Raw genomic sequence first — 52,601 nt, 5'->3', positions numbered from 1 at the left:
ACTTGTTTGGGTGCACCTGCGGCTGCTGCTGACTCTGTTCCCGATCCAATCAAACTTACACTTAACGCACCTGCTAATACCGCTAATAATAATTTTTTCATGGTAATCATCACTCTTCTTCCTATACTTTTATGTACTTTCGTTTGGCTTTAATTTCCATTTCGTTAGTTCGATAGATTCAAAAAACATTCAAAATTGGAAATAGTAAGAATATTTTACCACTAAACCCTCAAAAGAGGTAGGTATAAGGAATGATTCATTACACCTTATAACTAGGATAAAAATCCTAACTTATATTTTAATATCGTAAAATAACCCCGATGGAGTTCTGCATCTGGCAGTACCACCGGGGTTCGTTCTTATTTTAAAATGTTGGACACTACTCTAACTCTCTATCCTTATCTCGTAAAATCGTGCTGCCCAATCGTCAGCAGTGTTGGTCTGCTCTTGCTCCACTCGGACGTAGCAATCTTCGGATTGTAATAATACAGTGCACCATTCGTCGGATCTGCACCGTTGAGCGCTTGGCGCGCAGCCTTGAACGAGGTCGCGGTCGGCTTCAGATTAAACTGACCATCGTCCACCGCTGTAAACTGGCCTTTCTGGAAAATGACTTCGGAGATGGATGACGGGAATTCTCCCGATTGCACCCGGTTTAAGACAACGGCCCCTACGGCAACCTGTCCTTCAAAAGATTCACCGCGTGCTTCCCCATGAATCAGCTTGGCTAACTGGCGAAGCGTGGCACCTTCGGCTTTGACCTTTTGGTTCAGCCTCTCCAAAGTAATCGGTCCTGCTACACCATCAGCGCTCAGTCCCTGCGCTTGCTGGAATTCGAGAACCGCACTCTTGGTAATCGTACCATAATAACCGGTCACACCAGCGTCAAAATACCCCAGCTCGCTCAATTGCTCCTGTAGTTGTACCACGTGCTCGCTGCGAATCCCCTGCTCCAGCTTTTGCGCACCCGCAGAAGGCGCAGCAACGGTAAGTCCAAGTGTCATTGCACAAGCTCCAAGAAGCATACTGATCCGGCCTGCTCTCTTGCCACTCTTTCTCCCCCTGCCATGAGTGACCTTACGACTGACGGTGATCTGCTGCATAACGTCTATGTCTGTGCTTGGGCTAAGATCCTGAAGATCAACAAGCCCAGGCTTGCCCTGATTGATCTCAAGCTTCGCTTCTTTACATGAGCTGCGTAGATAATTTGTCTTTTTAACATGATATACATCTTGCTGCAGCTCTTTTACAGGAGTAAGGTCAATCACATCGCATCCAGCGTAATCGCTGCCCATCTCACTCCCCTTCATGTTGTCATTATACCTGCACACCACATTTATTCCGGCTTCCTCATCTACTCTCGCTATTTCATACACGCTATGCTGTTCATTCGATTTTTTCTTCTCATCAATGATACCTTCTGACTTTATTTCCTTGATACTCTCTGTATTCATTTCATTCTTTTCTCGCGATACATTCATTACAAGCGTCTGATCCATCTCAAATCTATTCTTATTCATCATTTCTTTTACCCTCCATTTTTCTGAATCCAGATATACGGCTTCCCCCTGAATCCTCACGGTTGGACATCCCGAGTGTCATTATAGGATATCGAAAATAGCGCGTCTATCGGACCGATGGAGCATGAAAAAATGAGTCCTGCCCATATCAAAAAGAGGCATGAGCCCATGGTCGTATCAGGGTCATACCTCTTCTTATATCAACCTTGTACCGCTTGTGCAGCCGCCATTTCCGTAGGCAAACAGACCCGCACAAAAGTTGCGCAACCATTTTCTGATTATGACTCAGCGAGTTCCTGCCCTTTCGTTTCCCGGCCCCAGAACAGCACAGCAGCTGCCCCGATAAGGATTGTTACGAAGAAAATAGTGAAAATCAGGCTGATCGGAACCGCCCGCTGAACTAACATACCGACCATTAATGGGGCAAGTACGCCACCGATTCGGCCTACCGATGTAGCCAGACCAACGCCTGTGGAACGCACGGAGGTTGGATATAACTCTGGACTGTACGCGTACAGTCCGCCCCATGCGCCCAGATTGAAGAACGACAAGCAGATTCCCGCTGCCAAAATCGTCGCTTCCGTTGTAGCCAGTCCAAAGGCGATCGCACTGAACGCAGTCAGCGTCAGATACACAACAAGTACGAATTTGCGACCGTAGCGTTCAATAAAGTACGCCGCAGTAAAGTACCCTGGCAGCTGCGCAATCGTCATAATCAGCACGTACTGGAAGCTTTTCACCAATGTAAAACCTTTGGCCATCACAACCGAAGGCAGCCACAAGAACATGCCATAATACGAGAAAATAACGGTGAACCACAAAATCCACAGCATTAATGTTGTTCGGCGATGCGGTGCAGACCAGACCGTGGCAACCTTCTCACGAAACGTGATTTTACGCAATTTCGTATGATTTTTGTAACGAGGAGGATCCTGAATGGCACGGCGCAGATACAGCGCGTAGAATGCTGGAAGTGCACCAATAGCAAAGGCAATTCTCCATCCGTACTCCGGGATAACAAAGTTGGCAATGAGCGCCGATAAAATCCAGCCCCCTGCCCAAAAGCTTTCCAGTAAAACAACCGCACGTCCACGTTCCGCTGTAGGCATGGATTCCGATACGAGCGTAGATGCCACCGGCAGCTCACCGCCAAGACCAATACCTGCAAGCAGACGCAGGGCGCACAATACTGCAAAGCCGGTAGCGAGTGCAGACAGACCGCTTGCAATCGTGAAGATGAGCAGCGTCCACATCAGAATCGCTTTTCGCCCAAAACGGTCTGCAAGTGCACCTGCAAGCAAGGCACCGAGCGCCATACCAATCGAGTTGATACTTGTCAGCACCCCGACTTGTCCGGGACTAAGACTCCATTCCTTCGCGAGTGCAGCCACGATAAAGGAGATCATGCCGACCTCCATTGCATCAAACAGCCAGCTCATGCCAGCACTGAACAGCAGCTTGCGCTGCTTGGGATTCCGCAATACTTCCAATTTGCTCATCAGATTATAGCTCCCTTGATCTCGATGTAATCATTCTGACACTAAACCATTATTATGCAGAATGAACCAGAAATCAATGCAAAATACGATGTGGCGCCAATTTACAACGAATATAAAACGAGCTTGGTTTTGCGAACAATCTTTCAGTTGTCCTCTCGTCCGTCATCCTTTAAGGGAACCTGCGGTCAGACCTGCCACGAAATAACGCTGAAGCAGCAGGAACAGCACAATCATCGGGATCGCTGTCACGAGAACGCCTGTAAGCGTCATCGGATAATTGGTCACGTATTCCCCGCGAAATTGCATCAGTGCAAGTGGCAGGGTCAGCTTTGACTTGCTGGTAAGCATAAGCATCGGAATGAGCAGGTCATTCCACACCATCACAAGCAGGAACGTAGCGGTTGCTGCGAGTGATGGTGCAGCCAGTGGCAGAGCAATTCGGGTGAAGAGTCTCCACTCATTGGCCCCATCCATGCTACCTGCTTCCAAAATTTCCGAATTCAGCATACGCATGAACCCCGTCAGCATAAACACGGAAACGGGCATCAGCATGGCCGCCGATACGATAATCAAGCCTGTCAGGCTGTCCGACCATCCGAGCGTACGTGTGAGGGAATAGATTGGCAGTATGCTGACCTGGGACGGCACGATCAAACCTGCCACAAACAGCCCAAACACAATTTTGCCTACACTACCGCCCCAGCGGACAATAGCGTAAGCAATCATGCTGCTGAGCAGCAGCTCAATGGCTACCGTGCCCAGCGTCACAACCATACTGTTCCCGAAGTATTGCAACATCGGCTGATTGCGGAACAGCCCCGTCACATTATCCCACGTAAACGGGTCCGGCCAGCTGAATGGACTGGTAAAAAAGTTGCTGCTTGTTTTGAACGAAGATACAAAGACAAAATACAGCGGCACAAGAATGAGCAGCGCATACACAAACAGAATCAGTCGATTGAACCATTTGAAAACCATATAAACTCCCTCCTTTCTCTCAAGCTCACACTTAAAACTAATCTCTGCATTCAACATCAATTACCAACATTAACATCAACTAGTTCGTATTTTTCACGAAAAGCAGTAATCATCTATCCGTTAATAACTTACCCGGTCGGCACGTAGCGCCTTGAATTGCAACAGTGTCAGCAGTGCGAGCAACACCAGGAAGATCATCGAACCGGCAGAAGCCAGACCAAAGGAATAACTGCCAAACGCCGTGTGATAAATATATGTGGTCAAAATTTCAGTGGCGTAGTTTGGACCTCCGTCCGTCATCGTGAAAATGAGGTCAAAGGCCTTGAACGACTGAATCGTCGTATAGGCCACAACAATGGTTGCCGAAGGAGCCAGCAGCGGCCAGGTCACGGTACGAAATACCTGCCATTTGCTGCCGCCGTCCATACGTGCCGCTTCATACAATTCTGCCGGAATGCCTTGCAGACCTGCGATGAACACAATCATCATCTGTCCTGCGTGAGCCCAGACCTGCACCGCAGCGATGGAGAAGATCGCAATCTTCGGATCACCGATCCAGTTACGAGCGATGCTGCCCATGCCCGCCTCGTTTAATCCATAATTGATCAGTCCAATGGACGGGTCGTACATAAACGCCCAGATCAAACCGACCGAAACCGACGACAAAATCGCCGGCAGGAAATACAGCGCCCGCAGCACCACTTTTGTCTTGGTATTGCGTACCAGAAGCAGGGCCAGAACGAGTGAAATAAAGGTTTGTGCGATCACAACCGTTAACATAAACTCCACGTTATTGCCGAAGGCTTTGCGAAATACGATGCTGCTGAGACTGTCCTTGTAATTATCCAGCCCTACAAATGCATACGACGGGGATACCCCGTCCCAATCCGTAAAGGAGTAGAACAGCCCCGTCAATGTAGGAAATACGAACAATCCAACGTACAGCAGCAATCCGGGTAACAGAAACAGGGATAGCTTAAACCGGTTTTTCATCGTTTATTTCCCGATATGCTGATCAATGATCGCTTGCGCCTGCTGTGCTGCCTCTTCTGGTGAAGTGCCGCTCAGCACAGCCTGAATGGAATTGGTTACAGCCTTTTGGTTATCTCCATTCAGAATCGTGAACCGTGGCTGGAACACGGTTTTTTTGTTCGCCCACTCTCCTGCAACCTGAAGCTCAGGTGTGTCATACTTCACGTCATTCACCGTTACATTTTGTCCCGTTTGGTTGGCGTATGCGCCAGCTACATCCGGTTTGCTCAGGAATTCAAGGAATTTCTTCGCTTCTTCCGGGTGTTTCGATTTGCTGTTTACCGCAAGCATAAACGTGGTCGTGTGCACCCCTTCGTATTTCGCCTGATCGGCACTTACCGTAATCGGTGCGAGTAATTTTTGCTCCAGATTCGGGTTTTGCTGTTTATTCTGAGCAAGTTGATACGATCCACTTGCAAGCATCGCTGCTTTTTCCTGAATAAATAACGCACCGGCTGCCGGGTCTTTCGTACCCAGTGCATCCTGCTGGAAGTATCCTTTGTCGTTCAGTTCTTTGATCTGCGTCAACGTTTTCACCCAGAACTCATCTGTCAGTTTGGCTTCGCCTGCTTCAACTTTGGTAAAAATGTCGTCACTCGGTGCATTGTTCATCACCATCGTATTCATAAATTGGCCTGGACCAATGTCCGCTCCGGCAAAGGCAATCGGAATAATGCCATTGTCCTTCAGCTTCTGGCACAGGGCCAGAAACCCTTCCCAATCCTTCGGTGGTGTGAGGCCATATTTTTCAAACAGTTTCACGTTATAGATCGGATCGTTGTATACAAGCTGGTACGGAACAGCGTATTGCTTGCCATCCTTCTGTCCAGCCTCGATCAGCTTCGGATTGTAAGCCGACAGGAAGGATGATCCGGTCAGGTCTGTGAACAATCCGGCTTTGCTGAAAGCCTGGAACTGAGCACCTGGGAAAGAAGCAAACACATCACCCGTGGAGCCGTCACTGATTTTGGATTGTACCGTAGATTGATACTGATCCGAAGGCAGCGTCTGCATCTCCACATGGATGTTCGGATTTTCTTTTTCAAACGCGTCGATTGTATTGTTGAATGCTTCGGAATCCTCGCCGCGCCAGTGCATGAAGCTGAGGGTCACTTTACCTGAACCTGAGGAGCCGTTCTCTCCAGATGATGCGTTATTTCCACCGCCGCAAGCGGACAGCAGGATGGACATGACCAGCATACTGACAAGCGGCAGAATCATTTTTTTTGTTTTCTTCATAAAAGAGAACCTCCTTAGTTGGCAGTAATAGACTGCCGTTTTTGTCTAGTTTTCCATTTTTCGCGGATGATTGGCATCACGGTTTTGCCGAAGATTTCAGCTTCTTCCAGATGGGGGTACCCGGACAAAATGAACGTCGTCACGCCCAGGTCTCCGTATTCCATCAACCGTTCTGCAACCTGCTCCGCTGTACCTACGATGAGGATGGCTCCGCCGGAGCGTACGACCGACAGACCTGTCCACAGGTTCGGCCCCACCACAAACTGCTGCTTCTCAGACAGCTCCCGGAGCTCATTCTGTCTGCGCTGGTTGGTGGCATCCGTCTCGGCAAATGCGGCTTTGGCCTTCTCAATCGCTTCTGGTGGTACTTTGCTGATAATCTCCCATGCTGCCGCCCATGCCTCTTCTTCGGTATCCCGAATGAGCACCTGTGCACGCATACCGTAACGAAGCTGACGATCTTGTCCCGTTTCCTCTTTCACCTGCTCGCGAATGACCTCGATCTCTTCGATCTGCTCCTGAATCCAGTCATGCGGCTCGCCCCACATGAGGAAGGTATCCGCATGTTCAACCGCTACTCGCTTGGCAATCGGAGAGCTCCCCCCAAGATAGAATGGAGGGTGCGGCTTCTGTACCGTCTCGGGCATACCTACCGGGCCTTTGAAGTTGTAATACTGACCGTTATATTCGGAAGGCGCTTCGCTAAAGGCTTCTGCGCTGGGCCCCGTGCTTCCAGATGTCACGGATTTTGAACCGCTTCCGGCAAACTCGGTCAGATTCAACCCCGTCGATTGTGTCCATGAACGCTTCATCACTTCCATATACTCGCTTGCACGAACATACCGTTCATCATGCGCGTGTGCCAGCGGATCACCGAGCTCCTCCAGATCCCGAACGGAACTGCCTGTAACCACGTTCATCATGGCACGACCGCCAGAGAGCTGATCCAGTGCCGCACCCATTCGAGCTGCAAGTACGGGTGTAACCAGCCCCGGGCGAATCGCTACAAGGGGGCGCAATGTCTTGGTGTGACTCATTACTGCTGATCCTACTACCCATGCGTCCAGACAGGCTCCCCCTGTCGGAATCAGTACAAATTCAAATCCGGCCGTCTCCGCCGTCTGGGCCACCTGCACCAGATAATCCAGACTTGGCTCACGCTCCGGGGCAACCCCTACATACTTCCCATCTCCAGCGGTAGGCAAAAACCATCCAAACTTCATCTCTTCCTGTTCACTCACCGTCGTCATTCCCTTCTATGGATAAATAAAGTCTCATGTTAAAAATAAGATCGGTGTTGTGCAACATGGCCGTTCCGGGTACGAATCGTTCTTTCGATCGCTGTTGTCTCCAGATTTTTTGATTCCCTTTTCCAAAGGGAAAATCCGGAGATAAAGGCGAACACTACGTTTCTTCAGAATCGATTTCGTTCCCTCCACTACGTTCACACTCGTTAAACCCTATTTTAAAAGTGCGCCTAATTTCTAATCATTTTGTAAAGTATACATTCAAATACCGATTAATTAACTTGGTTTAATAGGTATGGACATCATATCAATTGATTTGTCTGTGATCAATGTCATTTCGCGGCAATTTATTTTTGTCATTTTGTGGTCGTTTTTGATATTCAGGTTTCTCCTGGCTTGAATTTAAACAAAACCCACCTGTATAATAGGTTATAAGCGATTTATCTTATTTTTCAATGACGATACTTAACCATTAAAGAGGTGTTCCTGATGATCGAGCTTGAGCGCATGAAGGAGGATCACCACGAATTTCTGGATATTCTATTCTTCACTCCATCTGAATTCGAGAAAGCTGGCGGCGCTTGGCCTATCCGTATCGGCCACAATGTCGCCAAAAGCAATTATCATATCGGTCCTCGCACCACACCTTATCATTATTTGTTATTTGTGCTGGAGGGGGAAGGCACATTCATTCAGAACGGACAGCAGTATCCCCTGCGAACCCGAGACGCATTCTGCCTGTTTCCGCATGTTACCCATGAGTATTGGACAGATCCCGATCACACGCTGCAGAAAATATTTGTCGCATTTGATGGCGCATATGCCGCCGAGCTGCTCTCCCGCATCGGGTTAAACGCTGACAAGCCATATCGGCCAGGGGTACTCACATCCGAGACAGCAAGCAGCATGCGTGCATTTATGGAAGACGTTCGCAGGCCTCAGGACGGTGCCAGCGATCTGGGACGACTGACCCGGTTTCTCGGTCTCTTCGACCGGATCGCTCGATCTCCGGCGACCAAAAGCCTTCAGCCCGACGCCGCCATCCCTTGGCTTCAGAAGGGTAAAGAGTATATCGAGCTTCATTTTGCAGGCGGAATTTCAGTGGAGGGGGTGTCAGCACATGCGGGGGTGGATCGGACCCATTTTGCCAAACAGTTTCGTAAAGCATACGGCCTTTCGCCTGTGCAGTATATTCAACAACTCAAAATGGATCAAGCCAAGCGCCTGCTCGTGCAAACCGCGCTAAGTTTAACAGAGGTCGCACATTCGGTCGGTTACCCGGACTTGTTCTCGTTCTCCAAAGCCTTCAAAAAGCAGGTTGGTCTGCCCCCCAACCGTTATCGGACAACGGAACAAAAGAGAGAGTAGAGTAGTCCCCTAAGACAACTCGCGCTGACTGTACGCTTCCCTCTCTAAGGCACTAAATAACCTGAATAAGGCAACCCCTTCACTAAACAAGTGATCGGGATTCGCCTTATTCAGGTTTCTTTAGTGAGATGAGCTAGATTCAGTTCTGCTGGCACCAAAAAGTTTATATGTACTTCCTCATCCTATGTAACTTGTGTAATCGGTGTTACGTTACTTCTAATGAATAGATCAAAGGAGTGGTTGATATGCGTATTTCCAAGTTTTTAGTTATGAGTGCACTAACCCTTGCTATGGCTGGCTTCGGCTCTTCCGTAAACGCTGCTGTTTCCCCTGCTTCCGGCTCCACCGTGAACATCAAGTCCAATGTGTTGGGCGAAAAATCATTCACAGGTCTGATCATCAAAGGGCATACTATGTTGATCTCGATGGATTCGTGAGATGCCTTCCGTTCCAGATTAATTCCAAAGCGCTATCCTTCCAATCGGAAACCAAGACGTTAAAGGTTCTTAATGAAGACTTCGCCATTCCTACCCCACTGCTACAGCTCAAGGCTGGAAGTGATACGTTTCTTCACAATGATGAGCCATTCCAATTGAATAGCCCTGTTCTTTTGATTCAAAACCGCATGTATATTCCTCTAAAAGATGTCGTTTCAGTCTATGACATTAACGTGTCTTATGACTCGCAAACAAAAACGGTGCAGGTGAGTAAGGAATAGAGGTATCTTGCATTTTTATTTCCTATAACAACCTCCGTATATACCATTCCCTTCTTTTCTATTCAATATAAAATCCCTTCTGAGCAACAAAGTAGCAGGAATGAATGCCTGCTGCTTTGCCTCAGAAGGGAACTTTAACGTTCAAAGCTTGTCCTATTCCGTTTGTGATTCCTCGTTCTTAGCCTCACTCTTGCGAGCAAGCGGAATGCCGTTTTGCTTCGCATACCAGGCCTCATAATGATGCACTGCCACACCGGCAAAGGATGAATGCGTAGCACCCAGTTTGAATACCTTCTGCATCTCCTCGTCCATATTACTGATCGGTTTGCGGAAAAAGGTCAGGTGATCTCCCTCGTGTGTATCCGCGAGCTCGGCTCCAATCCAGACCTTCTTGCCCAGATCATCCGCCTCGGCCAGCTCTTCCTTGGACAGATCATACATCTGCTGCCCGCTGTCGCGATAAGCCATAATCGCCACCGCATCGAAACGGGAGATGACCCAGCGGCTGAACGTTTCCTTGCCTCCAGCGGACTGACGAGCATCTAGCCAGAACGGAATCGCTGCGCTCATATACAGCCCTCCGGCCTTTCCGGCTTCCGTCCAGACCTCCATATTGTTCTGCCACTCCGTAATAACGGTGCTCTCTTCGTTCTCCCAGCGTCTTAGCTGGTACGGCTCGACATCGAGCTGAATGCCCTTAAAGCGTTCATTCTTCGCAGAAGATGCATTGTATGCCCGAACCCGCTCAATAAAAGCAAGTCCCTCTGCACGCTTTTCACGATATGCCCAGTCGGCATGACCGTTCAGTGCGTGGACCTCGATCTCGGCATTGGTGGCCGCCGCAATGAACTTGCGATAAGCCGCATCGGGCACCTCATCCTGAACTTGCAGGAAAATCGTATCTACGCCCTGTTCCCTGGAGAACGCGATAATCTTGGGTGTCTGCTCCATAATAATCGACGTATCCCACAGCCAGGTCGCCTTGTGTTCCTCGTGCGAGAACCATTTGAACAGCCAGGACAGCAGCAGCAGGCAGAACACCACAGCCACGATAGCCCATTTTGCCATACCTGCCCACTTGCCTTGCCACCTCATATGTTTCCTCAGACGAGTACCGCTTCACTTGGCTCAAGCACAGGATGCTGCACCGAGTGACCGATCTTGTAAATATGTGAGTGTGTGTACGAACGGAAAGCATTACGCGTATCCAGAATCGGCACACCCAGCTCCGCAATATCATAATAAGGCAAGTCGCTGTGGTTGGTGATCAGTACGATGCAATCATACGTTTTAAACTGTTCCAGATTGAAGGCTTGGCTGTGTACGGTTTCGCCATGTTTGTCCTTGAACGATGCTGCATGCAGATCATAGTAGCTGACGTTTGCGCCGCTTTCCTTGAACAGCTCATATACTTCCAGCCCTGGTGACTCACGCAGATCGGCAATGTTCGGTTTGTACGCCATGCCGAGCAGCAGAATGTTCGATTTGCGAACAGACTTCGCGTATTCATTCAGAATGGTGGACGTTTTGTTGAGTACGTAGTACGGCATATTATCGTTTGTGGATTGCGCCAGTTCAATGAATTTGCTGTAAAAACGGAATCCCTTGGCCTTCCACGACAGATACATCGGGTCGAGCGGGATGCAGTGTCCACCGATGCCTGGACCTGGATAGAATGGCATAAAGCCAAACGGTTTCGTCGCAGCTGCGTCGATAACCTCCCAAATATCAATGCCCATCCGATCACACATCATTGCCATTTCATTAACAAAAGCAATGTTGACGCTACGGAATGTGTTCTCCAGCAGCTTGGACATTTCCGCTACTTTGGGTGAAGATACCGGAACCACTGTCTCTACATATTTGCTATACAGCGCTGTACCCAGCTTCAGGCACGCTTCGGTGGTGCCGCCGATCACCTTCGGTGTATTAAATGTAGTGAAGCGGCCGTTGGACGGGTCCACACGCTCTGGCGAGAAGCAAAGGAAATAGTCTTTGCCCGCCTCATGTCCGACCTTGTCCAGCTCCTGCTGAATCAGCTCTTCTGTTGTACCTGGGTACGTTGTGCTTTCCAGCGTAATCAGCATGCCTGGTTTCATATGCAGCTTGATCTGATCTACAACCGTTTCGATGTAGGAGGTATCCGGGTCCTGATTTTCACTGAGTGGTGTTGGTACGCAGATGCTGAGTGCGTCAATGACACGCAACATGCTGTAGTCCGTCGTTGGCTGGAAACGACCACTTTGCATTACTTTTTTCAACTCGTCGGACGAAATATCGTGAATATAGGAATCTCCCTGATAAATGCTGTCGACTTTGGAAGCATCCAGGTCAATGCCAATGACGGTAAAGCCTTGGTTGACCATCTCCACCGCAAGCGGAAGGCCCACATAACCGAGGCCGACAACGCCGAGTACCGCTTCTTTATTTTCGATTGCATTTAGTAATGTGTGAAATTGTTGATTCTCCATGATATTCCCTCCGGGCAGTTTATTTGATGTTGCTTATATAAGTTGAACTAAGAGGTTTTACACAGACACTTCGATGACAGAATAACCTTCCAATCACTGTTATCCCCAGATTTTTTGATTCCCTTCTGTTAAAGGGAAAATCCGGTGATAAAGGCGAAGCTTATGCTTCCGATGTAGCTTTCTTTCAGAAAGCTTTTAGCTCCGCTTTTTCAGGTTTTTTCTGTCCTCTTCGTTAAAGTGTAGAAAAAATAGTTCAGATCATATAGATGTGGTTGTAATTGTTGTGAATCTAAAATTGATCTTCTATTGCAGGCAGCGCCTGATCCGGGCGTCCAGCTCCACAGGAGAGAACGGCTTTGTCATATAATCATCGACCCCGCTGCGGAAGCACTGACTGATCGTTTGCTCGACCCGCTGCTCCGTCAACACCACAATTTTGGGGGGTTGCTCCATCTCCAGCTTTTGAATGTGATGGATAAACGGCAGACCATCAATGCCATAGAGATTGAGCTCGGTCAGCACCAGATCAGGCGTTACCTTCTCAATCAGGTCGAGTGCAGCGAGTCCATCCACTGCTTCGTAGGTTTCGTAGCCCTGCATTTTCAAACGCAGCTGCAAAAATTCACGAACCGTCGGATCATTATCGACAATCAGAATCCGTTCCGGTTCATCTGTGGTGTGCTCCAGCGTGTAGATATGAATCTCGGATGAATCCACCAGCTTCGAAGATTCGGCCATATGCTGAATGGTGGCCTTCGAAGGGCGGTCACCCGGCGGAAAGCTGGCCAGTGTAATCTGCGGGTCAGCACCAGAAACGCTTTCCTGGAGCTCATGCTTGATGCGAAGTCCTTCATAGTGAACCTCATCGAGCGAAAGACCTGGAAGCAGCACAGCAATGGCCTGCGTTTTGCTATCCTGCCATACCTCGAAGGACGCATAACCTGCTTGCTCCAGATGTGTCCTGACCTGTTGCTCTGGCTGAACCCGACCTGCACAGTGAATGAACATTAAACCGCATGCTTCAGCACCTGTTTCCTTCAATCCCTTTTCTACACTGCGGTACACATCAACGACAGCCTCACGCTGCAATGTCGCCGTATTTGGCATGTTCTTTTCCACCCTTCTCCTTCAATGATTTATACAAGTTCAACAAGTCGTTTACACGAATGCTAAGGTGACAGAACCATCTTCCAATCACTGTTATCCCCGGATTTTTTCGATTCCCTTTTCTCAAGAGAAAACTCCAGTGATAAAGGTGACGATTATGCTTCCGATGCAGCTTTCTTTCAGAAAGCTTTTAGCTTCGCTTTTTCAGATTGTTTCTGTCCTCTCCGTCATCGTGTAACAATGGAGTTGAACATCTATACTGTTGTCACTGTATTACTTAAGCCGCTTTACTTGTGTCCTTGGATTCCTCGGACCAGCTTTGACGGGTCATCGTGCCCCAGGAATTGTTGTTTTGCAAAAACTGAATGTGACCCTGTAATCTCCACAGCACGCCGAGCTGGTGATAACCCACAAACTTCAGCGCAGAGTAGACGAGCATTTTCACCAGATCAGAGAGCTTGTTATACCGTTTAAACGCAATCTCCTCCAGAATCAACGCTCCTACACTCAGCAGATAGCCACTCACAAAGTTCAGCAAACCAAACAGAACAAGAATCGGCCACTGGGTCATGTCCAGCAGCACGTATCCCGCCAGAGCCAACAGCCCTGTAATTCGGAAATACGGATTTAACGCTTCGAAAATGACGTTATATGGCATGGTGATCAAGCCCATAACCTTATATTTCGGGTTAAACAGCATACCGCGATTCTCCAGCATGTTTTTCAGATTCCCGCGCCCCCAGCGTTTGCGCTGGCTGGACAAAATCCGGTAGGAATCCGGCGCCTGTGTCCAGCAAACAGCTTCAGGACAGAAAGCAACGCGGTATTTCAATTTATTTTCCAGCATATAACGATGAAGCTTGATAATAATGTTCATGTCCTCACCCGGATAACCGTCGCGGTAACCTCCTACGGCAATTACTGCATCCTTGCGGAACATGCCAAATGCCCCAGAGACGATGATCAGACCGTTCATATGACTCCAGCCAATCCGTCCGCCAAGAAAGGCCTTCAGATACTCGATAGACTGGAACATCGGCCAAATTTTGCGTGGCAAGGAGACATCCTGAACGGCACCATTCTCGATTTTACAGCCATTGGCAATGCGCACATCCCCGCCGATGGCAACCGTCTCCTCCGGATTCTCCATATACATGCGTGCCATGCGGATCAGGGCATCCTTCTCCAGCAGCGAATCGGCATCAATGGAAGAGATGAGCGGATAATGGGACAGGTTGATGCCTGCATTCAGAGAATCCGCCTTGCCGCCATTTTCCTTGTCGATCACATACAGATCAGGGAACTCCGGGTTATGGTAGATTCCCCGAATGGTCTGACAAGGGATCTTTCCGCGAAGCTGCGTATTAGGCATCGGCTTTAGACGATATTCCTCCAGCAGCATCTTCAATGTAGAATCGCTTGAGCCATCGTTGACAACAATGACCTCATACGTAGGATAATTCAGTGTCATCAGGCAGTTTACATTTTCAATAATCGTCAGTTCCTCGTTGTACGCCGGCACCAGCAGGGAAACTGAGGGTACCAGTTCCGAGCCCGATAATGTGTTGTACTTGGAGTAATGTGACCGCCGGAAGATCGTCCAGATGTTACGGAATGATAAGGCCAGTATGGAAAAATAAAGCGTATTAACAAACACCACATAATAGATGGCGACCATACCGTAGATGAGCAATAGATCTCTAAGCAGTGTAATCCCCTCCTACTGTTGCAACGCCTGCACGTTTCTTGGCTGGTCGGTTCTCACCGCGTACAGGGCCAAAATAACGTTCGTACAGCAATCTTTTTTTGTTATGTGCAATCATCTGCTCTACCGCCTTGTGATCGGTTCCCGCTTGCTGCATCGTGCTCTCGATCTGCTGCATCGCAATCTCGCGCTCTGCACCTGTTCCCTGCACCGCTGCCTGACACAGAGCTTCGAACCCCGGTTCGCCCAGCTTGCTCAGACTCTCTGCACTGTTATAACGCACTCTCCAGTCTGCATCACGAAGTGCCTTTCGTAGCAGCGGAATGCTGCCCGAAGCATGCTTCGAGCCAAGCGCCTGCACCACTTCAGCGCGAACCTCCGGTTCCGCATCCTGAAGCAGCTTCAGGATCGTTTCATCCCGAAGGGCTGGACTTGCGCTGAGATACAGCTTCACCGCTTCGGCCCGTACATCCTGATGCTCTGCTCCAACGAGTCTGTCGAGTGCAGGCATCACTTCTGGCACCGCTTGCCCCCACATGGCTACAAGACCAACTTTAACAAAGTCAGGATTGCGGTCCTCCAGCAGTTCAAGCAGGACACGGCTTGTATCGAGATTTGCTTCCAGCAGTATATCTGCGGCCAGATGGTGAATCGGTTTTCCTTTCGTTAAAAGCAGTGCAAGCATATCCTTCAACTCGCCATGCCGGGTCGTACATCTTGCAATTGAACGTCCAATCATAATTGCCATCGGGCCAGGCTTCTCATCCCTGAGCAGCTCCATTAAACCCGGAACCGCTTCGGGACAGCGCATGCCACCCAATCGGTAGGCCGCATCAATCTGACGACCATACCGTAGGCGACCCAGCTCTTTCAGATCATGCTCGACAAATCCGGCCTCACGGCACAAATCAATCAGTCTCTCCCGGTACTCGCCCTTGAACTGATCAATCCATTCAATGAGCTTGTCTTGAATCACCCGGCGCTCCAGCGGGGCCAGCTTGCCAGGCGGCAGCTTGAGCGGGCTGTTCTCGGTTAGTGCCGTCTGCAAATATGTGAAATAATCCCTTTGCTTCATTTCGTACAAAGCCATTTTGCGCTGTTTGCTATTGTGGGACATTTTCATGGCAAACAGAATGATGACGCCCACCATCACAAGTGCGATGCAGACCATCAGAAACCAATAGGCCAAAGCCAGACTCTGGAACATGTGAAAAAGTCCTCCTTTATGCTGCTTTAGGATTTTCTGTGCTGTTATTTCAAGGAATTGTCTGATTCATCTCATTTTTATGCCTTGATTTCATTCATCCTCATACCTTTATTTATCTTATTTAATCAATGCGAAAACTAGGCATTTTCTCGTAGCTTTGCTTCATTTTCTCATAGCTCAGCTTGAGCCTTTCGCTGTACTTGACCTGTTCCCAAGCCTTCCAGCTGTAGACGGGCAATGTCTTCAGGTCGAGGCTTGCCTGTTCGCCTCCAGGCCAGGATACCTGCTTCGTGGAACGGTTCGTCAGCCAGGGAACGAGCGTGATGCCTTCAACTGCCGTTGTTGAGAACTCACGTCCATTTTTCAACGGTCCATACTTAATCGCCTGCAAGGAGCTTGGATCACCGAAGCCAAGCAGCATCCATGGGATGCGCATCTCCACCTGATTGCCGTTGTACTGCCAGGCGGTTAACGAATCGGTGTCTGTCTGTCCGGGTGCTGTCGTTCCCCGCTTTAACATCCCGACATTTTCGGTCATAAACGGATGCGCTGAACGTGTATCCGGGGGTGTCATCTTCAGACTCACCGCCAGGTTCCACGGATGGAACATTTCAGTCGACTGCAGTTCCTTATCCGCAATCATGTCATATCCCTGCTTGCCGTACAGTCGCTGGTTGAAATCGTAATCCTTCGCGATCTGCACCTGTGATTCGTTATCCTTGCCAATTGTAATGACCGTTTCCAGTCCATCGCTCAGCGTTTTGCCTGAAAGCATACTGCCGGGCTGACTGCCACCAGTAAGGGTATCTGTACCAATGCGAAGCAGCGTCTGTTCAGGATCAAATGGCTGCTCCAGCGTCAAGCCTATATACAGATAGGCTTCGTCGTGAGTCATTTTCATCTCCTGAATGCCCTTCACCTTGCCTTGCCAGACCGTGACCTCCCCAGCCTTCAGCTTGTCCCAGTCACCCAGCTTGCCGTCGATGGTCAGCTTGTCCTGTTTACCGGGGTCCATCGCCAGCAGGCCAAACATTTTCTCATTCGTCAGCACGTTCAGCCAGTACGCCCGGCGGTCAGCCGGAATTTCCAGTGGCATCGTGTTCCAGGTTTTTTTGAACCACTCATCCTGCCACATGAACAGAATAGCTCCTGCGTACCCCTCGTCATAAATATCCTGTGTCAGCGAAGCATCAATGTCTCCCTGCTGCACCTCGTTATGCCCGCCCTGATTCCGGCCGCCCATGCCCAGATGGGAAATCCCCAGAGAGGAAGGTACCCCGTATTCTGTAACCATTACAGGCATATCGGAAAACTCGGCTTTGAGCTTGCGCAGATAGCTTTTGTACGTGTTGTACTCGCCATTCGCATCTTTGATGGTTTGCAGTGTCTTATCGACATGGAACAAATCCGGGTAATACGGATACACATGATAGGCGGCAAAGTAACCCCCACCCCACGCCTCAGGCTTGATATGTCGTGCATCTACACTGACCATATCCTCCTCATACAGCGGCTCGCCCGGATGGTCCAGCACATCGGTTGTCACCCAGTTGGTAAAGGTCATCGGGTGCTCCCAACCATACTTCTTCTCCTGAACAGCTGTATAGTCCAGCAGCTCTGCCAGCCAATTCTCGAACGGAGAAGCTTCTGCAGTCGCTGAGAAATGCACACCCTTGTACTGCAGCACATCCGCATGCACCTTGTTGGTATTGTCCACCATAGCCGGGTCCCACTCGGTACCTACATGCCACGCCATCAAATATTTTCCGGCATTGGTTCTGTATTTCCCGCTGGACTCTCCATTTTGGGCTGCAATGTCGGCATCTCCGTATACCGCCGATACTGCCTTCTCAATCTCCTGCTTGAACGTCTGCTCAATATGGTCGGCATAGGCATCCCGCTTCTCGATCAATTCCTCCTCGGGTGACCATATGCCCTGTATAAAATATAATGGCTGCTCCCGGCCGCGATTATAATCGACCAGTGCGGAGTAAAAAATCGGCTGATGGACCGTATACACACGGATCACATTCGCTCCGAGGTCCTGAATCTGCTCGAACCAGCGCAGATAATCCTCCTCAGTAAGTGGAAATTCTCCAGGGTAATGTCCCGGTGAGGTTGCACCCAGGTTAACCCCTTTGACGAACATTTCCTTCCATGTTCCATCCTTTCCGTATTGCATGAACTTGTTCCCATCAGTCTTGAATTTCATCTCCGTGCCATTCTCCGCTGTATACGTAACAAGCTTGGGCTGCATATAATGCCATCCGGCCAATATCCCGCCCGTCAGCACCATCGCACCTGTCAAAGCTGTCAGTAACAAGCGTCTTCGTCGTTGTCTGCTCATGACTTCTGATTGCTCACCTCTCTAGTATGCATCCTGCTTCCCTATTCGCCAGGTTTATAACGTGCACATACATTCTGGACAGGAAACATACGATCATTCCGCTTCGGATGTCCGCTTTGGTAGAGATGTCAGCGGTGTAGTTCTCACTATAGCGCTAAGCCTCTGTATTGTAACTAGGCTGATGGAAGCAAACATGATATGGAACGTTCTGCCCATACCCGGCCATTCATGCCATCCTACAGCACACCAAGGCAACTGCTCCGTTTACGGTCTTTTTACATGTGTGATCTGCCCAAAAAGCACAGATGAATGCACTGCTGCTCCTGCGCTACTTCGCTCTTTATTGTTATGTGCAACGCGGTCGCAGGCATCCTTCCCCCGTGAAACATATACCCCATTAAACGCGATTGAATTTTTAAAGTTGCGCTCTTATTTACAGTATTAACCATAAAGATTACAAAATTGATACTATAGTCCGATAACGCATCAGTGAAAACCCGCGCCATATCAAGGTTTTCTGAAAAGTGCTGAAAATGAAAAAAGGACATCAGTCCCTCTTGTAGGACTCTGTCCGTTTATCCACCTTTTACAAAAAGCAAAATGAACTGCTGGTCATCACCCTGCGGTCACAGTTCTCTCACATTATATGTAAAAAATCACTTCTTATTTCCTATTTCGGACTTCAATCTGGTCATTCTGTATTTGTGTCCAATTTGCAAAATAATTCCGGTTGCCGCATTTGCAATTGTCCTTTATGCTTATAAAACAGGAACACTTGTTCCATACTATAAATAAACTGTAAATAACGACTACTCCTCCTGTGCATCACACGATAGGAACAACAGCCAGAATTACAGCAGATAAGGAGAGGAAATGTTATGCCCCGCCAAGACAGACGTATCATCATGCTGGCAGACTGCCAGTCCTTCTATGCCAGTGTGGAGAAGTCTGCACATCCCGAGTACAAGGATCGCCCCCTCGTGGTAGCCGGTGATCCGGCACGGCGTTCGGGCATCATTTTGGCGGCCTGTCCTCTCGCCAAGTCCTACGGTATTACAACCGCCGAGCGGCTGGGCGAAGCCCTTGCCAAGTGCCCAGATGTTGTCGTCATTCGTCCACGTATGGCCGAGTACATCCGGGTGTCCCTTCATATTACGCGCATTTTGCAGTCATACACCGACCTGGTGGAGCCTTACAGTATTGACGAACAGTTTCTCGATGTCACCGGAAGTCTGGATCTGTTCGGCAGTCCCGAAACGATTGCACGCAGCATTCAGTCCAGAGTTATGGAAGAAACGGGCGTGTACATCCGAATCGGCATCAGCGACACCAAGGTAGTCAGCAAAATGGCCTGTGATCTGTATGCCAAAAAAGTTCCGGGCGGTATCTACACGCTGCCTCGCAAGGAGATGCCGTCCACAATCTGGGAAAAACCTGTACGCGACATGTTTATGGTCGGTTCACGCATGGGGCAGCATCTCTACAAGATGGGTATTCATACGATCGGTGATCTGGCGAATACATCGCTGTCCCGCCTGAAGGAGCGTTGGGGTGTCAATGGTGAAGTGTTATGGCGCATCGCCCGTGGTATAGACGATTCCCCGGTGAAGCCCGGAACATACACCCACCAGCAGCAAGGCATTGGCCATCAGATGACGCTGCCTCGGGATTATGAGACCTGGGAAGAGATCAAGGTGGTACTGCTCGAGTTAGCAGAACTGGTTAGCCGGCGTTCCCGGGACAAATCACTCATGGGGCATGTCGTTTCAGTCGGATGCCGCGGACAGGATTACGACAGGCCAACCGGATTTTCCCGTCAGATGAAGGTAAATGAACCCACCAACATCACGGACGAAGTATATGATGCGGCTGCAGCTCTGTTCCTGCGCCATTGGGACGGATTACCCATTCGCCGCATCAGCGTATCCCTGACCGGGCTTGTGCCTGATTCGGAGGTGCAGCTATCCTGGTTTGACGATCGTGAACGCAAAAGGGAACTCGAACGGGCTACAGATGATATCAAACGCAAGTTCGGAGATACCGCCATTATGCGGGCATCGTCCCTCTGTTCCTCTGCACAGGCCCAGGACCGTTCTCACAAAATTGGAGGTCACTATAAATGAGTAAAAAATTGCAGCAAAACGGACTCTTTGAATCCTCACGTATGATGCTACCCGAGCATCGGGAAGCTTATATTCTTCATCAGGAGCAGCTTGCCCCGCGTACTCGTCCTTCTCTGGATGCCCAGGCTGCCGAAGAAATGTCCCGGCTGCTGAGCAACTCCATGGTGCTGGGTGACCAGATCACCATCACCCTGTTCCATGAGCATGACGATATTGGTTATACGGGACGTGTGCTCAAGCTCGATCGGCCTGCCCGTACGCTCAGACTGCTGACAGCAGATGGAATGCGCGATGTACAGATGAACCTGATTACGGCTGTGGCCCCCGCCGGGGAATGGATGGATGAGTGAAATAAAAAAGCAGCCGACAAAACGATGTCCGGGCAAAGCCTCGTTCAAAAGAAGCAAAACGCCCGGAATCTGATTCATCTACTGCTTATATGGGTGAATGCTATGTTTGCCTTTTAAATTTAGAAGAAGCTCCAGTCAAATTCCTTGGACAGACGCTCCAGCAGATGCACACCGGCAAGGCTGTTGCCCTTGCGGTTCAGTGCCGGACCGATCACGCCGATGCCAAATTGTCCCGGAACGAGCGTCAAAATACCGCCGGAAACACCACTTTTAGCCGGAAGACCTACCTCGATAGCAAATTCACCAGAGGCATTGTACATTCCGCAGGTGGTCATGAACGTTTTGGCAATCTGAACGTAACGACGGGGAATAAGCTCTTCACCCGTAATGGGATCCGTTCCATTATAGGCGAGAACAAGTGCCATACGGGCCAGATCCGCACAGGTCACTTCAATAGAGCAGTGGCGGAAGTACACAGCAAGCACATCTTCTACATCATCCTTGATTACACCGTTATGTTTGAGAAAATAAGCGAGTGAGCGGTTCAGGTGACCACTTTCGGATTCGGAGCGATAAACGTCTTCATTATAACCCAGCCGTTCATTGTGGGCGAGCTTGCGGAAAAATTCGAGAATTCGGCGGGACTTCTCTTCCTTGCAGTCACCACCAACTAGGGAGGATACGGTTATTGCACCCGCATTAATAAGAGGATTAAACGGAATACCTGGTTCAACCAGTTCCAGCTTGATCATCGAGTCGTAATCGTCACCCGTTGGCTCTTTTCCTACATTAAAGAAGACAGCCTCTTCTCCATGATCCATCAGAGCCAGAATCAGCGTGAACACTTTAGAGATACTTTGCATCGTAAAAGGAACACCGCAATCGCCAGCAGACACATGATTTCCTTCAGCGTCCATAATATGAATGCCGAGATCATCCTGCGACGCTTTGAACAGCTCAGGAATATAGGAAGCTACCTTCCCCTGCCCTGTATGCAAGCGGCTGGTCTCCAGCCACTCCGGCAGCAGGGCATTCAGTCGGTCCATCGTTGATTCACTCATATGTCATCTCCTCCACCTATGTCTATAGAAGCATCCTGCACGATGCCTATCCCCATTCTATCTTATTCATTACCCGGCGGCACGGGAAATCACACGAATGGAGACGGAAGTATGCTCATATGTTTCTTGGATGAATGAACGTTCCAGCTCGTTCAGCCATGAGCTTCGAATCTATGTTGCTAATACCGATCCTGGCAAGTTTGTGTACGATCTGACTCGCTGAATGTGCATTTTTGATAATAATGTCTACCACCTCATCCGCATCATCCACTACACGGATATAACGCTTGAATTCCTCTTCTGTCATATTTTCCGTCCCTACAAACAGGGGATACAGCAAATCCAGCACCGGCATGTGAAGTCCTTGATCCGGGACATCTGGAACGGTCCAGAACTTGCTATCGAGGAACAGCATGGAAGTAATCGGGGCCTTGCTATCAACGTCTTTATCACGATAATAGACATGGGCAGCATCCTGAAACACCTCCTGAATTGTACCACCTCTTCCTTCCGAAAAAATGATACCGCAAGAAGCCAGGGTCAGGAGAACATCTTCCCGTATACTATTGAGAAAATATTTAGCAACGTGAGTAGCAAACGGCGTAAAAGGTTCATGCCCATAATGCCAGGTTGGCAACGCCAGACTACGATTGAGCGGAGTAAGCTGATCCTTGAGTTCATTCACGATTTCCCACGCGGGAAGCATCCACGCATGAAGTTCTTTTAACAAATCTTCATGAATGGACCGCCCGTCTTTACCGATCAGATGCTGCATGTTTTTGGGGAATTTATCGTAGGGTTCTTTGGCCAAATGATTAATTGCTGATGTAAGCGAGTCCGCAGATTGTCCTGCATGAAGAGCACCCAAATGCGTTGCTTCCATACAACCCGGGCCACCTCCGCTAACGACAACAAATCCGGATTCAGATAGTTTCTGGGCAATTCGTGCTACTTTACGATATGCTGTGCTTCCACGCTTCTCCTGATGTCCTCCCATGATGGCCACAGGAAAACGGCGTGCCTCTAACTCCGTTGCGAGAAATGCATTCATCTCGCGCACCACCGATGTGTCATGCATAGCCTCCATCATGGCAGCATAAGGGTCCGAGAGGGTCGTGCCTCCTTGTTGATGAAAATATATAAAACACTGAAAATCCGGCGTGGTTAGCAGACTGCGTGCGTTATCTGGTTGAAAGCCCTTGAGCAGCTCAAGTGGATTGTAAAGCTTGTCATGGATTGGATTAAACGGGGGATGGGAGATCTTCTCCAGTGGTGTAATCATGGCGCTCTCCTTATAAGTTGGATTGAAGGTCAAAGACAACATTGCACTACAACAAAGCTTAATCTAACCCCATGAATATCGTATTATACTTTTCTAATGGTCGATGAAAAATAACCTGCTTCATTAGATATAAAACACTGAGGCAGATACAAAAATAAAAAAAGTCGCTTGGCGGCGACTTTTCACGAAATAACCCAACCTCTTATCTGCCAGGACGCAGATTCAACTCCAATATCTCACCAGGCAAACCATCATAGTCTCCCGTCCACGTCGATTCAAAGTTCTGTCTGAGCAAAATTTGACGGGATGCCACATTGGAAGGATCAATCACGGCATACAGCAACTCAATGCCTGCGGCCTGAGCCTGTATAATCAGACGGGACGCAATCGCTGTTCCATGACCTTTGCCCCAATGCTCCGGCAGAATCATGTACCCCATCTCCGCACGCGACGGATTATCCTCATCCTGAATTAATTTGGCATAAGCGACACCTGCATCATCCTGCAAATTTACTCGGTAATGCCCGCACAATGAACGAAGATTATAGTCCAGCATGGAGTCGAACTGTGTTTTAGCCTCCGCTTCGGGGATTGCACGCTCGGTAATCTGTTTCATGACTTCCTCATTGGAAACCAGTGCATAATAATGTTCAAAGTCCGGTTCTGTGTATTTCAAAAAATTCATGAATGTGCCTCCTTGGAATACATCATTTAATGTAACTGTGCAGCGGCTGTTGATCAACATGCCACGTCATCGAAGTGCACGATGTCCCCGACTCATCTTGAGTATAACAGAAGCCACAGTTGCAATGCACATCGCCGGGATGCAGAAGCATAGTTACGGATACCGATATGCCCAATGGCTCCCCCATGAAAAATATAGCAAGGGAATATTCCGCATGGGTCATGCCTTTTTCGACAGCAAAAAACGATCTCAGCAGAGACCGTTTGCCTGTCATGTTTATTTATTTTGTAAGGATGCTATCTTTAAAGGCAGCCCTCGTTCAGCTCAATAAGCTAAGCAAAAATTGCATCATGCACCACGACGATGCATGCCACGGTTTAACTTGCACGTGAAGATGGGTTCAATTGCATTTGCTTTTTCTGAGAGGCGCTTGTCCGGCGGTTTGAACCCGGAGGGGTGATGATCAAAGCCATCAGCAGCGACACCGCACAGAGCACGGCGATCACGATAAAGGTGAGATGGAAGCCACCCAGCAATGCGCTGATGAATGACCCAGCCAGAGCGCCAAGTCCGAATCCCTGATAGATTACGCCATAATTTTTGCTTTGATTTTTCAAACCGAAGTAATCGGCTACAATCGCTGGAAACACCGTAATGTTACCACCAAAGCAGAAGGCAATGGCTGCCACACAAGCGAAGAAGATACCAAAGTTCAGTGGCACGAGACTCAGCGTCATGACAGCTACAGCAGTCACCAGCAGCGCTCCTGCGATAACCTTCATACGTCCTACTTTGTCCGACAGGGCCCCCAGAATGATCCGGCCCGCCGTATTGAAAATCGCAACCATCGCCACTGCGTTCGCTGCTGTCGCTATATCCAGTCCTGCAAGCTGAACACCTATGTCTTTGACAATACCGATCAGGTATAGACCGCTCATACATGCCGTGAAGAAAATACCGAATAGCATATACGCTTCCTTCGTACGAAGCATTTCTTTGACTGTGTATTCATGAGGGACTTCTGCCGGTCTCACCCCAGCACCTTCTTTGATACTAACCGGAGTCTGCTCACGAACGACCGCTTCACGGATCAGGAATGATCCTGCAACGATCAGAAGCAGAACGATGATACCCCAATACATAAACGCTTGCGCCGGACCAACCGCACCGATCAAGGCAGAGTTCACATATTTGAACAATAAGCTGCCCGTACCGAAGGCACCAACGGAAATACCCGAGATCAGGCCTTTTCGTTCAGGGAACCACTTGATCAGGTTCGATAAGGAAGTGATATACGCTGTACCATCCGCGAAGCCAACGACAAAGCCTGCCAGCAGATACAACAACGTTAATGAGCTGACCTGTGAACTAAGAATTAGCCCAAGTCCGAGCACGATACCAGCTATACGAATCAGGCGCTGAAGCCCCCAGCGTTCTTGCAGCCGCCCTGCAAATAATGTAGCAAATGCCAGAGCAAAGCTCGTAATTGAAAAAGTAATCGCCACAGAGCTAACGTCCCATCCGAAACGATCAGACAATGGCTGATTGAATAAACTCCAGGTGTAAATTGTGCCAAGCCCCATTTGTACAATAATCGTACCCAGTACAATAAGCCAGCGGTTCATTTTTATAGATGATGTCATGGTTGAATCAGATGCTGATGAAGCGGATGAAATAGCTGCTTTCATCGTAATCTCCCCTTTGCCGATGTCTTGAACCTGTTGAACATTCCTGTATGCTACCTGAGGTAAGCGGAACGTTGTTCACAAGCCAATCATACATGAAAGGGGATTCATTCGGCCGTTTGGAGCATGAGTTGCATCAATTACGGAATGAACTGCCGCTATATGCGCATGAGCTGCCTGAATTCTTTGACCTTGCCACGGCTGACAGGCACTTCCGCCTCCAAATCACGCAGACGTAGCAAATACGTATTGTTAAACCAGGGTACAATCTCACGAATCTGGGAGAGATTCACGAGATAGGAACGATGACAGCGGAAGAAAGTATCCTGCGGCAAACGGCTGTGAAAATCGGATATGCTGACAGGCATCGTAAACTCCCCGTTTTTGGTATAAACCTTGGTCACCTTTTCTTGAGCTTCTGCATAATAGATATCCACCGAATCGGTGACAATGATATTTTCATTGCGCAGCAGATTGATACGTTTTCCTGTCTGGTTGTCCTGTTCATATCCATGGTCATGGTCTGCAGCATATCCTTGTGCCCCTTGATGTCCCTGGGCATTTGCGTTTGCCTGCGCCTGGTCACCACCTTGTATCCCCTCATTCTGCTCGCGGTCCCGCTTGAAGGTCGCCTCCAGCTTGTGCAGCATGGCTGCGATCCGTTTCTCATCGTAAGGCTTCAGAATATAGTCGAATGCCTCCAGTTCAAAAGCTTCAGCCGCATGCTCCTTGTAAGCCGTCGTAAATACAATATAGGGTTTGCGTGCAAACATGCCAATATGATGCGCCAGCATCATACCATCCAGCGAAGGAATGTTAATATCGAGAAAAATAACATCGACTTCCTGCTCCTGTAGAAACTTGAGCACATCCAGGCCATCCTCCAGACAGTCCACAACCTTGATCCGGCTATGCTCCTGAATCAGATAACTCAGTTCCTCGCTAGCCGGAATTTCGTCTTCCACAATTAATGCTCTCATGAAATACCTCCATCGTGCGCTTTCATATATCCATCATCACCTTGTTATGACATCTCCTTTGGGCACATCAAATAAAATATCCGTTCCCTGCTCAAGTCTTGTAATTGTCAAGCCTTGTCCATAGATCAGCTTCACCCGCCGATGCACGTTATACAGCCCAATCTGATTGCCTGGCATGCGGTCATGGTAAACCTTCTCTATAATATCGGGACTGATGCCTGCGCCCGTATCACTTACGCTGACACGAACAAAATCAGGATAATCCTGCACGCGAATCCGTACAGTTCCGGGGCCTTTCACCTTGAGGATGCCATGAATAATCGCATTTTCCACAAGCGGCTGAATAACCAGACTCGGAATATGCACCGCCACTTCATCAATCTCATAGATCACAGTTAGCCGGCTGCCAAAACGTGCTTTTTCAATCTCCACATAATTGCGGACCTGCTCCAGTTCCTTATGAATATCAATTAACTCGTCCGACAGCTCCAGATTGTAACGCATATAACCTGAGAGGTTCACTATCAGCTCCCGTGCACGGTCCGGCTTCGTGCGAATGGACGAAGCAATTGCATTCAGCGCATTAAACAAGAAATGAGGATGAATCGTGGTCTGCAGTGCGCGCAGCTCCGCCTTGTTCGCCGCAGCCTTAATCTCCTCTACGCGTGAGACCTCCATCTGGGTGGAGATGATCTGGGAAAGACCGACAGCCATCGTTTGCAGGGGATACGTTATTTTGTAGGCTTTGCGGTAATAGATTTTGAGCGCACCTGTTACTTCACCGCGTTCCTTCAGTGGAATAATGAGCAGGGAGTGGATATCAGGCGTTTTCTCATCCGTCACATCGTTGCTGATCATAATTTCCCCGCTGGATATCGTGCTTTTGGTCATCTCGCTAATAATCTCATTGCCAATATGATATCGCTCTTCCCCGAAACCGACATAAGCCAACACATTTCGTGTATCGGTAATGGCCACCGCATCAGCTTGAATATCCTCCTGTATAATTCGGCATACGTTGCGGAGTGAGTTCTCATCAATCGAGCGGAAGTAGGGCAATGTTTTATTCGCGATCTCCAGTGCCAGCTTGGCCTGACGACCTGCAATCAATTCCTTCTCCCCCTCCACACTCTGCACCAGAAGTACGATCAGACCAATGTTCACCTCACCCAGAATCATCGGCAGGGCAATTTTCGAAACGATGTCTGCTCCTAACGGATCAGGATACGAAAACAGAAGGATTAACAGCATCGTAAGTGCTTCGATAATCATGCCTGCACCAATACCAATGATCCAGCGCTTGGATTTGGGCGTGTATTTATGAATGTAACCGGACACCAGACCCGCAAGAATGCTTGTGATCAGACATGGAATCGCGGTAATCCCATCCATATCGATCAAGTACCGATGAACCCCGGAGACAATGCCTGTAATCATGCCAACAGGCGAGCCAAACAGGATTCCACCAGACAGAATAGCAATAATCCGTACGTTGACCAAGGAACCCTCCACATTAATGCCTGTATATGTACCAAAAATAGCAAAGGCACAGAATAACAGTGTAGCCGCAACGTACTCCTGCTTTCTTAACTTTCCCTTCTGCAATATCTGCCTGAACCGCGGCACACGCGACAGAAAGAATAAAAAGATAATCAGCAGCGCCGCCCGCTCAAACAGACCTAGCAGCATTGTAAACATTTCCAACGCGACTTCCCCCACATCTATCTGAAAATAAACAACAGTGCCCGGAAATTGCCCTGTATCCCGGTGCACCTGAAAATCATACTACTTGTATGCAACAGTTTACCGTTCTGCTCCCGGGAAAGCAAAGAATATCCTGTGAAAATGATAAAAGGCCAATCGGATTTATCCGATTGACCTGAATATCTGCATCCTGAGACTTCATCATAGAATACTTGAAAGGGATGGCATCTGTTCTGTAAAGATCAGCTATCTGTTACAGCAAAATGTCGTCTAATGAAATAACTCGGTGTACAGCTCCACGCATGACAGTAACTGTTAATCAGATTGCTGCCATATGGTGAATACGTCTTGTCTTCGGGATTATATAGCTCCCAGAACGTATCTGCTCCATCCTTGATCATACCGCCCCAATAGGTGCGGATCTGCTCCAACGCGTCCTCTTTTTGTCCACACTGGAGCAGTGCCTCCACATAATGATGCATCATGTAAGGCGTATTCATTGGAATCGCCTCGTTATAACCTTTCAACCGTTGCAGCAATGCACGCGCCACCTCCACATCCACCACTTCAGCCAGAATCATCCATACCTGTGATGCCCACGAAACCTGCCGCTGTTCACCACTTATGAAGAAACCTTGTTCCTCATCCCATAAAAATCGCAGAGCCGCTTCTTCAGCAAGTCGAATCTGCGCTTGAATCTGTTGCTCATGCTCCGTCAGCCCCAGTTCACGGGCAATGCATAGACCTCTTTTCATACCATAGATCAACACCGCCTGTGCACCCGCCTGCTTATTCAGCTGCTCATGCCAATCCAGGAAGCAATACCACGTCTCATCATCCTGCACAATGCCACGAGCATCCAGCCGCTTCAGCGCAATATCCATCTGCTCTCTAGCAACAGGCCACAGCGCCTCAAGGGTATCCCGATCCTTCGTTGCTTCGTAATAGTCCCATAGTGTAGTGATGAAAAACAGCGAGTAGTCATATAAATAAATGTCGTCCACATAAGGCTGCGGCTTCTCATACAGACACGCTCCTACCTGCCCGCCTTCTAGCCTTGACCCGGCAAACAGATACAAGCAACGCTTCACCAGATCATTGCGCCCAAACGTCTCGTAATTGACCAGAGCCTGCAAACGCAGATCCCCGATCCAGAGGCGACGGTCACGCTTCGGCCCGTCCTCAAACACGGTTTGCATGCAATCACGCAAGGTATGAATGGATATTTGATCAAGCTGGACCAGCTCCTGATCCGTGCTCGCGGGCAGTGGGGCTACAGCAGCCATCGAAGCAGACGTTACGGTTGTACAGAACACATCCTTGAGCTGAAGATCATACCGAATGGACGTTTCCAATACTTCTAGCTTCAAATAACGAAAAGCATAGCGGCGGTCCAGCGTAATTGTACCCGGAAGCACATCAACATTAACGATCTCATCCTGCAGCCAGGAACGACTGAGCCAGCCCTCATATGTGGCAAAATCCTCCCCTATCTCACATGGCATCTCGCCAAAGGTCAGCTTTAAACGTAAAGGAGCATCGGCATTGCTTCGCACATTCAACAGCGACAGGGTGACATAACCGACGAGATGCTGACCAAAATCCAGCGTGATCTCGTCCCCCTTACGAAGCACCTGCTCGTACATGGCTTCCACCGGGGCGACCGGCTCTATTCGCCACCCTTGAAAGGCATGTACATCCGATACGGAACGAACCAGCTGCTTCGGAAATATTTTCTGCTCATAAAGCTTAGGAATCCATTGCTGAGCCTGCTCCATCCATAGTGCATTGGTGATATGCGGACTCATCATTTGTTCACTCATCATCTTATCACTTATTTCGCTCATATCAGGTCTCCTCCTTAGCCTTTAACAGCGCCAACCGTCATACCGCCAACAAAGTATTTTTGTAAAAATAAAAACACCAGCAGCAGTGGCAACGCACACAGGAAACAGGCTGCAAACAGCACATTCCATTGGGTTGGATTTTGCTGATCCCCCAAAAAGCCAAGCATGGCCAAAGGTAGAGGGGAATCCCCCGCCCCCGAAATAAAGATCATATTAAAAAAGTAATCGTTCCAAATCCATACACCCTGCGTAATAATAACCGAAACTGTCACTGGAATAAGCAGTGGAAACACAACCGTCCAGAACCGCTGGAAGAGTCCTGCGCCATCAATATGAGCAGCCTCCTCTACTTCTTCAGGCACACCACTGCGAATAAAGCCCGTGTACAGGAACGTAGAGAACGGCAAGCTACAGGTAATAAACATAAAGATAGGTGTATATTGATTGGTCGGAATATGCAATGCATTAATCATCTGTACGATGGGGATGAGCACCATCTGTGCAGGCACGACCAGACCCGACAGGAAAAACAAATACATAAATTTGCTGAGCCTTGTTTTCAACCGGGCCATCGGATACGATGCCATTGCCGCGAACAGAACAACAAAGATGACGGATACCCCGGTGAGTACGATGCTGTTCCAGAGCGCTTCCGGAAAATGCATGCGCTCAAAGGCGGCCTTGTAACTTGCCAGAGATACACCTTGAAACAGAACTAACGGGTTCGTATTGTCTTTCGGATCACGCAGCGAAGTTGAAAAGGCAATGATAAGCGGAATCAGATTCAGCGTCATAATCAGTATGACCGCCAGCTGCGCAAAGCCTTTTCCCATCCATCGACGAAGCATCATGCCGACACCTCCCGCTTGTTCATCTTCAGTACAAACACCGCTGTAATAATAATGATCACGGCAAACGATATGACACCCAGAGCAGAGGCCTTGCCAAAAAGCTGCTCGGTAAATGCCATTTTATAGATTGAAAAGATTAACGTATTCGTAGCTGTACCTGGCCCGCCGTTGGTCATAATAAACGGGAAGTCAAATGCCTTGAGCCCATTGATCAGACTGAGCGTTACATTAATGGTAATGGCTGTAGCCAACAGAGGAATCTTCACATGCCGTAGCAGCCGCCATGGACCACACCCATCAATCCGTCCAGCCTCCAGCAGATCATTCGGAACCGTTTGCAGACCCGCGAGAAAAATAATCATCGTTGTGCCAATCGTTTTCCAGATTTCCACCAGAATGATTGAATAAAGTGCGGTTGAATAATCACCTAGAAAATTAAGTTCATTTGCAATGCCCAGTTTATCCAGAAAGGAAGAAATCAGCCCGTAATCCGGCATATATACATAACTCCAGAGAAAGCCCACAACGATTGCACTGAATAACGTAGGAATGTAGGCCAAAGAACGGTAGATTCCAGTTCCTCTAATTTTCATATTTAATAGCAAAGCCATGGCCAGACCGATAATATTGCCTGCAATTACAGTAACCAATGTATAGATCAATGTGTTTTTGAGAGATACACCGAGAATATCACCGCGAAACAGCTCCTTGTAATTATCCAGCCCGATATAACTGTAAGCCTGAGCATAGCCATTGTAGTCCGTTATGCTGTACTGAAATAACCGCAGGATCGGGAAAATCCAGAAGGTGAGGTAAAAGAGTAATGCGGGTACCGCGAACCAGTACATGGACTTTTTCATAACGGTTGAGTTCATCTTGCTCCATCCTTTCCAAAAAGACCGAAGCCAGGGAAGCGGTTTCAAGCCCCCTTCCCCGTGCAACCGATCATGTCTCTTGAATCTCATTTTCAAAGCTTGCTGAAGCTAGTTTTTCCACAGCTCTCTGAATTTGCTTTCCATAGCGTCAGCTACCTGCTCAGGAGTTGTCTTCTGTCCGGCGATAATCTCTGCAAACTTGGCTTGCATCACATCCGACACGCCAGCAGGCCACATCTGATTGCTGAAATAGACCGAATTGCCCGTTTGCTGATAGTTATCATTGACTTCCTTGAACAATTCATTTTCCAGCGTCACGCCTTTGTACACATTAATTGAACTGTTAGAGGCCACAAACGCCTTGAATAGCTCGGATTGTCCGTCAAACAAATAATTCAGCACCTGCTTCGCTGCATCCAGATTAGCTGATTTGGCATTGAGTGCATAACCCGCTGATGTTGCAGCAGATACATACACTGGCTTGCCGGCATCATTGCCAGGAAGGGATGCGAAACCACGAGTGAAGTCAGCCGCACCTTTGGAAGTCATTGAAGCATAGTCCCAAGTGCCAGTGAAGGTCATCGCTGCTTTTCCGTCGATGAATAGCTGTGCAGATTGAGCACTTCCAATACCCAATGAATTTTTCACCACATAGTTCTTGTCATACAGCTCTTTATATTTGGAGATCGTTTGCACCCACTTTGCATCAGTCAGTGAGGTCTCTCCTTTTTGCAGCTTCACATCAAAATCCATATCGTTCGGGTACACCATATTGGCGGCGATCTGGTACATTCCGAACTGGATCACCCAAGGGTCCTTGTCGCCCATCGCAATCGGCGTAATTCCCGCATCCTTCAGCTTCTGGCACAGCTCCAGGAAGGAAGACCAGTCTTTCGGAAATTCGGAATAACCCGCTTGCTGCAGCAGTTCCTTGTTGTAATACACGCCTAGAAAATCCAGTCCTCTCGCGACTCCATACGGCTTGCCCTCGAAGGACATATCATTTTTGGCACCTTCACTGATGTTGTCCCAGAACTTGAGGTCTGATAAATCTGCAGCAAAACCGGCCTTGGCAAAATCAATAACTCCGCCGGCCGCATTTTTAGGGAATATCCAGAAAATATCCGGTCCCTGCCCGGCAGCCAGCTTCGTCCGTACTGAGGTATTGTACTGATCATCCGGAAGCTTCTGCACCTCTAATGTGATGTTCGGAAATTTTTCTTTAACCAGACGGGGCAGTGTTTCAAGATCAAAGTCTTCCCCCTCGGAGGCTTTATTTCCCGAGAGCATCATCGTTAACGTGATCGGCTTGGCGGAATCATTATTTCCTCCGCCATTATTGTCGGCGTTGCTCTGCTCTTGACCCGAAGAACTGCATGCGCTCAGAAATGTCATCAGCAGCACCAAAGTCAATGCCCACAGCCGTTTTCTATTTTTCATCTTGTCATTCCCCCGATTCATGTTTATTCTTGCTTTGTGCACATTATCATCATACGGTGGGCGTCAGTACATTTACTTTAGCTTGTTTGGTGCACTATTTTTAGATTTGACATTCTCAGGGGGAGCACGTATGATTCTGTTCAACATCAAAACCAAATTGTTTCTGGTCCTCGTTCTTGTATCCATTGTGCCTATTATTGTGGTATCCGTCAGTTCCTACCAGAGTTATACCAAGCTGGTCAACGAACAGACTTCACTGGTAACATCCACAACGATCGGCAACTCGGTCAAAAGCATGGAGGAAATTCTGCAGAACATCGACCGAATCTCGGTCACGCTGCTTCAGCAGTCTTCCAATGCAACCGCTTACAGTACAGTAAGCGACGAATTATTGAAGCTGAACAATACGAATGATCAGTACGACATTTTTATGATACGCAGCAAGCTGAAGCTTATTTTTGAAAATATTTTGCTCGGATACAATTATATTAATGGACTGTATCTGTTCACACCGGATGGAAAATGGATTAGTTATGGAAGTAGCGGCACGGATCTGCGTCTCGATTACATTGCTCTTCATGATCAATGGTACCTGGACACCATTCAGCGTAAAGGCGATTTATATGTGGGCGAGGTCGGGGTTAAACCCTACATCATTAATGCCAAGCAGTCCATCGGTTTTTCAAGGGCTCTCTATGACCCGAACAATCACGAGTTTCTCGGGGTATTTATGCTGGATTGCAGCATGAATATTTTTGATGGATTGAAACGCAATCCTGCTCCCAGCCTATCGAACCTGTATTTGGCGGATGATCAAGGGAAAATTCTGTACTCCACCGATGGACAACCGATCGGACAACCGCTTGCCGCCAATCTTGTATCAGCCATGGAGCATGTTAACAGCAATTCACAGTATAAAGTCATTCAGGATAAAATCATGACCGTCATGCAAAAAGTACCCGGACATCCCTGGAATGTCATTGCGAACATTTCATTGGAACGACTGTACGAGCAGTACAACATCTCACAGAAGCTGCTGTTATACATCGCCGTAAGCTGTGCTGTCATTTTCCTGTTGCTTTCCTTTTTCTTATCAAATCTGATTACCAAACCGATTATCGAATTAACCAAAATGATGCGCAAAACCAAATCTCACCCCTTTGTGAAGATCAAACCCAAAAGAAGCAAGCAGATTGACGAGATCGGAATACTGTATCACGAATTCGACAAAATGATGAAACAGATTGATACCCACATTCGAGAGAGCTATCAGAACAAAATTTTGACACTCGATTCACAGATGAAAGCACTGGAGGCACAGATTAACTCTCACTTTCTGTACAACACACTTGAGTCGATCAACAGCATCGCAGAGATTGAGGAAGTGGAGAGTATTGTGGTGATGACCAAATCACTGGGTGACATGTTCCGTTATAGCATCAAAACCGACAGTGAACGCGTAACCGTCAGCGAGGAGCTTCAGCATGTGGAAAATTATATGGCCATCCAGCAGATCAGATATGGTGACAAGATCAGCTTCAAGCTGCTTGTGGACCCTGAGGTTAGAAGCTGCCATATGCTGAAGCTGCTCCTGCAGCCGCTCGTAGAAAATGCCATCTATCACGGATTGGAGAATAAACGTGGAAAAGGCTCCATCACCATTACTGGCAAGCTTCAAGAAGAACGAATTATTTTCGAAGTATGCGATGATGGCGTAGGCATGTCACCCGAACAGGTGAATGAGCTAAGGCAGTTGTTGTCACAGCCGCCTGAATTCATTTCTGTCGGTCAAAGGCTCAAGCAGAGCATTGGCATTAAAAACGTGCATTCACGAATTGTTCTGTATTATGGTGACAGGTACGGACTGACCTTCCAAAGCGAAGTGCATCAGGGTACACGGATTACCGTCGAAATTCCAAGTCTTTGAGAGTAGAGGTGCCGCTTATGTATACGTTTATCGTTGTAGATGACGAGCCGTTGATTCGTAAAGGTCTGTTAAAAAAACTGGATACCTCGGAACATTCGTTACAATTGCTGGGCGAAGCTGATAACGGAGCCGATGCGCTGGAGCTGATCGAATCCTTCAGACCTGACATTGTGTTCACAGATATGCGTATGCCTGAGGTGGACGGAAAATGGTTGATTCGGACCGTAAGCGAAAGGTATCCACATATCAAACTCATCGTCATTAGCGGGCACACCGACTTTGATTATATGCAGGAGGCTATCTCGGCCAAAGTGGTCCAATACTTGCTCAAACCCTTTAGCCGGGACGAGGTTCAACATGCGTTACAGCAGGCTATTCATACGCTCGAACAGGAGCGCTCACTGAAGCAGGAAGTTGTTCAGCTGACTGTAGAGACGGAACAAATGAGAATAGATACTGATCACCAGGCTTTTCTGCATCTGGTGCTGAACGCCCACATACCTGCGAAACGTCCTGTGTTCCGATCTCGTGAATTCAAGGCCATTCTGGATGCCGATCATCTCGTCTTCATGACGATGTATAGTCCTGAACCCTACACAGCCGGACAGTTGCCCTCGTTCCCGCAAAGTCTTGCCATCCCACATCCCCAATCCGAGCATCTTGTGTTTCTGCTCATGTATGATCAGGGTTGTGCTGCGGAGCAGCTAAGGGAACGATCCATTGAACATGCGGGACATATTCTGGCAGAAGCCGCTGCTGCTGAATGCTGTATTGGAGTCAGTCTGCCTATATCCGATGTGAATCGTATCCGGGAAGCACATCATCAGACCATCCTGGCACTGGATCAACGCTCCATTACCGACTTTGGCAAATGTTACATCTATGCAGAAGAGCCTTTACCGCTAACCTCTTTACACTGGAATCGTTCACATGAGCTACTGTTTTTCATCGAAAGCGGCAACGTGTCCAAAGTCAAAGAATTTGTTGCTGATTTCTTCGCCTTTTTTATCCGGCAGCCTGACGCTTTGCTCGCTCATCTGAAGGAACAATGCCGGGATATCGTCGCCGAGACCAAACGATTGCTGCAGCGATATTTGCAAAGCAGCGGCGGAATCGGCACAGGCAACGGGAATGCATCCTCCAGTCTGGAAGCTGTGCTGGACATTTCGTTTGATATCGAAGCCATAAGGCAGTATATCGACAAGGTGCTGTCAGGAACAGCACTGCTGCTGCAGGAATACAATCCCTATCGCTCCGATCAGGTCATCGACAACGTCAAGCAATATATGGATCTCCACTATGCGAAGGATTTAACGCTGGAATGGGTGTCATCTCTCTTTTATCTGAACCCGAGCTATCTCAGCTTCCTGTTCAAAGAAAAGCACGGCGAGAACTTTACCGACTATATCAACCGCCTGCGCATTGAACACGCCAAACACACCCTCACCAGCACCGACGACAAAATCTACCGCATCGCCAAGCAACTCGGCTACGACAATCCCAAATACTTTTTCCGTGTATTCAAAAAAATGACCGGCTTAACCCCCGAGGAATATCGGAAACAGCACAAAGTAAATCGCAATAACAAAGAACCAGGCCATGGTTAAAGGGCCTGGTTCTTTGTTATACATTGCATATCGTTTGTGCGGGGAACTACTTTGCTTGATCAACGAGCAGGCTCTCCACAATACGTTTGTGTACGCGCACCAGAACGGTCGCAAGCTGTGCACGTGTCAAGCTGCTCTGTGGTGCCAACTGCTGATCCGGTGTACCCTGAAATATTCCCAGACGGACAGCAAATGCCATGGCAGTCCGGTTCTCCGCCTTTAATTGGTCCCTATCCTTGAAGCCGCTCAGCCATGAATCCACCTCGGATTGCGACATTTCTGCATCGAGACGTGTCAACTTCATCGCCTGAACAAGGACTGCAGCCATATCTTCTCTGGACATCGGTGCATTGGGCAGATATTGTCCTTTTTCCATGAGCCCATGTTCAACCACGGCTCGTAATACGGGATCAAACCATTTCTCATTTATACTTGCTGCTCCAGCATCAATTCCGAGTACATTTAACGCAGCCATCAACGTTTGTGCTGTCGTCGTCGTTCCCTCTGGCTGCATATGACGATCCGATACACCGTTTAACAGCAGTAGGCTGCTCGCTTTTGCAATATCGGCTGCATACCAGGCTGATGACCCCACGTCAACATAGGAGCGTGCAGATTGAATAGCCACATATGTCCCTTCTTCATAAATCAATACCTTCCACACCCGAGCTCCGTTTGCATCATACGTCAACACACTGGGCACCGAAGTCAGCTTTCCTGTATCACTCACATGAACGATGGTGGTTGCGCTGCCCGAAACGCCGTCGTTGACAGGCAGTTCTGCAATGACATGCCCGCCCCGCTGATCTTGAACGATTACATTCCATGGACTTCCCAGTACTTGAACACCTAATGTGCCAATTTTACTCGTTTTAAGCTGATCCACCTCGTCCGCCTTTTGAACCTTTACCATGTTCGATGTTGATCCCGGCTCGGTTGTAATCCCCGAAGACCCCACAGTAGTTCCGTTCTGACCCGATCCCGCTGCACTTGGTGAGCCCGAATTCGTACCAGAACTCGAACCCGGACTTCCCGCATCAGGGCCTGGTTCCTTAATTTTAAATGATACAGTGTCGATCCGAAGATCCGGTTCATGGAATACAAGATACAAGTCATGAACCCCGCTTATCATCGTGGACACATCTGCTTCTACATCAACATAGCCTAGTTCCTTCACCGTTACGTTAGCATTACTCATTGTATAGGTCACGGGTTCCGTAATAGGTACGTTCCACTCAGCAAGCGCTTTTGAATCAGGAGAATCCGCATGAAGGGAGATCGTTCCTCCTCTTACATTGGATGCGACAGACGCTTTCACTTTTTGTACACCCGTAAGATTTGCCCTGGATAAAGCAACCCAGGATCCCGCTTGCTTCGAGCGAACGGCATAATAGCCTCCCACAATTGACTCGGCCTTTAATTGCTGCGCCGTTCTTTTCTTGGACACCTCGTGATATACCACTTTGTTAGAGGCAAATGCGTGGTCATAGACATTGACTGGCTTGACAAGGGATAATAGAGCTGCAGATTGACCTTCAATGTTCACCATCCCGGATATCTTCACGTCTTCCTGAGCTGCAGAACTCCCCATCCTGAATTCATAATTCCCTTGTTCAACGATCCAATCATTTCGATTGACATCCCATAGAGCGAGGCTACGCGGGTTCACCTGTAGCTGTACTTTCTTCGTTTGACCGGGTTCAACATATATTTTCTCAAAAGCTGCCAATTTCGTTTTGGGTACATAAGCTCCGTAAGCGGAATGATTATTTCGGGCATAGATCTGCACAACTTCAGATGTCGCCACATCACCGGTATTGGTTACTTCGACCGATGCTACGAATGGCTCATCTCCGCTAATGGTTGAAGGCATGTTTAAAGCTTTGTACGTAAAATTCGAATAGGATAAACCATAACCGAACGGATAGGTAACTTTGGCATCGGTATACATATAGGTCAGTCTCGCTTCGATTGGATCAGCGTTAGTCATATCCACCGTGAAGCGTGGATCAATCATGTCCAGATTCGAGGCATTGCCTTCAGGTACCACATAAGAATTAATAGCTGGAAGGGCGTCCATATTTGCATACCATGTGGAAGTCAAACGTCCTGAAGGTGCATAATCTCCGTATAATACTTGGGCCAGCGCATACGAATCATATTGTCCGCCATAAGGCTGGTATACGATAGCAGAAATGTTGGGGTTATCTTGAATCCGTTCCATACTTACAGGGAAACTTGATTTTACAACAACAACGGTGGGTTTGCCTTCAGCGGCGAATGCAGCCGAGACACGCTCAACCAGTGTATAATCTGCTTCTCCCATATCCAGACTTGAGCGATCATTGCCCTCACCTGCACTGTGCCTTGGCACAGCTCCAACAAAAACGATGGCATAATCATCTACCATGGCCCGCTTTGCGGCTTCCTCACCGGCCTTCCGAACAATTCTCTTCTCAAATTTGGCTGCGTCTGTACGATTGCGAGGCTTTTCCTTGTTTCCCAATGGGGCTGCGGCAGTGATCAGCTTATTCTCTTGATCCACTTCAATCAGACGGCCATTGGCATAATACCAGTTTGTAAAATCTCCGGAAAATCCAGTTCGATAACCGTTTGCCACGATTGATACTGAGCCATCTTCATTACTTTCCATCCTTAAAGTTGGCGGTATGGCACTTGTGTTGCCAATCATCTCCGGCAAACTCCAGTCATTTTTCGTCAGATTCAAGCTAGTGGCATCTGTATTCCCTACCACTGCCCCATTAGTTGCAGGTGAAGTCACCCAACGCTCATTATACAAAGACTTCAAACTTTCGCCGGATTGCCCCCAATCATACACTTCAAACAAAGAAGCATTTGAGCCTTCATCAGCCTGAGCTTCAGCAGTTGTGATAAGCTGAGCTCCTGCTGTATCTGCATTAGCAGCATTCACATCGGCCGTGACCCTTTGCTGATTTGATTTGGAGCTCAGTTCGATAACTTCAGCACCTGAAGTATAATTAACGTTGTCCCCACCATTCAATTTAATAATCGAAAGCAGTGGAGATTCTCCTGCATTCTCCAGAACAGGTGTTGTGCCCACCGAATAGGTTGTTTTAAAACGTGCATCCGCATACATCCCGGATACAGCAGCTTGATTACCTTTTTTCAGCGGAAGTACCTGATTATTTTTCAGCAGCACAATGCTTTCCTGCGCAGCACGAAGTGCTACCTCCTGATGACTTGCCTGGTTATAGTCATCCGGTGCAGTTGTCCGTACGTCTTTGGCACTATTAGCAAACGGGTAGTCCTTCGGAATCCCTTGATCATCCGTCTCGTTGAAAATCCCTAAACGAACCAACTGGTTCACATGAGGTCTTGCTGCTTCAATAAGATCTTCCTTTGTAATACCATACTCCCCTTGTTCCACAAGCGTCACGAGATCTGTTACATCAGCAGGCGTCGTGCCTGATGGGCGGCCTGCATTGGCCTTGGCCAGCGCCATCAGTACCGTTGCATGCGTCCGGTCCACCGCGTAACGATCATCGTATCCGTTCCCCATCTGGTTGGCGTTAGACACAATCGCATCTCCGTTGAAATCAGGCGAACTGTACACACCATACTTCGCGTCCAGGTTCGCTAATAACTGAAGCGGTGACAAAATGTTAGGGATACCGTTGGTTCGCCCGAAGGATGTCATCGTACCTGCAAGTGAACCTGATTTGAATCCGGGAAGTGCTGCTTGCGTCTGATATTCAAACAATGCACGAGCACCCGCACTGTTGCTCGCTGTTTGTCTGAACCATTGTGCATTATAGACAGAGTAATGCTTCGTGCCTACCGCAGCTCTCATCCAGAACCCATCTGCAGTATCGGGTTCATCTATACCGCTTAAACCCGAGGCCATCTTGTCAATCAAAACACCCGCCATATTAGGATCTTCCGAGAACCCCTCGTCAAAGCGTCCACTTAACGGATTGATCCGCATATCGCTTACTACCGAAAATGCAACACTAAGCGAAGGATCACTGCCTCCGTGAATGTTCGATTGGCCCTGCTTAACCTTTAATTTGCTGATTTTCTCTTTGCCCATGACATTACCAATATCAGATAAAAGCTCTTTGTTCCAGCTTTGCCCCATACCGATCAATGCCGGGAAATCTGTAGATACGCCTTGAACGTTATCCGCAGCAGATAATGCGCCAGGAATAATTTTCCCCGCGTTCACACCCTTGGTCAGCGTATAATGATTACGCGATCCCGTAACATATACCGCTGGCCCCTCCAGTCCCGTGTAATCAAAGTAAGCATCAACAAAGGCATCCAAGTGTTCCGGGACACCGTCGAATAACGGCATGCCATCAAAAACACCACCCTGCTGCGTGTGAAAATTTGTTGCCTCTTCTGCCGATGCAGAATAAGGCACTTCCCCCCATACCCATCCTGTAAGACTGATCACAGTAATAATCGTGATTGCCTTATTTCGGAATTTACCTTTAAACCATGCACCCACACTGATCCCCCCAATAAAATGTAATCGCTTACAAAAGTTATTATAAGGAAAAGTATGGTACATTTTGTTTACACCTTGAGGTATATTATTTTTAGAAGCTTTAATTATGGGGCACCTGCAATATCATTCTGAAACGCCGTGCTATCAAACATACGTGGACTTCACCCCATCCCCACAGCTTCACCAAAACAAAAAAGGCATTCCATTAAGTCACATATGACTATTGGAATGCCCTTCTCATGAGTGCCAGCGTGTAAATAGGCCGCCTTTTGGGGCACACCACACATGATTACATCAGCTCTACCTAAACATGCCCCACAGCTTGATCAAATGAAATGTGTTGTTGGGATCAATCTTCTGCGCGATGACAAAGGCAACAAACTGCTCCTCCTGTGCTGGCGTAAAATGCTCATTCATAATGACCGCGGAGGATTTGATCAGCCTGCGGACCTTCGCTTTATCCTGTAAATCGGACTTGCTCACGCCATCAATCAGCTTTTTGATGCGCTCTTTGACCGCAGGATTTTTCATCTTTAGTTTGATCCGCTCCACCAGCTGCGGACTGATTCCATATTGTTGATAACCCAAAACGTACAGCACCTCCCAAAAAATGAACTCACTCTTATTCATATGTCGGTAGGGCTTGGTTACTTGTCACTTTTTACAAACATGCATTAAAACAAACACTTCACATCCCAGATTGCGTATACAGATCAGACCACAGATTACACATCATACAATCACAATGCAGATCATACATCGGAAGCCCGATCCAGCCTGCACTCTGGCTCTGACTTTGCAGCCAAGGTTAATCTATCAGATCCCCCTTGAACACCTGCTGCTCCTGAAGAAAATCGCGCAAAGACGCGTAATCAACAGATGTCCAGAACGTGGCGTCTGCAATAAGCGCAGAGACATCATCTCTCGCCTGCTCCAGTACGCCAAAATCTGCCACCATGTCAGCCAAGCGGAATTCCGGTAATCCACTCTGTTTGGTACCAAAGAAATCCCCTGGCCCCCGCAGGTCCAGATCACGCCGCGACACCTCGAAGCCATCCTCGGTTTCCGTCATAACCTTCATGCGCTCCTGCCCAACCTCGGTCTTGGGATCAGCGATGAGCACACAGTACGATGCATGCGCACCACGACCGACACGGCCGCGAAGCTGATGCAGCTGGGACAAACCGAACCGATCCGCATCCATAATCACCATCAACGTGGCATTCGGTACATCGACGCCAACTTCCACCACTGTCGTGGACACCAGCAGCTGGATGTTATTACTATAGAATTCGCGCATCATTTCTTCTTTCTCCGCAGCAGTCATGCGCCCATGCAGCAGTCCTACTCTATACTTCGGAAAATTCTGCTGCATCTGCACATGCAGATCAATGGCATTCTGCACATCCAGCTTCTCCGATTCTTCAATGAGCGGACAGATCAGATAAGCCTGGCGACCCTGATCCACCTCTCTGGAGATAAAACCAAGCACACGCTCCATCATGTCATGCTTCACCCAATAGGTGGAGATCGGAATCCGTCCCTTCGGCCGCTCCGATATGGTGGACACCTCGATATCTCCAAAAGCCGTAATCGCAAGTGTCCGCGGAATCGGTGTAGCCGTCATCGTTAACACATCAGGATTATACCCTTTACGTCTTAAAACGCTGCGCTGATTCACCCCGAAGCGGTGCTGCTCGTCCGTTACCACAAGGCCCAGCTCCCGGAAGAAGACATCCTCCTGAATCAGGGCGTGTGTACCCACAACAATATCAATCATGCCCATCTGCAAGGAGGCAATCAGATCCTTGCGTTTGCGTCCGTTCACGCTGCCCGTTAACAGGCCCACTGTAACACCAAACGGTTCAAACAGCTTCTGCAAGGAACGCATGTGCTGCTCTGCCAAAATCTCCGTAGGCACCATCAGAGCCCCCTGAAAGCCTGATCGCACAGTTGTATAGAGCGCAATCGCTGCAATCACCGTTTTGCCGGACCCTACATCTCCCTGCAAGAGCCGATTCATCGCATAGGGTGCACGCATATCATGCAATATTTCAAGCTCCACTCTCTTCTGCGCATCCGTCAACTCAAACGGCAAGCTTCGCACAAACTCACGAATTGTCGTATTATCCGTTGTATGCACCATGCCATCCATCCGATTGCGATTAAGTGCACGGAACGCCTGCATTTTGAGCTGGAATAAAAATAATTCCTCATAAACCATACGCTGCCTGGCCCGCTGGCCCTCCTGGTTGTCCTGTGGACGATGAATACCAGCAATAGCCTGCTTGCGCGGCATGAGATTATATTTTTTGATTAAGGAATAAGGCAGAATCTCGGGAATCATATCCCCGTATTGAATGAGTCCCTGGTTAATCGTTTTGCGCATCCACTGCTGCGTTAACTTGCCCGTGACGGAATAAACTGGCTGCAAAGTGCCAGAACGCCCATCTCCTTTATCAGGAAATTCCGAGTCAGACACGGTGAGCTGCATACGCTTCTGTTCCCATTTACCTGTGAGCACAATTTCTCGGTTAGGGGTAAGCTGGTCTTTGAGAAAATGACGGTTGAACCACGTAGCCGTAACCATCCACTCTTCGGTCATTATTTTGCAGGTTAGACGTGACTTCTTGCCGTAACGCTGCAGCACCGGAACCCCCATAACTTGTCCCTTCACCGTAATTTTGTCTCCATCCTTGACTTCACTGAGCGAACGCAGACGATAATCTTCATATCGAAACGGATAATACTCTAACAGGTCTTTCACACTAGAGATGCCAAAGGCGTGAAGCTCCCCCTCTCTGAGAGCACTCACGCCATTAATTTGTTTCACTGATATATCTTCAAGCTTCATGTCTAATCCCTCATTCCGGAACAGGCCACATAAAAATTGCAATGACACCGGGTCCCACATGACTACCGATGACGGCCCCGATATTGGTATAGATCACTTCATTGAGTGTAAAATGACCCCTTAACTGTTCAGCACAAGCGGCTGCCGAGGCAGGATCAGCGGTATGACCTACCGCCACGTTAACCCGTTTTCCGGCCAAGTCCTTCTGAAACAGCTCAATAATGCGTGCCATTGCCTTTTTGTGACCTCTGACTTTCTCTACAGCATAGATGATGCCTTCTTCATCAATAGACAGGATTGGTTTAATGTTAAGCAGCGTCCCCAGTATAGCCGAGGCCTTGCCAATCCGTCCGCCCTTCTGCAAATACTCCAGCGTATCCACCAGAAAAAACAGCTTTCGGGATTGCCGCATCGCCTCAACTGCAGTCGCAATCTCAGCCACAGACTTACCCTGCTCGGCAAGCTCGGCTGCATGCACCACCATCAAACCATACCCGTATGAAGCTGATTTCGAATCGATTACCGTAATATCTGCTTCACGTTCAAGAAGTGACTTGCCGAGCAACGCAGACTGATACGTACCGCTCATGCCGGAAGACAGATGAATGGATACGATAGGTCTGTCCGGATTTTCATCCAGCATAGTCTGGTATACGTTCATAAAGTCAGTAGGAGAAGGCTGTGAAGTTGTTGGCAGCACAGCACTTTGTTTCAATTTGTCGTAAAACTGCTCAGAGGTCAGATCCACCCCGTCCGCATAGGCTTCTTCCCCAAACAATACACGTAGGGAAACGACATGTATACCATACTTGCGAACCAGTTCCTCGGGTATATCCGCCGTACTGTCTGTTACAATCGCAACTTTGTGGTCCATGTGCATTCCTCCTCTTCACCAATAGTGCACTCGCACTTGTTCAGCATTCCATCCGTTCAGCACATCAGGTGCAGTGATAGGCTTGTGAGGTTAGCTTTGATCAGGATTCAACAGAGAACAGATAATAATATACAGGCTGTCCTCCCTGATGTACCTCGATCTCAGCATCAGGATACTGCTCCTCCAGCCATGCAGCCAAAGCACCAGTCACCTCGGGGTCAGCCTCTTCTCCTTCAAGAATCGTAACGACCTCGTCCCCTCTCTCCAGCATCTGTGCAAGCAGACCTTCACAAGCATTCAGCATGCTCTCATCTGTTGCAACAATTTTGGAGTTATGAATACCGATGTAGTGTCCCGACTTGATATCCAGTTCATCATACTGTGTATCCCGAACGGCGTGAGTCACTTGACCCGACTGTACACGGCCAATCGCCTCGAGCATCTGATCCCGATTCGTTTCAGCAGACTCGTCCTCCTGAAAAGCAAACGCAGCTGCCATTCCTTGTGGAATGGTCTTGCTTGGAATAACCGTAATTCGGCGCTCATCCTCCAGTAACTCACGAGCCTGCTCAGCAGCAAGTACAATGTTGGAGTTATTCGGCAAAATAAACACCTGTTCAGCCGCGATTGAACGCACCGCTTTAACAAAGTCCTCTGTACTTGGATTCATCGTCTGTCCACCCGACAGAATAATATCCACACCCAGGCTTTGGAAAATCTCTGCAATGCCATCACCAGAAGACACCGCAATAAAACCGTAAGGCGCCATTTCATCAGCCGGCAACACCGCTTCTTCAAGTGTGCTTGTCTTTTCTTGAGGTATATCTGCAAACAGATCAGGTGAAGCTGCCCCGTCCATACCCGCAGTCAGCAAATCGCGATGCTGCTCGCGCATATTAAGAATATGAATCTGAGTAATCTCGCCATACTTCAAAGCTAGATTTAATACATCACCAGGTGTTTTGGAATGTACATGTACCTTGATCACTTCATCGTCTGCAATAATGATAATGGAATCTCCATTTATTGACAGCGCTTTCCGGAACGTCTCATCATCAAATGCTGTTCCAGCGTTTTCTCCAAGCTCGCGGTTAATAAAGAACTCCATGTCGTACAGAAATTCAATATCTTCCGTTTCCAAACGTGCTTGAGCGGACATCGGCATCTCAGGAGCAATGACCTGTGCCGCCTTCGTTGTAACCGTCTCTGATTGAACAGACGGCTTCACGGCTGCTGACGGAACGGAGTATTTCTGTATTGAAGCTCGTGAACCGTCCTCACCTTGCAGCAGCACTTCCATAAAACCTTCATAAATATATACAAGCCCCTGACCACCTGAATCGACTACACCAACCTGCTTTAACACAGGAAGCATTTCCGGAGTCATCGCCAGTGCTTCTTTTGCTTTTAACAGAACTTCGCTCATTAATTCAGTTATATCATTCGTCCGTCTTGCGTAGTAGGTGGCATGTTTCGCCGCTTCCTTGGCTACGGTAAGAATGGTGCCTTCAACGGGTTTGACTACAGCTTTGTATGCTGCGTCCACACCGTTTTGCAGGGCGGCAGCAAATTGAATTGTATTCAATTCCTCATGCGCAGCTGCTGAACGGCTGAATCCACGGAACAATTGGGATAAAATAACCCCTGAGTTACCGCGCGCACCCATAAGCAGGCCTTTGGATAAAATTCCGGCAGCTTCTCCAATGGAGGCAGAGCTTTTTCTTTTAATCTCTGCAACACCAGCAGTCATTGTCAAATTCATATTTGTTCCCGTATCGCCATCCGGCACAGGGAAAACATTCAGGGAATTGACATGCTCTGCGTGCTGCCCTAGTTGTTCCGCTCCGGCAATGACCATTGCGGTAAAATCTGTTCCATTTAAAGAACGTATACTCAAGTGAGAATTCCCCTTCCTAGCTTGATACACGAACACCTTGCACCAAGAATCATTTTGGTCTGTTCATGCGTAAACGCAACTGCGTTATTCTTCGTCCATACCTTGTCCGGCACAGGCATATCATACAACATGTCAGCCGGATAAACGGTCTGGGCGGCCGGGCTACCAATATGCTGCATTCTCTGCAACCCGTTTGCGGGCATAGGGATATGCACCGGTATCAGAAGCCGACATGAATGCCGCATGGAGACTGGTGCCAATGATGGAATGCCGCATCTCACAGCGTTGCCAAAAAAGCAAACCTCCAACCTCTACGTACGGTTTTTTCTCCGGCTTCCCGCGGCAACAGCCTATTTATGGCTGTACTATGGACTATTCAACATTGTACTATATTAGACAAGAGAAATAAATAAAGTTTTTGGATCAGTTGACGAAGCTTTTTTAATTATGATATTATATTCAAGTATTGTTTTATGCAGGTTAAGTAATGGAAATGATCCGGCCATGCCGGCTTGAACAACGCCATTAGCTACTGAAGCCTGATCTCAGGATCAGGAAAGAACAATTTAGTCCTTATGGAATGACGTTCGTCTCTCCGAAGGCACTGGTTATTTTAGGATAGGAGGTGTAATCTATGTCTCGCAAATGTTATGTGACAGGTAAGAAACCGGGCACCGGTAACCACGTATCCCACGCTAACAACCGTAACCGTCGTTCTTGGGGCGTAAACGTTCAGAAGGTCCGCATTCTCGTGAACGGCAAACCAAAACGTGTATACGTAAGCACCCGTGCACTGAAAGCCGGTAAAGTGACTCGCGTATAATCACGCAAAGCTACTATAAATCGGGTAAGCAAAAAGCACCTTGTTCCTTGCAGGTGCTTTTTTGGTGTTTACAAAAAGCACCTTCCACACCCTGCTTTCTTCAGAACAAGTACATCATGCCGTGCCACCACATCCTGAATACACAGGAATGGCCGCCGCATGGCACGTACTGCAGATCCGGTTCTCCAGATAAGCCTCTAGCCCAAGCGGCGGTATTCGACTGACGATGCTGCTGATCAACGTATAGGTCATGCAATGCTTATTAAGCTTGTAGCCCAGATCAGTTCTTTTGAAACGTATTCAGGATCGCCTTCACAAATCCTCCCAAAAACTTCGGCAGTTTGAATGTGTAAAATTTCATACTTCACCCTCCCCATCATGCTCATGCATCCGCCGTATCCTATGCTTCAGGCCTTTTTCACCCAAACACGACAAAAAAGGCTACATGAGAAACCTGCTCATGTAACCATATTTATGCGGAACCTGCTGTCCCTATTCCACAATGACAAGCTAGATCATCCACCCATTTCGCTTTGCGCGGGAATATACTGATAGACAGCAATCATGAAAACACTCATGAGATAGTACAAAATGCTAAATACAACAAATGTAATCCGATGTCCCTTCCGATCAAACTTGCGGAAATACATAATGACTACCGCTACTCCGATTAATGACGTGAGTGCATTGTAGGGAGCCTGAAGCACTGCAAACAGTGCAAGCACCAGCCCCGTTACCAGACTCGCAGCCATCGTCCACAGCGTCTCCTTGAAGGTCATGATTAACCCTCGTAGCTGCTACGGATCTCGGCTATCGCAGCAGCACGATCTTCCCGGCCGAATACGGCACTACCAGCCACAAGAACATCTGCGCCAGCTTCAACGACAAGCGGAGCTGTATCGGCAGCTATACCACCATCTACCTCGATATGTACGTCGTGACGTCCTTTTTCATTCAACCATGTACGAATCTGCTTGATTTTGTTCATCGTGCCAGAGATAAATGCCTGGCCACCGAAGCCCGGATTAACGGTCATGACCAATACCATATCCACATCATCCAGCACTTCCTGAATTGCACTTGCCGGAGTGCCCGGGTTAAGAGCAACTCCTGCCTTGACACCCTGCTCTTTGATCAGATGAATTACACGGTGCAGATGCACACAAGCCTCGGCATGCACCGTAATAACCGCTGCACCCGCTTTGGCGAACTCTTCCACGTACCGTTCCGGGTTCTCAATCATCAAGTGAACGTCCAGCGGCAGCGTCGTATGCGGTGCTATAGCCTTTACAATCGCTGGTCCAAGCGTAATATTGGGAACGAAGTGACCGTCCATCACGTCAACATGAATCCAGTCTCCGCCTGCCGCCTGCGCTTCCGCAACTTCCGCGCCAAGCTTGGCAAAATCAGCCGATAATATGGATGGGGCAATTTTAATCATGTTAATACCTCCGCTTCTTATCTTTCATTTCAGTCAGGAACTGCTCATAGTGCTGATATCGGCTTTCGGAGATCAACCCTTCTGCTTTCGCCGCCAACACCCGGCAGCCCGGTTCATGCGTATGTGTACACCCGCGGAACTTGCACTGATCCGCAAACTGCGCAAACTCCCGGAAACAAGTGGATAATTCCTCCACACCGATCTCCAGAAAGTCCAGTTGGCTGAATCCCGGCGTATCTGCAACAAACCCGCCATTATCCAATGGAATAAGCTCTACGTGTCTGGTGGTGTGTTTACCACGTCCCAGACGCATGCTAATTGCGCTTGTCTCCAACGTAAGTCCAGGCATCAGTGCATTCAGCATAGAGGACTTGCCTACACCGGATTGACCCGAAAATACACTGATCTTGCCAGCTAAACGTTCTCTGAGCAGCTCGCTTCCTTCTCCTGTACGAGAACTGGTTGAAATGACCTCGTAACCAATTTGCTCATATAGCGCCTTTACTTCAGTGACAACATCCCGATTCTCGGCTTCCGGGTCGATTAGATCCTGTTTGGTTAGTACAATCAAGGCATCAAGCCCTGCCTGTTCAATATGAACAAGAAACTTGTCCAGCAGATTTAGATTCATGTCAGGCTCTTTGACCGAAAACAGCAGAACAGCCAGGCTGACATTGGCCACAGGCGGACGAATTAATTCAGTCTCACGCTTATGAATTTCATCTACTGTTCCTTCGCCGTTCTCTGTCAGCATGTAGTTTACACGATCACCAACCAGTGGAGACGTGCCTCTTTTACGAAAAATCCCCCTGGCTCTACATTGAACGGCGGAACCTTCAACCGAAGGAACCCCGTTGTCTTCCATCGGCATGACATAGTAGTAACCACTTAATGCTTTCACGATGATACCCTCTGGCACAGCTCCGTCGCCCTCCTTCAAGTCAGTTCTGTTCATTCACAATGTCTGATTACACCTTACGCCAGCATAAGCCGTCCTTATGGACGGCCTGATGCGTTAATAACTCCTTTTTTCTTATCCTCTTTATGCTTGCCTGGACCTTTATCCGTCTTCATGGCCGAAGTGTCTCCTTCCTGGTTATCTCCTTCTCCATCAACCGGAGTGGAGCCAGGGTCCGTTTCCCCGCCATTGTCCACATTACCGTTACCGTTGTCACCATTTCCGGGATCAGGGGTATTCGCGGGTGGCGCTTGTGTGCTCTGCTCAGGATCAATGGACGGAACATTTACCGTACCATTCTTCGCTTCACTGTAAGAAACAACGTACGTATCCAGAAACTTGCCATCACGATACACAGACACCGCACCGTTTTCATTTGGTGCAAGCACCAGCGGAATCGTCAGGACTTGAGCAGAATTAATCGTACGTGTTCCCCACTCCTGATTTTTACCGCGTGCATCCTCATAGGTAATACGGATTTTACTGTTTTTACCGACTTCTTTGGGTGATACGTTGATATTAAACGGATACTTCAACGCTTCAGGCGGATATCCTGTGCTGATAAAGATCGTAATCTTGTCGCCAGGATTCACATCTGCTCCTGCTTCCACAGGCCATTGCTGGGTGACTTTGCCTTCATCCACAGTATAACTGGATTCCTCCTGTACCTGCCCAAGCACAAGTCCCTTGTCTTTCAGCAATTGCTCTGCTTCACTACGCGTATGATTTTTCAGATCAGGCATTTTGACCGTTTCGGTACCCTTGCTTACGGTTAACTCAATTTCAACCAGCTCAGGATCAATTTCTTCATTCACACCAGGTGTCTGGGAAATAACCAAACCTGAAGCTACTTCGTTAGAGAATTCGTCCTTGCGCTTGATCTGGTCCTCCTTGAGGCCCAATGCAGTCAGTTTTTTGACCGCTTCTGTATAAGGGCCTCCCTTAACATCAATCATTTTTGTTTTTGCTTTCTCCGCGCCAACACTGAGCTGCACTTCCGTACCTTTTTTAACCACATCGCCTGCATTTCTGCTCTGATCGAAGACCATGCCTGCATCTACATTTTCCTTGTACTGTCGAATGACCTCGTTGCTTACTACCAGTCCTTCAGCCTCCAACAGCTCGCGGGCCTTTTCTTCCGTCTGGTTGACCACATTAGGTACGGTGACCTCAGGTACAACGAGCATACCCTTGACATACCATACGACTCCAACCATCGCGATTAGAATAAGAAGAGTCAGTGATATAAGCAGTGTCGGTTTTTTCCAGTTTTTCTTCTTCAAGTTACTCGCATTCATGTCTTCATCCGCATTCATTACCGGTACAGCACCGGTGGACGTCATTCCACGCGGCTCCGGTTTAATCGCAGGCATAACACGAGTCTGGTCAATATCATCCTCATCGGGAAAATCAACCTTTGTCTCATTGCGTCTCTCTGGCAACAGGCATGTCTCCAGATCGTTCTGCATTTCCTTGGCTGATTGGTAACGCTCCTGCGGATTTTTCCGCATGGATTTGAGAATGACATTTTCCACACTTTGCGGGATAAGCGGATTGAATTTGCGCGGTTCATCAAACTCTTCCTGCAAATGTTTCAGGGCCACACTGATCGGACTCTCTCCCAAAAAAGGAAGCTGCCCGGTCAGCATTTGATAGAGTACAATGCCGAGAGAATATAAGTCCGATTTCTCACCAGTTACGATGCCCTTGGCATGCTCTGGCGAGAAATAATGAACAGAACCGACAACGGAGCCGGTCTGTGTAATCGTTGTAGAGGTTACGGCACGGGCAATACCGAAATCCGTCACTTTCACGCGACCATTTCGGCCGATTAAGATGTTATGCGGCTTGATATCCCGATGAATGATTTGATTATGATGCGCATGGTCCAGTGCGTCCGCAATCTGGGAAGCAATGTGTACTGCCTCGTCAACCTGTAAAGGCGCACGCTCCTTAATAATCTCATTCAGATTTTTACCTTCCACATATTCCATAACGATATAATGCACTTCATCTTCCTGACCCACATCATAGATGCTAACCACATTAGGGTGGGAAAGAGATGCTGCCGATTGTGCTTCTCTGCGGAAACGTCGAATAAACTCTTCATCATGCACAAACTGCTGTCTAAGAACCTTAATCGCTACATTTCGGTTCAAAAGCAAGTCCTGAGCTTTGTACACAAGAGCCATGCCTCCGCCGCCAACACGCTCAATCACTTCATAGCGTCCGCCTAGCTGATGCCCAATCATGACTCACACCCCGCTTCCGTATGCACGGCATCCTGATGCTGAGGTTCGAATAACGCTACCGTGATGTTATCGTCTCCTCCAGCGAGCAGTGCCAATTGAAGCAATCGGTCAGCGCGATCCTCTAGCGCAAGTTCAAGATTGCCTGCAACCTGAAT

The 52,601-nt window shown here is 48.4% G+C and carries 42 protein-coding genes (1 of these 42 only partly in view); 8 read left to right on the top strand and 34 right to left on the bottom strand.

Annotated elements, in window-relative coordinates; translation table 11 throughout:
• Window positions 1-398: 398 nt before the first annotated feature.
• From DFQ00_RS30280 to DFQ00_RS21915, 6 genes are all read right to left on the bottom strand, one after another.
• A complete protein-coding gene (locus tag DFQ00_RS30280) occupies window positions 399-1,025 on the bottom strand; it encodes a cell wall hydrolase (protein ID WP_110898626.1) in 627 nt (208 codons plus the stop codon).
• A 773-nt stretch (window positions 1,026-1,798) separates the two neighbouring features.
• The gene (locus tag DFQ00_RS21935; protein ID WP_110898617.1) at window positions 1,799-3,019 is read right to left on the bottom strand and encodes an MFS transporter; all 1,221 of its coding nucleotides are present in this window, start codon (window positions 3,017-3,019) and stop codon (window positions 1,799-1,801) included.
• Window positions 3,020-3,181: 162 nt separating this feature from the next.
• Complete coding sequence (locus DFQ00_RS21930) at window positions 3,182-3,997, bottom strand: carbohydrate ABC transporter permease (protein WP_110898616.1); 816 nt, start codon at window positions 3,995-3,997, stop codon at window positions 3,182-3,184.
• Between the two features lie 120 nt (window positions 3,998-4,117).
• Window positions 4,118-4,990 (bottom strand): carbohydrate ABC transporter permease, encoded by an 873-nt coding sequence (locus DFQ00_RS21925; RefSeq protein WP_174812128.1) that lies wholly within the window; start codon window positions 4,988-4,990, stop codon window positions 4,118-4,120.
• A gap of 3 nt (window positions 4,991-4,993) precedes the next feature.
• Window positions 4,994-6,268 (bottom strand): ABC transporter substrate-binding protein, encoded by a 1,275-nt coding sequence (locus DFQ00_RS21920; protein ID WP_110898615.1) that lies wholly within the window; start codon window positions 6,266-6,268, stop codon window positions 4,994-4,996.
• Window positions 6,269-6,282: 14 nt separating this feature from the next.
• Entirely contained in the window at window positions 6,283-7,518 is a 1,236-nt protein-coding gene (locus tag DFQ00_RS21915) for an LLM class flavin-dependent oxidoreductase (protein ID WP_110898614.1), read from the bottom strand.
• Window positions 7,519-8,004: 486 nt separating this feature from the next.
• Between DFQ00_RS21915 and DFQ00_RS21910 the strand changes: the two genes are divergently transcribed.
• From DFQ00_RS21910 to DFQ00_RS21900, 3 genes are all read left to right on the top strand, one after another.
• Window positions 8,005-8,883, top strand: a complete 879-nt coding sequence (locus DFQ00_RS21910) for a helix-turn-helix transcriptional regulator (RefSeq protein ID WP_110898613.1) — start codon at window positions 8,005-8,007, stop codon at window positions 8,881-8,883.
• A 245-nt stretch (window positions 8,884-9,128) separates the two neighbouring features.
• Window positions 9,129-9,320 (top strand): hypothetical protein, encoded by a 192-nt coding sequence (locus DFQ00_RS21905; RefSeq protein ID WP_110898612.1) that lies wholly within the window; start codon window positions 9,129-9,131, stop codon window positions 9,318-9,320.
• Window positions 9,317-9,601 carry a stalk domain-containing protein gene (locus DFQ00_RS21900; RefSeq protein WP_167433798.1) on the top strand — a complete coding sequence of 95 codons (285 nt, stop codon included), beginning with the start codon at window positions 9,317-9,319 and terminating at the stop codon, window positions 9,599-9,601. Before DFQ00_RS21905 ends, DFQ00_RS21900 begins: the two co-directional genes overlap by 4 nt.
• Before the next feature lie 153 nt (window positions 9,602-9,754).
• Here DFQ00_RS21900 and DFQ00_RS21895 read toward each other — a convergent pair whose 3' ends face one another.
• The 6 genes from DFQ00_RS21895 to DFQ00_RS21870 all read right to left on the bottom strand — a co-directional run bounded on the left by DFQ00_RS21895 (window position 9,755) and on the right by DFQ00_RS21870 (window position 18,438).
• A complete protein-coding gene (locus DFQ00_RS21895) occupies window positions 9,755-10,669 on the bottom strand; it encodes a hypothetical protein (RefSeq protein WP_244213956.1) in 915 nt (304 codons plus the stop codon).
• 35 nt (window positions 10,670-10,704) lie between these two features.
• A complete protein-coding gene (locus tag DFQ00_RS21890) occupies window positions 10,705-12,072 on the bottom strand; it encodes a nucleotide sugar dehydrogenase (protein ID WP_110898609.1) in 1,368 nt (455 codons plus the stop codon).
• Between the two features lie 303 nt (window positions 12,073-12,375).
• Entirely contained in the window at window positions 12,376-13,179 is an 804-nt protein-coding gene (locus DFQ00_RS21885) for a response regulator transcription factor (RefSeq protein WP_110898608.1), read from the bottom strand.
• Window positions 13,180-13,456: 277 nt separating this feature from the next.
• Entirely contained in the window at window positions 13,457-14,857 is a 1,401-nt protein-coding gene (locus DFQ00_RS21880) for a glycosyltransferase family 2 protein (RefSeq protein WP_174812304.1), read from the bottom strand.
• 22 nt (window positions 14,858-14,879) lie between these two features.
• On the bottom strand, window positions 14,880-16,091 hold the full coding sequence (locus DFQ00_RS21875) for a HEAT repeat domain-containing protein (RefSeq protein WP_110898607.1): 1,212 nt from the start codon (window positions 16,089-16,091) through the stop codon (window positions 14,880-14,882).
• Window positions 16,092-16,212: 121 nt separating this feature from the next.
• On the bottom strand, window positions 16,213-18,438 hold the full coding sequence (locus DFQ00_RS21870) for a hypothetical protein (RefSeq protein WP_110898606.1): 2,226 nt from the start codon (window positions 18,436-18,438) through the stop codon (window positions 16,213-16,215).
• An 878-nt stretch (window positions 18,439-19,316) separates the two neighbouring features.
• Between DFQ00_RS21870 and DFQ00_RS21860 the strand changes: the two genes are divergently transcribed.
• Both DFQ00_RS21860 and DFQ00_RS21855 read left to right on the top strand, forming a co-directional pair.
• On the top strand, window positions 19,317-20,561 hold the full coding sequence (locus DFQ00_RS21860; RefSeq protein WP_110898604.1) for a DNA polymerase IV: 1,245 nt from the start codon (window positions 19,317-19,319) through the stop codon (window positions 20,559-20,561).
• Window positions 20,558-20,911, top strand: a complete 354-nt coding sequence (locus tag DFQ00_RS21855; RefSeq protein WP_110898603.1) for a YolD-like family protein — start codon at window positions 20,558-20,560, stop codon at window positions 20,909-20,911. The genes DFQ00_RS21860 and DFQ00_RS21855 overlap by 4 nt, the downstream gene beginning before the upstream one ends.
• 119 nt (window positions 20,912-21,030) lie before the next feature.
• Here the strand turns inward: DFQ00_RS21855 and glsA are convergent, their stop codons facing one another.
• The 10 genes from glsA to DFQ00_RS21805 all read right to left on the bottom strand — a co-directional run bounded on the left by glsA (window position 21,031) and on the right by DFQ00_RS21805 (window position 33,321).
• Window positions 21,031-21,972 (bottom strand): glutaminase A, encoded by a 942-nt coding sequence (glsA, locus tag DFQ00_RS21850; RefSeq protein WP_110898602.1) that lies wholly within the window; start codon window positions 21,970-21,972, stop codon window positions 21,031-21,033.
• A gap of 115 nt (window positions 21,973-22,087) precedes the next feature.
• Entirely contained in the window at window positions 22,088-23,254 is a 1,167-nt protein-coding gene (locus DFQ00_RS21845) for a hypothetical protein (RefSeq protein WP_110898601.1), read from the bottom strand.
• A gap of 202 nt (window positions 23,255-23,456) precedes the next feature.
• Window positions 23,457-23,939, bottom strand: a complete 483-nt coding sequence (locus tag DFQ00_RS21840; RefSeq protein WP_167433797.1) for a GNAT family N-acetyltransferase — start codon at window positions 23,937-23,939, stop codon at window positions 23,457-23,459.
• Between the two features lie 377 nt (window positions 23,940-24,316).
• Window positions 24,317-25,582 (bottom strand): L-lactate MFS transporter, encoded by a 1,266-nt coding sequence (locus tag DFQ00_RS21835; RefSeq protein WP_110898623.1) that lies wholly within the window; start codon window positions 25,580-25,582, stop codon window positions 24,317-24,319.
• Between the two features lie 200 nt (window positions 25,583-25,782).
• On the bottom strand, window positions 25,783-26,604 hold the full coding sequence (locus DFQ00_RS21830; protein WP_110898599.1) for a LytR/AlgR family response regulator transcription factor: 822 nt from the start codon (window positions 26,602-26,604) through the stop codon (window positions 25,783-25,785).
• Window positions 26,605-26,640: 36 nt separating this feature from the next.
• A complete protein-coding gene (locus DFQ00_RS21825; protein ID WP_110898622.1) occupies window positions 26,641-28,293 on the bottom strand; it encodes a sensor histidine kinase in 1,653 nt (550 codons plus the stop codon).
• Window positions 28,294-28,550: 257 nt separating this feature from the next.
• The gene (locus tag DFQ00_RS21820) at window positions 28,551-30,155 is read right to left on the bottom strand and encodes an alpha-L-rhamnosidase-related protein (protein ID WP_244213955.1); all 1,605 of its coding nucleotides are present in this window, start codon (window positions 30,153-30,155) and stop codon (window positions 28,551-28,553) included.
• A 14-nt stretch (window positions 30,156-30,169) separates the two neighbouring features.
• The gene (locus DFQ00_RS21815; RefSeq protein ID WP_110898598.1) at window positions 30,170-31,006 is read right to left on the bottom strand and encodes a carbohydrate ABC transporter permease; all 837 of its coding nucleotides are present in this window, start codon (window positions 31,004-31,006) and stop codon (window positions 30,170-30,172) included.
• The gene (locus DFQ00_RS21810) at window positions 31,003-31,881 is read right to left on the bottom strand and encodes a carbohydrate ABC transporter permease (protein WP_110898597.1); all 879 of its coding nucleotides are present in this window, start codon (window positions 31,879-31,881) and stop codon (window positions 31,003-31,005) included. The genes DFQ00_RS21815 and DFQ00_RS21810 overlap by 4 nt, the downstream gene beginning before the upstream one ends.
• Window positions 31,882-31,989: 108 nt before the next feature.
• A complete protein-coding gene (locus tag DFQ00_RS21805; RefSeq protein ID WP_110898596.1) occupies window positions 31,990-33,321 on the bottom strand; it encodes an ABC transporter substrate-binding protein in 1,332 nt (443 codons plus the stop codon).
• 130 nt (window positions 33,322-33,451) lie between these two features.
• On the opposite strand from DFQ00_RS21805, the gene DFQ00_RS21800 reads away from it, so the two are divergent.
• Entirely contained in the window at window positions 33,452-35,248 is a 1,797-nt protein-coding gene (locus DFQ00_RS21800; RefSeq protein ID WP_110898595.1) for a sensor histidine kinase, read from the top strand.
• Window positions 35,245-36,855 carry a response regulator transcription factor gene (locus DFQ00_RS21795; RefSeq protein WP_146236210.1) on the top strand — a complete coding sequence of 537 codons (1,611 nt, stop codon included), beginning with the start codon at window positions 35,245-35,247 and terminating at the stop codon, window positions 36,853-36,855. The genes DFQ00_RS21800 and DFQ00_RS21795 overlap by 4 nt, the downstream gene beginning before the upstream one ends.
• Before the next feature lie 46 nt (window positions 36,856-36,901).
• Here DFQ00_RS21795 and DFQ00_RS21790 read toward each other — a convergent pair whose 3' ends face one another.
• The 5 genes from DFQ00_RS21790 to DFQ00_RS21770 form a co-directional block, all read right to left on the bottom strand.
• Entirely contained in the window at window positions 36,902-41,347 is a 4,446-nt protein-coding gene (locus DFQ00_RS21790; protein ID WP_167433796.1) for a glycoside hydrolase family 3 C-terminal domain-containing protein, read from the bottom strand.
• 300 nt (window positions 41,348-41,647) lie between these two features.
• Window positions 41,648-41,935, bottom strand: a complete 288-nt coding sequence (locus tag DFQ00_RS21785; protein WP_110898592.1) for a stage VI sporulation protein F — start codon at window positions 41,933-41,935, stop codon at window positions 41,648-41,650.
• A 220-nt stretch (window positions 41,936-42,155) separates the two neighbouring features.
• Window positions 42,156-44,201, bottom strand: a complete 2,046-nt coding sequence (gene recG, locus DFQ00_RS21780; protein ID WP_110898591.1) for an ATP-dependent DNA helicase RecG — start codon at window positions 44,199-44,201, stop codon at window positions 42,156-42,158.
• Window positions 44,202-44,211: 10 nt separating this feature from the next.
• Window positions 44,212-45,075, bottom strand: a complete 864-nt coding sequence (locus DFQ00_RS21775) for a DegV family protein (RefSeq protein WP_110898590.1) — start codon at window positions 45,073-45,075, stop codon at window positions 44,212-44,214.
• A 100-nt stretch (window positions 45,076-45,175) separates the two neighbouring features.
• Window positions 45,176-46,972, bottom strand: a complete 1,797-nt coding sequence (locus tag DFQ00_RS21770) for a DAK2 domain-containing protein (RefSeq protein WP_110898589.1) — start codon at window positions 46,970-46,972, stop codon at window positions 45,176-45,178.
• Window positions 46,973-47,606: 634 nt separating this feature from the next.
• Here DFQ00_RS21770 and rpmB point away from each other — a divergent pair.
• Window positions 47,607-47,795, top strand: coding sequence for a 50S ribosomal protein L28 (gene rpmB / locus DFQ00_RS21760; RefSeq protein ID WP_024631107.1), 189 nt, complete (start codon window positions 47,607-47,609; stop codon window positions 47,793-47,795).
• Window positions 47,796-47,909: 114 nt separating this feature from the next.
• Here the strand turns inward: rpmB and DFQ00_RS29625 are convergent, their stop codons facing one another.
• From DFQ00_RS29625 to DFQ00_RS21730, 7 genes are all read right to left on the bottom strand, one after another.
• Entirely contained in the window at window positions 47,910-48,047 is a 138-nt protein-coding gene (locus tag DFQ00_RS29625) for a hypothetical protein (protein WP_174812131.1), read from the bottom strand.
• A 28-nt stretch (window positions 48,048-48,075) separates the two neighbouring features.
• On the bottom strand, window positions 48,076-48,156 hold the full coding sequence (spoVM, locus tag DFQ00_RS21755; RefSeq protein ID WP_019424875.1) for a stage V sporulation protein SpoVM: 81 nt from the start codon (window positions 48,154-48,156) through the stop codon (window positions 48,076-48,078).
• A 154-nt stretch (window positions 48,157-48,310) separates the two neighbouring features.
• The gene (locus DFQ00_RS21750; protein WP_110898587.1) at window positions 48,311-48,574 is read right to left on the bottom strand and encodes a hypothetical protein; all 264 of its coding nucleotides are present in this window, start codon (window positions 48,572-48,574) and stop codon (window positions 48,311-48,313) included.
• A gap of 2 nt (window positions 48,575-48,576) precedes the next feature.
• The gene (gene rpe / locus DFQ00_RS21745; RefSeq protein WP_110898586.1) at window positions 48,577-49,236 is read right to left on the bottom strand and encodes a ribulose-phosphate 3-epimerase; all 660 of its coding nucleotides are present in this window, start codon (window positions 49,234-49,236) and stop codon (window positions 48,577-48,579) included.
• A 1-nt stretch (window position 49,237) separates the two neighbouring features.
• A complete protein-coding gene (rsgA, locus tag DFQ00_RS21740) occupies window positions 49,238-50,155 on the bottom strand; it encodes a ribosome small subunit-dependent GTPase A (protein WP_110898585.1) in 918 nt (305 codons plus the stop codon).
• Between the two features lie 77 nt (window positions 50,156-50,232).
• A complete protein-coding gene (pknB, locus tag DFQ00_RS21735; RefSeq protein WP_110898584.1) occupies window positions 50,233-52,446 on the bottom strand; it encodes a Stk1 family PASTA domain-containing Ser/Thr kinase in 2,214 nt (737 codons plus the stop codon).
• Window positions 52,443-52,601, bottom strand: the 3' portion of a protein-coding gene (locus DFQ00_RS21730; RefSeq protein WP_110898583.1) for a Stp1/IreP family PP2C-type Ser/Thr phosphatase. It continues 618 nt past the right edge of the window; only the last 159 of its 777 coding nucleotides appear in the window; its start codon lies beyond the right edge, outside the window; it ends in the stop codon at window positions 52,443-52,445. The genes pknB and DFQ00_RS21730 overlap by 4 nt, the downstream gene beginning before the upstream one ends.

The organism is Paenibacillus barcinonensis (genome assembly GCF_003217495.1).
Classification (GTDB): domain Bacteria; phylum Bacillota; class Bacilli; order Paenibacillales; family Paenibacillaceae; genus Paenibacillus; species Paenibacillus barcinonensis.
This window is presented reverse-complemented; position numbering and strand designations above follow the sequence as displayed.

What these genes read in the sequence shown, in the direction of transcription:
- DFQ00_RS30280 (WP_110898626.1), bottom strand. Translation starts at nt 1,025, where the DNA reads ATGCTTCTTGGAGCTTGTGCAATGACACTTGGACTTACCGTTGCTGCG.
- DFQ00_RS21935 (WP_110898617.1), bottom strand. Translation starts at nt 3,019, where the DNA reads ATGAGCAAATTGGAAGTATTGCGGAATCCCAAGCAGCGCAAGCTGCTG.
- DFQ00_RS21930 (WP_110898616.1), bottom strand. Translation starts at nt 3,997, where the DNA reads ATGGTTTTCAAATGGTTCAATCGACTGATTCTGTTTGTGTATGCGCTG.
- DFQ00_RS21925 (WP_174812128.1), bottom strand. Translation starts at nt 4,990, where the DNA reads ATGAAAAACCGGTTTAAGCTATCCCTGTTTCTGTTACCCGGATTGCTG.
- DFQ00_RS21920 (WP_110898615.1), bottom strand. Translation starts at nt 6,268, where the DNA reads ATGAAGAAAACAAAAAAAATGATTCTGCCGCTTGTCAGTATGCTGGTC.
- DFQ00_RS21915 (WP_110898614.1), bottom strand. Translation starts at nt 7,518, where the DNA reads ATGACGACGGTGAGTGAACAGGAAGAGATGAAGTTTGGATGGTTTTTG.
- DFQ00_RS21910 (WP_110898613.1), top strand. Translation starts at nt 8,005, where the DNA reads ATGATCGAGCTTGAGCGCATGAAGGAGGATCACCACGAATTTCTGGAT.
- DFQ00_RS21905 (WP_110898612.1), top strand. Translation starts at nt 9,129, where the DNA reads ATGCGTATTTCCAAGTTTTTAGTTATGAGTGCACTAACCCTTGCTATG.
- DFQ00_RS21895 (WP_244213956.1), bottom strand. Translation starts at nt 10,669, where the DNA reads ATGGCAAAATGGGCTATCGTGGCTGTGGTGTTCTGCCTGCTGCTGCTG.
- DFQ00_RS21890 (WP_110898609.1), bottom strand. Translation starts at nt 12,072, where the DNA reads ATGGAGAATCAACAATTTCACACATTACTAAATGCAATCGAAAATAAA.
- DFQ00_RS21885 (WP_110898608.1), bottom strand. Translation starts at nt 13,179, where the DNA reads ATGCCAAATACGGCGACATTGCAGCGTGAGGCTGTCGTTGATGTGTAC.
- DFQ00_RS21880 (WP_174812304.1), bottom strand. Translation starts at nt 14,857, where the DNA reads ATGGTCGCCATCTATTATGTGGTGTTTGTTAATACGCTTTATTTTTCC.
- DFQ00_RS21875 (WP_110898607.1), bottom strand. Translation starts at nt 16,091, where the DNA reads ATGTTCCAGAGTCTGGCTTTGGCCTATTGGTTTCTGATGGTCTGCATC.
- DFQ00_RS21870 (WP_110898606.1), bottom strand. Translation starts at nt 18,438, where the DNA reads ATGAGCAGACAACGACGAAGACGCTTGTTACTGACAGCTTTGACAGGT.
- DFQ00_RS21860 (WP_110898604.1), top strand. Translation starts at nt 19,317, where the DNA reads ATGCCCCGCCAAGACAGACGTATCATCATGCTGGCAGACTGCCAGTCC.
- DFQ00_RS21855 (WP_110898603.1), top strand. Translation starts at nt 20,558, where the DNA reads ATGAGTAAAAAATTGCAGCAAAACGGACTCTTTGAATCCTCACGTATG.
- glsA (WP_110898602.1), bottom strand. Translation starts at nt 21,972, where the DNA reads ATGAGTGAATCAACGATGGACCGACTGAATGCCCTGCTGCCGGAGTGG.
- DFQ00_RS21845 (WP_110898601.1), bottom strand. Translation starts at nt 23,254, where the DNA reads ATGATTACACCACTGGAGAAGATCTCCCATCCCCCGTTTAATCCAATC.
- DFQ00_RS21840 (WP_167433797.1), bottom strand. Translation starts at nt 23,939, where the DNA reads ATGAATTTTTTGAAATACACAGAACCGGACTTTGAACATTATTATGCA.
- DFQ00_RS21835 (WP_110898623.1), bottom strand. Translation starts at nt 25,582, where the DNA reads ATGACATCATCTATAAAAATGAACCGCTGGCTTATTGTACTGGGTACG.
- DFQ00_RS21830 (WP_110898599.1), bottom strand. Translation starts at nt 26,604, where the DNA reads ATGAGAGCATTAATTGTGGAAGACGAAATTCCGGCTAGCGAGGAACTG.
- DFQ00_RS21825 (WP_110898622.1), bottom strand. Translation starts at nt 28,293, where the DNA reads ATGCTGCTAGGTCTGTTTGAGCGGGCGGCGCTGCTGATTATCTTTTTA.
- DFQ00_RS21820 (WP_244213955.1), bottom strand. Translation starts at nt 30,155, where the DNA reads ATGAGCGAAATAAGTGATAAGATGATGAGTGAACAAATGATGAGTCCG.
- DFQ00_RS21815 (WP_110898598.1), bottom strand. Translation starts at nt 31,006, where the DNA reads ATGATGCTTCGTCGATGGATGGGAAAAGGCTTTGCGCAGCTGGCGGTC.
- DFQ00_RS21810 (WP_110898597.1), bottom strand. Translation starts at nt 31,881, where the DNA reads ATGAACTCAACCGTTATGAAAAAGTCCATGTACTGGTTCGCGGTACCC.
- DFQ00_RS21805 (WP_110898596.1), bottom strand. Translation starts at nt 33,321, where the DNA reads ATGAAAAATAGAAAACGGCTGTGGGCATTGACTTTGGTGCTGCTGATG.
- DFQ00_RS21800 (WP_110898595.1), top strand. Translation starts at nt 33,452, where the DNA reads ATGATTCTGTTCAACATCAAAACCAAATTGTTTCTGGTCCTCGTTCTT.
- recG (WP_110898591.1), bottom strand. Translation starts at nt 44,201, where the DNA reads ATGAAGCTTGAAGATATATCAGTGAAACAAATTAATGGCGTGAGTGCT.
- DFQ00_RS21775 (WP_110898590.1), bottom strand. Translation starts at nt 45,075, where the DNA reads ATGGACCACAAAGTTGCGATTGTAACAGACAGTACGGCGGATATACCC.
- rpmB (WP_024631107.1), top strand. Translation starts at nt 47,607, where the DNA reads ATGTCTCGCAAATGTTATGTGACAGGTAAGAAACCGGGCACCGGTAAC.
- DFQ00_RS29625 (WP_174812131.1), bottom strand. Translation starts at nt 48,047, where the DNA reads ATGACCTATACGTTGATCAGCAGCATCGTCAGTCGAATACCGCCGCTT.
- spoVM (WP_019424875.1), bottom strand. Translation starts at nt 48,156, where the DNA reads ATGAAATTTTACACATTCAAACTGCCGAAGTTTTTGGGAGGATTTGTG.
- DFQ00_RS21750 (WP_110898587.1), bottom strand. Translation starts at nt 48,574, where the DNA reads ATGACCTTCAAGGAGACGCTGTGGACGATGGCTGCGAGTCTGGTAACG.
- rpe (WP_110898586.1), bottom strand. Translation starts at nt 49,236, where the DNA reads ATGATTAAAATTGCCCCATCCATATTATCGGCTGATTTTGCCAAGCTT.
- pknB (WP_110898584.1), bottom strand. Translation starts at nt 52,446, where the DNA reads ATGATTGGGCATCAGCTAGGCGGACGCTATGAAGTGATTGAGCGTGTT.